The sequence below is a fragment of the Prosthecobacter sp. genome (genome assembly GCF_044227185.1).
Classification (GTDB): Bacteria; Verrucomicrobiota; Verrucomicrobiia; order Verrucomicrobiales; family Verrucomicrobiaceae; genus Prosthecobacter.
This window is the reverse complement of sequence record NZ_JBGAFO010000002.1, coordinates 287447-345117: the sequence shown is the minus strand read 5'-3', so window position 1 is coordinate 345117 and position 57671 is coordinate 287447. Positions and strand designations below refer to the sequence as shown.

Below are 57671 nucleotides of genomic sequence, written 5' to 3'. Positions count from 1 at the left end.
GATGGCGGTTTCCAGGCCGGCCTGCTCGCCCTGCACTTTCTTCAGAGCAGCTTCGAGTCCGGGCTGCGCGGCGGTGGATTCCGCGATGGCTTTCTTGGACGCTTCAATGCGTGCCGCGGCGGAAACTTTGGCGGCCTCGGCATCCTTCTTCGCTTCGGTGAAGTCGTTGAAATCCGCCTCCAGCTTCGCCAGCTTTTCTTTTTCCGCCAGCACGCTGGTGTTGAACTGGGCGGCCTTCAGGGCGGTGGGCACCTTCTGCAGAATGCCAATCTCATCACTGGCGGATTTTGCCGCGGCCTGGGCATTGGCCAGATTGGTTTTGCCGGTGGCGGCGTTGCTTTCGGCGTTCTTGATTTTGTCAGGGCCGGCCTTCACCAGCGCGGGCAGCTTCGGCAGCTCGGCTTTCTTGGCGGCGATGCCTTCGGCGGTGGCCTTGATCTTGGCGTCGGTCTCCGCGATGAGCTTGTCGAGATCCGCCGTGGGCGCGGGTGCGGCGCCCAGTTCGGCCTTCGCCTTCGCGAGGGCGGCGGTGAGCTGATCGGCCTTTGCCTTGGCAGGCGCTATCTTCTGCTGCTCGGTCTTGGCGGCGGCGAGCTTGGTCTCGGCGTCCTTCACCTTGGCGGTCAGCGTGGCGTCACCGGCCTTGGCAGCGAGTTCTTTTTTGGCGGCCTCCAGCGCGGCGTTGGTGTCGGCCACGGCCTTGTCGGCAGCAGCCAGCTTGGCGGCCTCCGCGGCCACAGGGGCCAGCTCTTTCTCCTGGGCGGCGATCTTGGCGGCCTTTTCCGTGTGGGCCTTGATGGCGGCGGTGCGCGCAGCCTTGTCCTGATCTGCCTTCGTGCGGGCGGCTTTCAGGGCGGCCAGAGCCTTCTCGTCATTGGCGATTTCTCCAGGAAGATTCTTGCTGCGCGCCTCGGTGGCGGCGACTTCGGCACGGACTTTGGCCAGCGCCGCATCGCGCGCCTTGGCATCGGCCTCGGCGGCAGGGATGGCGGCCTTCAGTGCCGGCAGCTTGGTGGTGAGCTCGGCCAGACGCTGCTCCGTCTGCACGATGCGCTGGGCGATTTGCGAGGGATTGCTGGTGAGCTGACCTGCCTCCGTAAGCGCCGGGGCGCCGAGGTTCCAGAGCTTGATCTCGCCACGCCAGTTGGCGGAGATGGCGGTCTTGGAGTCAAAGAGGGCGACGACCTTGGTGACGAGATCTCCCTGACCCGGGGCTTCGCCGAGCTTGTTGCCGTTGATGTCCCAGACACGGACGAGGCCGTCATTGCCGGAGGAGACGATTTTGCCATCCGGGGTGAAGGAGACGGACTGCACGCCCCCGCCGTGAGCGGCCCAGTTCTTGACCAGCTTGCCTTCGTTCATCTCCCAGGTGCTGATGGTGCCATCCATGGAGCAGGAGGCCAGGATGTTGGAGTCCGCGCGCCAGGCCACGTCCACGCAGGAGCCTTTGTGCTGGCCCAGGATGTAGAATTCACCGCCGTTGTCGGCCTCCCACACATTCACATTGCCATTGCGGTCGCTGGTGGCCAGCAGCACGCCGTCCGGGCTGAAGGCCGTGCTCATGACCCACTCGGTGTGCTTGCTGATGACGTACTCTTCTTCGCCGTTGGCGGTGTTGTACACCTTGACCTTCTTGGAAGGGCTGCCGATGACGATGAGCTTGTGGTCCGGGCTGATGTCAGCGGACATCACCTGGTCAAACTCCTTGCCGACTTCGGTGATGCGCCTGCCGGTTTTCACATCCCACACCACGGCGTGGCCAAACTTGCCGCCGCGACCGCCGCCCATCACGAGCAGGGAGCCATTGCGGCTGAAGCGCAGGCTGCGCGCATAGCCTTCGGTGTAAGGGAAGATGCCCACGAGCTGCTTCGTGTCCGTGTCATAGAGCAGGATCTGCTTCGGCGCGGCCAGGGCCATCAGCGAGGTCCAAGGGCTGGCGGCCATGGCGGTGATGGCGGTGGTGTGCTGGGTGACGATGACGGGCTCCAGCAGCACATGCTCCGGCTTGGCGATGGGGCCTTCCGGCTTGCCGCTGGTGACAGCCACGGCCATGTCCACCTTCGGCTTGGCAGATTTTTTGGCGATGCTCGACTTGGTGTCCAGGACGCCGCCTTTGACCCAGGCAGCAAGGAGATCCAGGTCCTTCTGTCCCAGCGGCGCGCCCTCCGGCGGCATGAAGGGTTCCTCCTTCTTCGCACAGGTGGTCCAGATGCGGCTGCTGTCAGGATTGCCCGGATCGACGACGGATCCGCCGCCGCCGCCAGTCATGAGCGCGCCGAAGCTGGTCAGGTCCAGATCGCCCTTCTTTTTGTCGGGATTGTGGCAGGAAAAGCATTTGTTTTCCAGCAGTGGGCGGATGTGATCCTGATAGGTGATCTTCTCGGCAGAATCCTGGGCATGAAGGGACACTGCGGCGAAGGCCGCGCAAGTCAGCGAAAGGGTGGTTTTGGACAACATAGAAGGGGTAGCGCCGAGAATTACGCAGCATAGGGCCAAAGCCTTTCGCGCCTTCCCTTGCGCAGGGTATGCAGAAATTGCGCTGCTCAGGCGAAAATCTCGTCCACATTCACCGAGATGCCGGTGACAGGATCGGTGAGGACACCCGAGGTGGCGCAGAGTACTGGCGCATCCTTCTGATAGATGGAGACAATTCGCATGCTGGGGATGACGAACCAGACGCTGGAGGTGCCGGCGGCGAGCAGCCGGTTGACCTTGGTGGTCATTTCCTCCAGGGTCTGGCTGGGAGAGAAGATTTCGACGGCGATCAGGGGCGCGATGGTGACCCAGGTGACATCTTCTTCGAAACTGGTGCTGGTGCGCGGAAAAACACAGAGATCCGGAACGACACGCCAGCCGCCGAGCTCCAAGTTCAGCTCGCTCATGGTGCGAAAATTCCGGTTCTGAGCAAAGGCGGCGACAAGATTGGACTGCACGATGGCGTGGTTTCTTCCAGGCATGGGCTTTCCCCGCTCAGTTTGGTACACCGCCACGACATCTTCGACCTTGGCAGGCGAAGATGCTGGGGCATCTTGCGATGCTGCGCTCATGGAGTCATCCTATCCCTGGGAGACCTCTTTTCAAACGGTCATTTCCCCAGCTTGTAGATCGCGCCGTTCCAGTCCAGCACCAGCATTTCGCCAGCGGCATTGGCGCAGAAGGCGGTGGGTTTGACCAGCACAGTGGGCTTTTTCTTGGGATCGGTGGGCGGGGTCTGCGGGCTGGTGTAGAGCAGGTCATTGCTCTGCTCCTTGCCGCTGTCGTCGGTCTTCAGCGCCCAGATTTTGCCGAGGATGAAGTCTCCATACACGTACTTGCCCTGGAGCTCGGGCAGCGCCTTGCCGGTGTACACGATGCCGCCGGTGATGCTGAGGCCGTCTCCGTGATTGTAGGCGTGGATGGGCTCGATGAACTTGGCGTCGGCGGGCGGGGTGTCGGTCATCAGCGGGAAGGCGGCGGGGCCTTCGCGGAAGTTCCAGCCGTAGTTGCCGCCATTGGTGATCCAGTTGATCTCCTCCCAGATGTCCTGGCCCACGTCGGCGCACCAGAGGTGGCCCTTGGCATCAAAGCTCAGGCCCCAGGGATTGCGAATGCCGTTGGCATAGATCTGCGGCAGGGCGTTCACGCCGCTGGCGTAGGGGTTGTCGGCAGGGATGCCATAGGCCTTGGAGTACTCGCGGCTGTTCACATCAATGCGGAGGATCTTGCCGTAAAGCGTGGCATTGAGCTGGGACATTTTGAGCTCGCCGTTTTTCTTCGAGTTGTCGCCCACGCCGATGTAGAGGAAACCGTCGGGACCGAAAACGATATTGCCGCCATGGTGGTTCCAGTTCACCAGGGGGATCTCAAGCAGGGTGCGTTCGGTGGATTCGTCCGCCTTGTCACCGTTCGCCTTCATCTCGGTGATGACGAGGCGCTTCGGCTTCTGCAGGGTGTAGCAGAGGTAGAAGAGGCCGTTGTCCTTGAATTTCGGGTGGAAGGCCAGGCCGTTGAGCCCTTCTTCAAACAGGCCGTCCTTGGCCTCCATGCCACGCGGGGAGAGATCCAGGAAGGTCTTCGCCTCGCTGCCGGCCTCGTCTTTGGGCAGAATGAGGATCTGCCCGCGTTGCAGCGCCAGAAACTCACGGCCGCTGCCATCTTCCGGGATCACCACGGCGATGGGCCGCTCTGTGGGAAGCTTTTCATAAACGCGGGTCAGCTTGTGCGTGTCGGCAGCAAGAGCGGCGGAGGAGAGCAGGGCGAGGCAGAGAAGGGAGCGCATAGGAAGAACGAGATAGTCAGTCTATGCGGGGCGAGTCTTGCAGGGCAATGAAGATTTTTTCGACAGGGCAGGGAGGAGGGTTGCCATTTCAAAACCCGCTGGATACGCTGCCGCCATGAGTCCGTCTGTCCTTCCTCCCCCAAGAGTGATGCTGCTGAATATCGCCATCCTCGGCATGGCCTCATGCACTTCCACGCCAGTGCCCGCTCCTGCAGCGAAGATGGACAAACCAGCGCAAAAGAAAGACTACTCGGCTCTGCGCATCGGTGGCCGGCAGGAACTGAAACTGCCCGGCATCGGCGTCATTCATGCGGACAAGCGCGAGGAAATCGCAGGCAGCGAGGTGTTGTTTACAGGCCGTGTGTTTCTTGAGATACCGCCTTCGGAGGGTGTTCTCATCCTTGGAATAGCAAAGTATGCCTACGCGGAAAAAGCCCGCTGGAGAGGGGCCATGGGCGTCCTCGTTCTGGAAGGATTGTCGATCATCGAATTTGATCGCGCCGTGACCGAAAATGCTGCCGACAGCCAAGTGATGTTCGACGGGAACGGAAAGATTACCACAGTGGGTCATCATGTGACCTCTTTCTATTGAGGGGAGGATGCATTGGACCCGTGGGATCCCGCCACAGTTCCATTTGCCATCCAACTTCGAAGAAATAGAATTCATACCATGAGTCTGGAAACCCTGATGCAGGAAGCCCGCAAGCTGGGCTTGCAGGAGCGTCGCCGTCTGGCGGCCTTCCTGACGACTCTCAGGGAGCCTGGGGAGGCAGGTTTTGCGGAGGAGATGGCCCTCAGGATCGATGACACCACCCCTGGACATTGGGTGACAGTGGAGGAGATGGCCCAATAAGTGCCTTCAGACTTTGTGCTATTCCGGCATCCGTTCACGCAAGCCCGCGTCAATTGCGAGTTCTGGGGATGCGCACCTTCAGACTTTGTGCTATTCCGGCATCCGTTCACGCCAATAATCAGGCTCGCGGCTTGTATGGGCGATGGCGACGATGTGAATGCTGGAGTCAGCCTCGTCATGCCAATAGACGACATTGTATGGGAAGCGCTCAACACGCACCTTGCGGGCATCTCGGCGAAATTTCCTATGACGAACAGGATCAGCACTCGCGCCAGCGATGGCGATTTCGACTTGGCTGAGAAAGCGCTCGCCAAGTTCACGGCCACCGCGTTTGGCAAGATAGAGTGCGGAGCAGTTCAGCTCGCACTTTGCTTCGTCGTCCCAAGTTATCGGCGTCATGTGCGAACTGCCGCCTAGAGCTGTGCCAGCAGGCTGCGTGCCTCGTTCATGACTTCGGCGTGTGGTGTGCGGCGGCTTGCCCCGCTGCGCGCAGCCTCGATGCGGCGGTCGATTTCAGAACACCAGGCCGAACTCAGCTCGGTGTCATCAGCGGCATCCACACTTTCGATGAGACGCGCCGCGATGCGAGAGCGGTCCTCCACTGACAGCAGCAGCGCGCTTTCCAGAACGGTGTCAAAGGTGGCAGCCATGGGCAAGAGTAACGGGAAACGAATCTACGGTCAAGGGCTCACCAGAGCTCCAATGAAGCCCCACCTCAAACCAGCCGATCATTGACCGCCCGCGGAATGCTTCTATCCTGCGCGTCCTAAATCATTCCATGAGCAACGCCACCGCCATCACCCCCACACGTGCCCAAGACTTTCCCGAATGGTACCAGCAGGTCGTTCGTGCCGCCGACATGGCGGAGAACTCCGAGGTGCGCGGCTGCATGGTCATCAAGCCCTGGGGCTACGGCCTGTGGGAGAGCATCCAGCGCCAGCTCGACGCCAAGTTCAAGGCCACCGGCCATGTGAACGCGTACTTCCCGTTGCTCATCCCCCTGAGCTACCTGGAAAAGGAAGCGCAGCATGCCGAGGGCTTTGCCACGGAGTGCGCGGTGGTCACGCATCATCGCCTGGAGGCGCAGAAGCAGCCGGATGGCACTACCAAGATGATCCCGACCGGCGAGCTGGCGGAGCCCTTTGTCATTCGCCCGACTTCGGAAACCATCATCGGCGCGGCCTTTGCCCGCTGGGTGGAAAGCTACCGCGACCTGCCGCTGCTTATCAACCAGTGGTGCAACGTCATGCGCTGGGAGATGCGCCCGCGCCTCTTCCTGCGCACCGCCGAGTTCCTCTGGCAGGAAGGCCACACCGCGCATGAAACGGCGGAGGAGGCCATCGAAGAAACACGCACCATGCACAAGGTGTACGAGGACTTCATGCGCAATCATCTCGCCATCCCCGTGATCCCAGGCGAGAAGACCGAGCGCGAGCGCTTCCCCGGTGCCGTGCAGACCTTCACCGTCGAAGCCATGGTGCAGGACAAGAAGGCCATCCAGGCCGGCACCTCCCACTATCTGGGGCAGAACTTCTCCAAGGCGGCGAACATCCAGTTCCTCGGCCGCGACAACACCCGCCAGCTGGCCTACACCACGAGCTGGGGCGTGAGCACACGCATGATCGGCACGCTCATCATGGCGCATGGCGACGACGACGGCGTGATCATCCCGCCGCGCGTGGCCCCCACTCAGATCGTCATCCTGCCCGTGACACCCAAGCCCGACACCCGCAAGGAAGTCATCGACGCCTGCGAGGCGCTGGCGCAGACGCTGCGCACGCAGTTCTTTGCCGACGAGCCCCTGCGTGTGCATGTGGACAAGCGCGACCTGCAGGGCGGCGCGAAGAACTGGGAGTGGATCAAGAAAGGCGTGCCCATGCGCATCGAGATGGGACCGCGAGACATCACCAGCCGCAGCGTGGCCGTCTGCCGCCGCGACCAGGGACCGAAGGCCAAGGAATTCGTGCCCAAGGAAGACTTCCTTCAGACCGTGAAGGAGCGCCTGCAGGAAATTCAAGACGCCCTGCTCGCCCGAGCCACCGCGCTGCGCGATGCCAACATGAAGAAGCTGGAGACGCTCGAAGAATTCAAAGCCTTCTTCGCGGAGAACGCCGAAGGCGGCTTTGCCCTCATGCACTGGGCCGGCAGCAGCGAGGAAGAAGAGACTCTCAGCAAGGACATGAAAGTCACCATCCGCTGCATCCCGCACGGCGACCAGTTTGCCGAAGAAGGAAAATGCTTCCTCACCGGCAAGCCGAGCGCACACCGCGTGGTGTTTGCGCGGAGTTATTGAGACAGGTCACGGGCTGACGAATGCCGCGATAGCGTCTTGGAGTGCGGTGACAAAGATGCAGGGCGCAAGCCTGCATCGGCGGCACCGCTTTTGTCAGCCGGACAAATGTTCATCGGACTTTGCGCATTCTTCACCTCCTCGAAAGCGGTGTGGCGCTTCGCTTCTCACCGCACTCCAAGACGCAAAGCGCATGCGGAGAGCCTGCCCTCCTACCGCAGAATCTCCCCCTTCGTCACATCTCCGGGCACATCCAGCAGCATGATCTGATTGATGGTCTTGAACTGCTTGTGGTCGGCCACGTCCCAGACGATCTTTTTGTCCCGTGTGACTTCGATGACCTGGGCCTGCTCGCCGATGTGGCCGTGGCCGAGATAGACGCAGAAGACGGTGTTGCCATTGGGCAGGCGCTGGCAGCCGGCCATGAGGCGCAGGGTGTTGCCGGGGAGGTCGTTTTCCTTGAGCTGCCACACGATGTTTTCTTTCGCATCAATCTCGCGCACTTCGTGGCCGTCTCCGCAGGTGATGAGCAGGTGGTCGTCCGGCAGTGGCACGACCTCATGCGGATCTCCGGGGACTTTGATCTGACGCAGCACTTTGCCATCGCCATCCAGCTCGACGATTTTGCCCTCGCCCTTGAAGCACACGAGGTAGTGGCCGTTGGCCAGCTTGCGGGTGCCGCGGAACTGGTTGTGCAGCTTGATCTCCGGTGCGGTGGTCAGCTTGATCTCCTTGGTGATTTTGCCTGCGCGATCCACCTCGATGATGCGGCTCGTTCCGCATTCCACGATCATCACCTTGCCATCCGGCAGCGGCTGGCAGGCATGCACCTCCACCTTCATATCGCCCGGCGCTTTGTATTCCCACACGATCTTCTTGTCCGGCGTCACCTCCAGCGCACCGCTGACGAAGCAGAAGAGATAGTTTCCGTTCGGCAGCTTCCAGCAGTCCTGCGGGGCTTTGCAGTCCCACTGCCACTCGATTTTTCCTTCAGCGGAAACCACACACACTTTCCCGCCGCCGTAGTCGCAGCAGAGAAACGGATGCGCCGCAGAAGCAGCGGCGGTGGCGAGGGCAAAAAGTGCGGCAAGAAGTCGGAGCATGGCGGTGGTCGGATGTTGTGAGTCCGACATCAACGCACGCTGCAGCGCCTTTGCTTCAATTCATCCTCAGCGGATGAAGTAGCTCAGATTTTCCAGCTCCACGGCCAGATCCACGCTGTTCACCACCACATGCTCCGGCACATCGAGCACCGTGGGGGAGAAGTTCAGGATGGCCTGGATGCCGTGCTGCACCAGTTCATTGACCACGGACTGTGCATTGGCGGCGGGCACGGTGAGGATGGCCATCTTCACGTTCTGTCGGCGGATGAAGTCGGCCATGGCGGTCATGGCCAGGATGGGAACGTTCACCTGCGGCAGCTTGCGTGGTGTGAGGTCAAAGGCGGCGGCGACTTCAAAGCCCTCTTTGCGGAATCCGCCATAGCGCAGGAGCGCCGAGCCCAGATTGCCCACGCCCACGAGAATGACGGGCTGCAGCTTGTTCTGCCCCAGCACATCTCCGATCGTGCCGCTGAGAGCGTCTACGTTGTACCCCAGACCACGAGTGCCGAGCTGGCCGAAATACGCCAAATCTTTACGCAACTGAGTGGACTTCACTCCTGCGGCCTTTGCCAGGGCGGCAGAGGAGACGGTGTCCACCTGGTTTTCACGCAGGCGCTGGAGGCAGCGCTGGTAGATGGACAGGCGGTAGATGGATTTGCGGGGAATGTCTATTTTGGCAGGCATTTGGGGAACAATGTGAAATTTCACCTGAAAGCGGTGAATGTCAAACGCGCCTAGGCTGCCAGCCTATCATCGTAACGGCCCGGCCTTCGGATCCGGCGTCTGCCGGACGGGGGGCGCGTCTGGAATGCGCTGCGCCGCCGGGATGTGGAGATTTTGCTCCAGCATCTTCAAAAACTCGATGAGGCCCGGGGTGGCCTTCTTTTCATCGTAGAGCCTTTTCAAAATGGCGTACCCCTTGTGCCAGGAGGCCGGGTCCGTGGCCTGCGCGTAGGCATAGCCGGCGAAGCGTTCGGTGAAGTTCAGGCCGCCGTGTTGAAAGGAGTTCCAGTAGGCATCCCCCGATGCCTTGAAATCCTTGCTGCGGTTCCAGTGCAGGTCTCCCATTTTCTGCCACAGCCGCGGGTTGTCCGGCAGGTATTTCAGGCCTTCGTTCAGGATGTCGATGCCGCGCTTCACGTAGGCTGCGTACAACTGCCCGCGCAGCGCTCCTTTGAGTTCTTTGTCGTAGAGATAGTAGGAGGCGGCATTATAGGCCATGTGCCAGGACGCCTCCTCCCAGTAGCGGGCGTTGCGCGGCTGAAGCTGGGTCACAAACTTGTAGTATTTGTCCACCTCCGCCCAGTTCACCCGGGTGAACTCCACATGGGCGCGCAGTTCGAAAAGAATGGCGATCACTCCGCGCAGGCCGCCAAACGCCGCGGCGAGACCCATCTGCCCCATGTTTTCCTTTGCGTTAAGATGCAGCGGCTCATCCACCAGGTGCATGGCGCGCAGATCATGCGTCACCCGCTGCTCCAGCGGCAGTTTCAGCACGCCGAAAACGAGCAGCACGGCGGCGGCCTGGAGTTTTCGTTTCATAGCTCCTTTTCCACAAAGACCAGGTGTGTGACGAAGAGGTAAACGACCATGTAGAGCGCCGCGATGCACGTCATTTCATACACCGCCGCCCAGGGCACGATCTCGCCGTTGGCCACGCTGTCCACCACGTCAAACTGGGCCAGGTCGGGGCAGATGGCGGCCAGCAGAAACGAGACGATGCGGACGGAAACACCGCTGAGATGGGGCTGAAACACGAACTCGCGGATCATCGCATGACCGTGGCCGATGATGGTGATGCAGAAGGCGATCACGATGGTGAACAAGGTGGAGCTGGCGATGCACGACAGCAGCAGGGCCACGGTGGTCACCACGGAAGCTTTCAGGAAGATGGCCCAAACCGCCCAGTGCAGATTCCAGGTGAGGCCCTGCTTTGCCACGATGTCGCGCATTTGTGCCACCGCTTCGGGGGTGTCCTGCCCTTCGTGACGCAGCTGGGCCAGGTAGGTTTCTGACAGCCCGGACTGCTGCATCCAAAGAATGAGGCTCAGCACGGCATCAATAATGACCAGGCCGGAGGCGATGAGCATCAGCACGCCGATCAGCTTGCCCAGCACGTAGTCAAAACGCGGCACCGGCTTGGAGAGGATGGTGTAGAGCGTGCGGTCCTCGAGATCCTTCGGCAGCAGCAGGGCGGTGGCCACAATGCCAAACACGATGCTGAACACCTGCAGCACTCCCAGGGACATGCTCTTGAAACTGCTGAGCTGTTGTTCCGGGTTGACCACTGCGGTGCCGCCAAAGCCCAGCAATGCAACCAGCGCGCAGAACACCAGCAGGAAGGGCAGGATCTTCATCCGCATGAGCTGGGTCATCGTCGCATAGGCCAGCGTGCAGACACGCCGCGGTGAAAAGCGCACCGGGGCCACGCTGGCGGGGGCGGAACTGGGGGAGGCGTGGCTCATGGTTGTTTCGGTGAGTTCGTGGCTTCGAGAAAGAGACGCTCCAGGGTGGTGCGCGGGTGCCCGCTGCGCAGCAGGCGCGTGCTGCCGCCCTCGGCCTTCACCAGGGAGTCAATTTTGGCCAGCAGCGCAGGGGAGGCGTTTTCCAGCACCAGCTCGGTCTGGTTTTCCACGGCGATCAGTTCATTCAGACGCCCTTCGCGCACCATGCGCCCGTGCGCCATGATGCCCACGCGGTCGCACACCTCCTGCATCTGCTCCAGCAGGTGAGAGGTGACGAGCACCGTGATGCCGCGGGAGCGAAACTCGATGATGAGGTCCCGGATGATGCGCGAGCCGGAGGGGTCCACCCCCGCCGTCGGTTCATCCAGAATGAGAAGCCGTGGCTCATGGATGAGGGCCTGTGCCAGGCCCAGGCGCTGCAGCATGCCTTTGGAGTAGCCGCCCACACGCCGCGTGGCCGCGTCTTCCAGCCCGGTCAGCGCCAGCATTTCCTCGGCCCGGGATTTCAGGGTGTCTCCGCTCATTCCGCACAGCCTGCCGTAGAAGTGCAGTGTCTCGCGTCCGTTCAGGTGCTTGTAGAAATACGGGTTCTCCGGCAGGAAGCCCACGCTGCGGCGGCTGGCCACATTCGTGCTGGGAATGCCAAAGATGCTGCTGTCTCCCGCGGTCGGCATCAGCAGGCCCAGAATGGTCTTCATCGTCGTCGATTTTCCCGATCCATTGGGACCGATGAGGCCATAGACCTCCCCTTCATTGACGGTGAGAGACACGTCATGCACCGCGCGAAAGGCGCCTTTGCCAAGGCTGCCTTTGAAGACCTTGGTCAGATGATTGACGGAAACGGCAGGCGTAGTACTCATGCGGTGGGTGCAGGTTAGTCGCGCAGGATGCTGAATCCACGCAAATTCGGCTCCGCCGCGATGGCTTTGACTTCCCGTTCCTTGATGTGGGAGCCCAGGCTGCTCTGCTGGATGTCTTCGAGAAAGGCGTCCAGCTCGTCCGCTTCGAAGGACTGCGCCAGCATCTCCACGCGGCCGTCAGGCAGGTTCTTCACCCACCCCGTGACATCAAAGCCCGAGGCGATGCGCTTCGTGCTGTAGCGAAAGCCCACGCCCTGGACGCGGCCGGAATAAAAAACATGTTTGGCGGTCATCATCACGTCACTTCATCAAATGTTTCAATGCGGCCCGTGCCTCTTCGCTGGCCGCTTCGATCAGCACCACGCCCGCGTCGCCACGGTTGCGCAGCAGACTCACAAACCGGCCCTGCGTGGTGAATTCATTTTCGCCTTTGGTCTCATAGGTCTCCTTCAGGCAGTTCAGCATGGCTTTGTAAAATGCATCGGCGGAGGCCTTGTCCATGAACAGCGTCTGCCACGCTGCGTGGTCGCGTTTGGCGCCGCCGTCCGCCGTCCAGGCCAGCAGGCGGTCCGCCACCAGCCCACGTGCGCCGAGCGACGCGGCCTCGTCGTCGTTGTGTGTGCGCAGCGCGGCCACGCAGGCAAATTTGCCCAGGCGGTCGTCCAGGTAGGGAAGCACCCCCTTGAGTTTTACATCGCTTAGCTGGATTTCCACCGGCGCGGGGCGCTCCTGGTCCAGATAAACCTCCGGTTCGATAACCTCCGCCGTGCTGACGGGCGGGCGGCTGTAGGCGGCATTGAGCTGCGCGAAATTTCCGGCGCTGTGCAGCGTCTGGGCAAAATCAAAACCACCGGCAAAGGGAAACAGCGCCAGTTGGCGCAGGTACGCCGGCATGGGCACCTGGTTCAGCGGGTGGTCCGGATCTTCCGCCGGCAGATCATCCTTCGGGGCCGAGGCGGGATTCTGCAGGGAGAACAGAAAACGTGTGAGCCCCGCATCTCCCGCAATCAGCGATTCGCGCGCCAGCCGCATGTCAGTCTTTAAAGGGCCGTGCTGCGGCTGAAACAGCACGCTGCCATATTCGCGCAGCAACTGGCCGAAGGCGATTCCCAGCGGCTCGTTCGCGGTGACCGCCGGACCGGAGGCCGTGGCGGGATCCACCGTGTACATCGTTTCCGACTCCTCATCATACCAGCCGCCGAGCTGACGTGCCAGCAGGGCGGCGCGCAACGGCAGCGGATCGATCGCTTCGGGAATCCAGCCCAGGGCCGCGAGCCCGCGGGCAAACTTTTTGGCCTCTTCGTTTGGCTGCTGGCGCTTCAGCCAGGCCAGGATCACGATCTCGACCTCCTCCTGGCTGATCGCCGTCGTCACCAGAGGCAGCGCATGCAGCTTGCGCATTTTCATCATCTCCAGGCCCATGCCCACAAAGTCGGGCGGCACATCATCGTCCTTCAGGTTCATCTTCGGCGCGTCCTTCATGCCCAGCGTGCCGAGCTTTTGGATCAACTGCGCATTCTCATCCTTCAGCGCGTTGTTCTGCCCTTCCAGGTACTCGATCTGCCCCTGCAGCAGCACGATCTCCTTCTTGAGATCATCCACCGCCTTGCTGGTCGCATCGCCCGGCGGCGGCGCCTCTGCTTTCACCGCGGCAGCCGGGGCTGGTGCGCTGACCGCCGGGGGCGGCTCCGGTTTGGCCCCCACCAGCAGCAAGGCCGCCGCACCTCCTAGGGCGAGGAGGACGACGAGCAGGGTGGCCGGGTTGAACTTCATCATCAAATCATGCAGCGGGAAGCGGCGCGGGCAATTTCATCCTTCGCTAAAGCTTCGGAGAACAGGCCTCCACGTCGTTTTTCCGCTTGGCGCAGACCCGATTCCCCCCAACATACCCGGCACCGGGCACAGCCGCCCCGCACCACCATGTTTCGCTGGCGATTCGGCAACCACGATCTCGATCTCACCCATCGCGGCCTCATCATGGGCATCGTCAATGTCACGCCAGACAGCTTTTCCGACGGCGGCCGCTTCAATGATCCCGGCCGTGCCGTGGAGCATGCCTTCACGCTGCTGGCGGAGGGGGCGGACATTCTGGACATCGGCGGCGAGTCCACACGCCCCGGGGCCGAGCCCGTGAGCGAAGCGGAGGAACTGCACCGCGTGATGCCGGTGATCCGCGCGGTGCGCTCACAGACCAAGGCGCTCATCTCCATCGACACCATGAAGGCCGCCGTGGCCCGCGCCGCGCTGGACGCCGGGGCGGACATCATCAACGACGTCACCGGCCTGCGTGGGGATGCCGCCATGCCGCGCGTGGCGGCTGAATCCAGGGCGGGCATCGTCGTCATGCACATGACCGGCACGCCGCAAACCATGCAGGCCCGCCCTCAGTATGATGACGTCGTCGCCGCGGTGGCGGACTTCTTTGAAAATCGCCTCCGCGTGCTCGAAAACGAAGGCATCGCGCCCGAGCGCATCGTGCTGGACCCCGGCTTTGGCTTTGGCAAAACCCTGGAGCACAACCTCACCCTCATGCGCGAGCTGCCCCAGCTCTGCACGCGGCGGCCGCTGCTGGTGGGCATCTCGCGCAAATCCAGCATCGCCCGTGTCGTCCATTCAGACGCCATGGAAGACCGCTTCTGGCCCACCATCGCCCTCAGCGCCTACGCGCGGGAGCATGGCGCGCGCATTGTGCGCGTGCATGACGTGAGGCCAAACCGCGAAGCGCTGCGGATGATGGAGGCGATATTGGATGGAGCGTGAATGCATTGCGTGGCCATGAGCGACGACGACACAGACCGGGCACGCCCGAGCTCGCATTTCACGGGACTTGCTGCGCTCAGCATCGCGCTGCCGCTGCTCTATGCTTTGAGCATCGGGCCGGTCGCTTACATGCTTGTCAAATACCCGTCCTTGAAACCAATGGAGGGGGCTGCCGCCACCTTTTATGCACCCATGCTGTGGTCGTGCCACTATACCTCTTTCGAGCAGCCATTGGTGAACTACGTGGGGTGGTGGGAAAGGCTGGCGCGGCGCAGATGAATCAGGAAGGGCAGGCACCCCGCTCAAGGGGCTGCTGCAAAGCCGTCTTGCCAAGCCTCGTGGAAACGATTTAACATGGCTGCCGGTGAGCGACGCTAAAGGCAGTTCAAATTCCGCAGCCCTTGTGGCGCTCATCGTAGCGCTGCCGCTGCTCTATGCCTTTAGCAGCGGTCCGGTCGTTTTCGCTTTAAAAAAATTCCCTGCGGTGAGGCACATGGAGGATGCTGCTGGGACATTTTATGCACCGATGATCTGGTTGCATGAAAATGCCGCTTTGAAGCGACCACTTAATAAGTATTGGGAGTGGTGGGAGAAACTGGCTGCGAAACCTTGAACGGTCACATGAAACCCGATGAGTGATGACAGCCGGTCTCCGAAGGACAAAAGCTCAGCAGGCCTCGTGGCTCTGATCATGGCGCTGCCATTGTGTTACGTGCTTAGCATCGGGCCCGCGGGTTACCTTCTGGAAAAGTTTCATGCACCTCCCACCTGGCGGCCCTATGTCCTGACAGTGTATAAGCCTGTGATCTGGCTCCATGACAACACTTCGCTCAAAGAGCCGATCGAAGTTTACGTCAGATGGTGGTCAGATCTGACGCGGCGCTGAACTCGCGCGCGGTGGCACGCCGGCGGATGCATCCAACGGATGAAGCCCGCCATAAACTGTCCCACACCTGCAGGCCGCCCGCGTCTCACTTTCCAAACAAGGGAATCCCCAGCTTCTGCGCCACACGCTTCGGCCTTCTCATCGCCTCGGCCATGCGGGCCGCTTCATCCGTGCCGCGCAGGTCCTTGCAATCCGGATGGGCTTCAGGCGACCCGATGAGCCCAAGCTGGTGCAGCACATGGGCGGTGCTGTGCTTGTAGGGGGATGCGCTCATGCGGTCATCGAGGCGGAAGACCATGTCTTCAAAGGACTGGAAGGCCTCGAAGAGCTTATAGACGCGCGTGTCAAAGCGGCCGGTGCCGGTCTTGAATTTTTTGTCCGCCACGCTGTCCAGCAGCCACATGTCGCGCGCGGCGCAGATGAGAGGGCAGGCGCTGACACCCGCGCCGATGAGCAGCGGCAGGCCGAGCTTGATGGCGGTGGCGATGCCGTAGTCGTCTCCGCTGTGCGGGGAGAAGGGGAGGTTCAGGCCTTTGCACATGGCGGCCCAGTAGTGGAAGTGCGGCTCATCGAGCGTACTGACCTTGCCACCGACATACGCCGGATGCAGCGCGATCTCATGGAACAGCCACGGGTCAAACGGCGTGGCCCAGGGCACAAAGGAGGGCTCCAGCGCATGCGCGATGCCGGGGCGGATGAGATGCTCGGCGATCTGGAAGTAAGCATCACGCCGCGGCTCATTCTCCAGCGTGTTCAGCAGCTTGCTGGTCATGATCATCATCTCGCAGTTGTCGTGCTCCTGCGCGATGTCCAGCAGCGGCCAGTAGCGTTCGGCTTTGAAGGTGCTGTCGTTTTCCGCGCCGCGCGCGGTCACGCCGGCGATGAAGCGCTGGGTGGGAAATTCCGCACGGAAGCGCTTCAGCACCTCGGCATACAATTCGTTGCTGAGATCAAAGATGTAGCCCGTGTCCGCGTTGAGCACGAAGACCATCTCCACGCCGTAGTACTCGCCGCACTGCTGCATCCAGCGCACGCTTTTGGTGAAGCCGTCCCAGTCCGGCTTCCTGTCTTTGAAGGGCAGCAGCGTGGCCACACAGAGGCGGGCTTTCGTGGTGTGATCGACAAGCTCCTCCTCGCTGGTATAGGCCCACACTGTTTCGTTCCAGGCGGTGGAGGGCGTGAGGTCTGCGGGATTCGAAATGAGGGCGCGTGGATCTGCCATGCGCCCAGTAGAGCATGGCCGCTCGGAGGGGCCAAGACGAATTGCGAATGCCCGGGATCGGAAATTCTGATTACCGGATGATTTTCAGCGTGCCCGCCCTGCCCGCAGGCCAGGCCGCGCCTTCCTTCACCCACTTGTTGATGATGGCGTATTCATCCGCGGTGAGGCGCTCGCCCACCGCTGGCATGACACTGACTCTCTGATGCACGGTCTTCACATTCGCCACCAGCAGGCTCGTCTCCGGGTGGCCCGGCACGATGTAGGTGCCCAGGGCCTTTGTGCGCAGGGCCTCCTTGCGGCTTTCCAGGCTCAGGTGGCCGGGCAGCGCCTGACGGTTGTGGCACATCACACACTTCGCCTCCAGCACCGGCTTCACATGCGCCACGAAATCGACGGGGCCATGCCTGGCGGCGTGGATGGCGTCCTTGCTGAGCACGTTGGCGCCCAACGGCTTGGTTTCCGAATCAGGTGGCGTGGCGCAGGATGCGAGAACCAGGACGCAGAGGAGAGAAGGCCAGGAGCGGTGCATGGGTGAAACAGAACTCGGGATGATGCGCATGCAAGGGGGAGAACTGCTCATTTCTTGAACGCCTTCTCCGCTTTCACGCCCTTGCCTTCGTTCTTGAGCTTGTCAGACCACGCGGCGCGGTTGCCGGAGTTGTTGAGGTCCAGTTTGCCACGCAGGTTCTGCAGATAGGCGTCCTTGCCCTCCGGCTTGATCACGGCGCGCCTCACGATTTCCCGCCCGGCCATCGCTGGCGAGGATGGTGCGGCGAATCGCACCGGCGTGAGATTGCCGCTGCTGCGGAACACGGCGTAGCGGGTGTCCCCCAGCTTTGCCACCACCACGGCCTGGCCATGGATGCCGGTGGCGCTGAAGGCGCCGCGCGGGTCGGTGCGGCCCTTCTGCGGCTGCGCGAAACCGCTGGTATCATAGGCCGCGATCTCCGCATCCGCCACGTAGGCGTTGCGAACGGTGTCGTGGAGCTGCACGTGCACGGAGCCGTTTTCAGCATCCTCGTGGGACTCCATCTCCAGCGTGGTCAGCAGCACCAGGCTGCTGGTCATCTGGGAGTCTCCGCGGCAGATCACCAGGTAGGCTCCCTCGTCCTTCAGCGGCAGATCGATGCTGCGCTTTTTCCAGGCATAGTCCTGCCCGTCTCCCAGCGGCACCTTCATTTCCGCCTGCGGAGTGATGCCGGAGAGATTCACGCTGCCCACGCTGCTCAGATCCTTCTGCCGCTCCTGCAGCTTCATCAAATCCACCCGGTAGATGAGCAGCGCGGCCTCCTTCACATTGCGGTGCTCCAGCTCGATCTTCACCGGCTGGCCTGCTTCTACGCGCGTGGCAAAGGGCAGCTTCACCCGTTTCTCCTCCAGCATCTCGATGGACTCGCGGGCGTCATCAAACTCGTCCTTCACCTTCTCATACCAGCGCACCGCCTCGGCAAACTGACCCTGCGCATGGTGGATCTGCGCGGTGATGTAGCGCGCATTGGGCGCATCATCGCTGCTGCCCGCGGCCACGGGTGCCGCCGCGGCCAGCGCCTCGGGGAACTGATACTGCCAGAAGCGGCCCAGCGCCGTCATGTAATGAAAATTGTTCAGGAACGAGCTCTTGGTAAAGGTCGTCGCGGCATTTCCGGCGGTCTGCACCACGCTGGCGTAGTCTTTGAGATCAAAGAACACATTGATCAGGCTGAAAGCTGCATCGTCCGCGAGATCGTCTTTGGCGTGCAGTGTCAAAAACTGCCGCAGCAGATCGCGGCTGCGCTCCAGGAGCTGGTTCTTCGTCCACTTCGCCGCGCCAGGGCGCAGCGGCACGCTGGTGGGATTGGCGGCCATCTCCTGAAAGCGCTGGCCGAGGCTGAACGCCGCGAGCAGGCCGTCCGCGCCATCGGGGTATTCCAGCCACAGCCGGGTCTGGTGCTCCGCGCTGCCGGGGAAGTCGCCTGCGGTCTCAAGCGCGGCGCTCACGCCGGCATCGCTGACAAAGCTGCTTTCCATCGTCGCGCGATACACCAGCCAGGCGCGCTCAAATTCGCCGATCTCCCGGTATGCCGCCGCCACCTTGAGAATCTTGTCAAAAGGGATGACGATGTCCGGGTGGCGCTCGCTCAGGGCCTCGAAGAGCTCCACCACCTGTCGCGCATCCATGCCGCCGCGTGAGGTGTGAATCCACAGCAGCATGCGCGCGATGTCGCGCTCGTGGTATTTCATGGCCTCGGCGTCATTGCGCAGAATTTCGAGGTGAGTGCGTGCTTCTTCGAGCGCATCTTCGTCGAAGAGCAGCTCCGCCAGTTCCAGCCGCTCAAAGCCGTTCATCGCATAGGCGTCGGTGGAGGGCTGGCCTGGAGAAAGGATCGTCAGCTTTCCGTCTGGTCCGGCGTTGAACTGATCATGGCGGCAGGCATCGCGCACACGGGTGTGCGGAATGTGATAGCTGCCCGGATGCAGAGCCATCAGTTCGTAGCTGATCTCGGTGTTTTCGGTGAAGGTGCGGGGGATGAACCAAAGCCGCAGCATGCCTGGAAGCTGCTCCATGCGCGCATGCGGCGCCTTCAGCGAGCCTGGGATGAACAGGCAGCCGGCGGGCAGCGGCTCATCGATGATCACATAGCCGGTCTGCGCCTCCTTCGGCGCTTTCAAATTCAACCGCACGCGCAGCCGCTGCCCATAGGCCGCCACCTTCACCGGGGAGCTGCTCTCCGCCTCCAGAGGCCGGTCATGATGACGCAGCCCGTCATGGAGCCAGCGCCTTTGTGCAATGGTGGGCAGCGAATCCACGGAGGCGGTCTTGGCATCCACCACCTCATCACGGATGAAGGAGACAAACAGAATGGGCCTCGCGGCGGGTTTGTTGTAAGTCACGTTGAGGTGGATCTTCCCATCCGCGCCCGCCTTCGGCACCGGGAGAGAGGCTGGCAGGTGCCAGTCATCCGCCACGCCGTCGATGTGGATCTTCAGGTTCTCCGCCTCCGGCACCTCGTGCTGACGTGTGCTGATGAAATGCCTGGCCAGCGCCGCCGTCCATACTCCCTTCAAGGCGGAATCATCAGACAGGCCGATGCGATGCAGCAGCAGGTCGCCGGCTTTCTTTGCCAGGGCGGAGTCTGGTGCGGTGCGTGCAGCGGCGTAGAGAATGATGGCGGTGGTGTCGTCCGCATTGCTGAGGCGGGAGGTGGTCTTGCTGCCTGCCCATGCGGGGCGGGCTTCCAGGATCTTGAGCAGTTCCGCGGCCTCATCCGCGCGGCCCATGCGCTGAAAGGCGGCGGCCAGCCAGCCCAGCGCGGGATCATTCAGCTTGGCGCGGTCGCGGTACATGCGGTTGGCCACGGAGAAGTCGGCCTCGCTTACGCAGGCGAGGGCATGGAGGATGACGGCCGCCTTGTCCGGCTCGTCCGGCGGGATGATGCCCAGGGCCTTCTTCAAATAGGCGGTGGCAGATTTGAGCGTGGTCTCATCCACCTCCTGTCCCAGCGCGCGCGCCTCCACCAGCGCCCACAGGCCCAGGCTGGTGACGATGCTGTCATGCTGCCAGCGTACGTCCTGCCAGGGCCAGCCGCCGTCCCGCTGCGTGATCTGCAGCTCGGAGATGCCGTTTTCGATCATCGTGCGCATCGCCTTCCTCGGCAGCTCCAGGGTGAAGGTTTCAAACACGGAGACCTGCGCCAGGAGTCTGCTGGCGGCGGTTTGCGGAGTGTGCCTGGTGTTTTGCGCTACAGGCAGCAGCATGTTTTGCAGGAGGCGTTTCGGAGAGTCCACCACCCACGCGGCCATGAACTGCGCCTTGCTCGCGGGGATCGCCTGATCTCCCGGAGCGGACAGCAGCATCACCTCCGTGGCGGCGCTGGCGCTCTCCACTGGGAGCACCTGAACCGTATTGCGTGCATAAGCGGCCGTTTTGCCACCATGCTTCGCGTCCGCATCCAGCCCCGCCCACTCCCGCATCACAGGAGTGATGGCGGGATCAAACCTCACCATCTTCTGCCCGTTGCGGGTCACCTGGACTTCGCGGGTCTGCGGCTCCATCGGTTTCACAAAAGAGCCCAGCACGCTGCTGAAGGTGAGTTTCACCGTCGTCTCGGCCAGGTTCGCCGGCGCGCCGAAAAGAGTGGCCACGGGCTGAAATGAATCTCCCACACGCAGCACCGCAGGTGTTTCCAGCTTCACGAAGAAGTCAGCCTTGGTGATGAGCTCCTTTTCCGCCTCGCCCACCTCGGTTTTGACTGTGCAGCCGCGGCTGGACAAACGCCACGCACCCGCGGCGTCCGGAGTGGTCAGTTTCACCTTCACCTGGCCCGAGGCATCCGTGACCAGCGGGCAGTACCACTGCGCATCTGACGCGAACGTCTGGTCGCCGACGGATTGGAAACGCCCTCCCCCTGCGGTATTTGCGGTGCTTGCGGTATTGGCTGCAATGTAGGGCGCGACGCCCGAGCTCATGTTGATGATCCCTGTCCCTGTCCTGATGCCACCGGTGGTGCCCGCGGCGTTGAAAATTCCAGACCCATCGAGTGCGATGTTCCCTCCGCGACTATACATCAACGGGGAGGCGGCTCCGCCGAGAGAAAGACCCGTGGCGGCAGTGTTGAGGGCGCCGCCGTTGATATCTCCCGTGAAAGTGAGGCTGTTGCTGCCGTTTGTGGTTAGAGCCAAATTGCCGATGTTGGAGGCAGCGAAGGTGCTGCCAGTCAAGACGGCGCCGGAGCCTGAGATCACCCCGCCGCTTGCGAGGATAAGCGTTCCTTCAGGCGGGGCGATTGATGCAGCGCTGGAGCTTCCAACATACGTGCCGGACTGGGCCTGCCGGCCTCCTCCAGCCGCCTGCTGATACCACACGCTGCGCTCCTGCTGCTCCATCTGGCGCAACTGATCCAGGTGCGACTCGACACTGTGGGCGACGGCGATGACATTGCCCGCTTCATCCCGGGTCAGGAGCTGCGAGGAGGCGCGATGCTGAAAGGCTGCATTGCTCCCGGTGCGCAGGCTGCATTCTGAACGCAGGCTGCCATGAAAGTAGGCTTCGATTTCCTCGGTCTCGTCAAAGTACTGTGCAAACAGGGCCGAGCTGGCGAGCGCGAGGCTGAGCTCCGCCGCGACAGGTTTGCCATTCGCATCGGTGGTGGTGAGCGTGATCTCGGCCGCATCGCCCGGCTTCACCGGCTCGGCGGGCGTCTGGATTTCAATCTTGAGCGGACGCTCCACCACGAAACCGCGCCGCGCGCTGTGCAGCTTGTCCCCATCCAGGCAGGAGACGCTCACATCAAACTGCGGCCAGTGCGCGGCGGCAATGGCGACGGGCAGCTCATTGTGACCCGCCGCCAGCTTCACCACGCGATGCTCGATCATGTTTTCTCCGGCGAGCGTGACGAGCGCCAGCGGCGCGGCGATGCGGCTGTGCGCATCCACCTTGAGCGTGCTGCCTTCGTGCACGGATGCTTCATCGCTGAAAAGCCGCAGCTTCGTGGTGTCGTCCGGGCCTGAAACCTGCAGGCTGGTGGTGGTCTCGACCACATTTCCCCGCGCATCCGTGGTCTGGGCCACAAGCTGGTGCGGCGCGGCCGACTGCAGCATCACGGAGGAACTGCCGAGTCCCGTGGTGGCATCGGTCTGCACGGTGAACTCCGCGATGCGCGCCGGGGCGCTGGCATTGGGCAGATAAACCAGGCCAGGCAGGGCGGCGAGCACCGGATTGGCTGGCTGATTGTCGAGGCGTGAGAGCGTGATCTTCACCGTGGCCGCGGTCGGTTTGCCCCGGTGATCCAGCGCCTGGATGCGAATGGGCGCAGGCTCGTCCGTGAGCGCGGGTTCCGGCAGGCGGTCCCACACGAGACTCACGCCTGTGTGGAGCAGGCTCACCACCTGTCGTACGGTGCGCCGGCGCACCGGCAGATCCGCGGATAACGTGAGATATTCCCCGGCCTGAAAAGCCGTGGTCTCCTGTGTGAAGGTGAAGGTTCCGGTGGCATCCGTTTTTCCCTCCAGCACGCGCCCGTCCGGCATGCGCATGCGCACGGGCTCGTCCGCCAGCGGAGAGCCCCAGGAATAGTTTACACGCAGCGTGCCTTCCACACGGTCACCGCGAAAAACGGCATCCGGCTTGGTTTCGATCACGGCGGTGATCTCGGCGATCTCAAACTCGCGGACATCGAAGGTGGCTTCGTATGTCTCATCCCCCTCCACCGCCTTGGCCTTGATGGAGTAGGTGTCAGCACCGGCCGCGGCAGGCAGGGAAATGCTGTGGGTGAAGGTGCCGAAGTCGCTGAGCTTTGACTTCATGCGGTGGAGCACGCGTTTGCTGCTGTCAGTGATGCTGATGTCATATTCACGCCCCACGGGAACGCTGTACGCGCCGTCCTTCACATCGCGGATGATGCCCCGGAAGTGGACCTTGTCGCCAGCGCGGTAGGCGGATTTATCCGTGTAGATAAAGCCGCGGCGGGAGAGCGCCACGGCGTCACGGTTCGTGTCTCCACCTGTGATCTCCTGCGTCATGCCCCGAAGGTTGAGCCGGTGGATGGCTGCGCCGGCGTCCGTTTGCACAAAGGCGCACAGATCGGCGGCGGCACGGATCATTTCGCCGCGCAGGCGGAAGACCCCATCCTGGCCCGTGCGGCCCCGGCCGATGATTTCCTTGCCATTGCTCAGCAGCACCTCGGCGTCGGCCACCACGGTCCCTTTGATTCTGTCCTGCACAAACACGAGCGCCTCCGTCCACGCGGACTGGACGATGAGGTCAATGTCGCTGCGGATCACGATGGTGCTGGCCTGCCAGTCCTCGCCTTCGACACGAATGAGGCACACGCCGGGCTTCGCGCCTTCAAACGGCACGTCGATGGCCTGCTCGATCGGTTTCAGCCGCGTGTAGCCTTCGATGCTGACCTCCCAGGTCTTGTCCGGCTGGATCAGGTCGATGTCCAGCGACCCGATGCCTGAATCGCCATCGAGCCGGTGACGGCTGCGGTAAAAATCTTCAAGGTTCAAAGTGTAGCGCGAGACTTTCAGCTTCTCGATGTTGCGCACGTTCACGCGTACCTGGGCGGGTTCATTCGTGCGGAAGGTGCGCGGCGTGCGCAGTGCCAGGGAGCGCTGCGGCATCATGGCGGCGCGTTCCGCCGCCAGCTGTTTCCATCCGCCCCAGGTCAGGCGCTGAAAGGTGTTCAGCGCATCTTCATGCCGGTCCAGGTACTCCGCCTGGATGATGCCGGTGCGGTACAGCGCCAGCGAGGCCTCCTCGCTCTGCGGATGCTTGATGATCAGGCGCGACCATTCAACGATGGCGTTTTCAAACAGGGCGGTGAGCTCCGGCGAGCGCGGCTTACCCGCCTCTTTTTTGGCCAGCTCCTGCGCCGCGGTGAAATGCCACTGACCGTTTAAAAAGAGGAGCTGGGCGCAGCGTGGGTCCAGCGGATGCGCGGCGATGAAGGTGTCGAAGAGCTTGGTGGCTTCCGCGCGGTTCCCGGCCGCCACCGCATTGAGGCAGAGCTGAAACTCCGCCTCCACGATGCGCGCCTGCGCCTGCTGCCACAGGCTGCCGTCCGGATGTTTGGCGATGTAGGCGCGCCATTGTTCGATGGCCTGCGCATACTTCCGCGTGGCAAAGCGCAGGGCGCCGATCTGGAAGAACGCCATCTGCCGCCATGCCTCCAGCCGCTCCGCCGGGGTGCGCTTGTCCCGTTCATCCGCGGCAGGGGCGGGCCAGTCCGCGCGGTCATGGAGGAGCTTGCAGACCTCCATGGCCTCATCGCTTTTCTGCTGGGAGATGAGCACCTGGATCAAGGTGAAGGCCGCCTCCGCCGAACGCGGATGAGAGGGGTGCACCTTCAGGAACTGCCGCAGGGCTGCGGTATGCCTCGCAGGATCTCCAGGGATGGTGGCAAACCGCGCGCCCTGCTGCGCCACTGCGCTGCCCTGCTGCTGCTGCACGTCAGGGATGGCCTGAACCATCAGCCCGCCATAACTGCGGCAGAGCAGCCATTCGATGTCGCCGAGATCCGGCTTGGCTCCTGCCGCAGGTGCTTTGGTTTTCCACAGCGCCAGAACGTCCTCCGTGTAGCGGCGCGCGGAGGCCGCGTCCCCCGCCTGCAGCCGGTTTTCGATGAGCATCTGCCGCACCTCCCAGCGATGCACACCGGCTTCCTTTGCCGCGGATTTCGGGGGCGTGCTGCCGATGAGTCCTTTCCAGTCGGGATCAAATTCCCGCAGGTAGGCGTCGCAGGTCTCCGGCAAGTCAGGGTCTTTCAAGTCACGTACGCTCACGGCGGTCTGAAACAGCAGGTTCTCGCGCATCTTCGGCCCCGTTTCGAGTTCCAGCGCCTTGCGGTACAGTGCCAGCGCTTTCATCTGTACATCGGTGCCCAGGCTTTGGCCCGGCACGGCCGGTTTGGTGATCTCCTGCGCCAGCGTCACCAGCGCCTCTGCAAGTTTCTCCTTCCGAGTCGTTGCAAACAGGCGTGCGGCTTCCGCACTGTAGATCGCCTCCGCCTCCTGGTGCCGCTTCAGTTCGGCCAGGCACTGCGCTTTTAGAAAGAGCGCCTTGCGCTGCCAGGCATGCGTGGCGGGGATGGCGTCGCAGTCGGTGATGGCGGCGGCGTACTGTTTGGCCTCCGTCCGGGCCACGGCGCGCAGATAATGCGCATAGCCCGGATCGGTGGCGGCCGTGATGACGGCATCCGTCAAGGCGGACGCAGCCTCGGTGTAGCGCTGCCGCTGCATCAGCACCTCCGCATCATTGACCGGCGTGGCGGTCAGGGTCTGAACAAGAGCGAGGAACAGGATGGTGCGGTGGTACATGGCGGCCTCCATTGATATTTTCCTGATTATGCGCAGCTCAAAATGCCGATGGCAAGATGCATGAATGAGTGGCGGTCAATTTACGTTCGGTTTACAGACGAGTCTCATCGCCAGCCATTTTCCCATGAACCGCCGCCATTTCATCCGCTCCGCCGCCGCCCTGCCTTTCATTTCCGCCATCGCCGCGGAACGCCCCAAACGACTCATTCTGAGGTCTTCATGGCAGACGGTGAACATTGGGGACATCGCGCACACCCCCGGCGTGCTGGCGCTTCTGGAAAAACACCTGCCGGAGGTGGAGGTGCGGCTGTGGCCCAGCAATCTGGAAAACGGTGTGGCGGAAATGCTGGCGGCGCGTTTCCCGAAGGTGAAGGTCATTCGTGGCGAGGAAGTGAAAAAATCCTTCGAAGAATGCGACTTCCTCCTGCATGGCTCGGGCCCCTCGCTGGTGGCGCAGGCAGATGTGGTGAAGTGGAGCCAGGCCACCGGCAAGCCCTATGGCGTGTATGGCATCACCTTTTCCGGCCAGCAAAGCTCCAGGAGCAAGACGCAGCCGCAGGTGAAAACCATCGATGTACTCAGCGCCGCCAGGTTCGTGTACTTCCGCGATTCAGTTTCACTGGAGCTGGCCAAGAAGATGGGCTGCACCTGCCCGCGCATGGAGTTTGGCCCGGACGGTGCATTTGCCGTGGATCTAAAAGACGACGCGAAGGCCGAGGCCTTTCTCAAAGGGCACGGGCTGGAGCAGGGCAAGTTCCTCTGCTGCATCCCGCGCCTGCGCAACACCCCCTACTGGACGCTGCCGGAGAAACATGCGGCCATTGATGAGAAAAAGGACGCGCGCAACAAGGCCATGATGGACCACGACGGCAGGCCGCTGCTGGACGCCATCGTGAGCGTGATCAAGAACACCGATCTCAAAATCCTGCTCTGTCCGGAGGACAAGACACAGATGAAAGTGGGCAAGGAGATGCTCTACGACAAACTGCCGGAGGATGTGAAGGCCCGCGTGGTGTGGCGTGAGAACTACTGGCTCACCAACGAGGCCCTCAGCACCTACCGCCGCAGCGCAGGCCTGTTTGGGCATGAGATGCACAGCCCCATCATGTGCATCGGCAACGGCATCCCCGCCATCGTCTGCCGCTGGGCCGAGCAAACCAGCAAAGGCTACATGTGGCGGGACATCGGCCTCGGCGACTGGCTCTTCGATCTCGACAAAGAGGACGAACTGCAAAAGGTGGCCGCAACGGTTCTCGCGATGGCGAAGGATCCCGCCGGTTCCAAGGCGAAGGCGGAAAAGGCGCGCGACTTCGTGATGGCGAAATTTGCCGCCAGCATGGGCGTGGTGAAGAGCTGCCTGCCGGGGTGAGGCAGCGCCCAAGTGTGGAGGATCGATGGAAAAATGTAATCGCCTCTGGACGGCCGGAGACTGATACGCGGTTGTGAATTTTGCAAAGTTAGCCTGGACTAATTTTGCAAGCTGTGAAAAACATCAACCCCAACGCGCCCATGATTGTTTCCTTCCAGGCTGTCCGTGTTCGTCGGCTTGTCTTTCTGGCATTGCTGGCCTGCTGTTCCCTAGGTCATGCACACCAGGCGCCGGGTTTGCTGGCACCGACGCTGGAGGCCGCGGCTGCCAGTGCTGATGAGGAAAACTGGAGCATCCACATGCAGAACACGAATGTGCTGCAGGGGCATGCGGCTGTGCGCTCCCCCTATGCCGGGCAGAACAGCCTGAACTCCGCGCCGCAGATGCGGCAGACGGTCTCGCTGGACCTGCTGCTGGGCCTGCGGCTGTGGGAAGGGGCGGAGATGCATCTGGACGGGATGATGTGGCAGGGCTTTGGCATGAGCAATGCGCTGGGCGTGGCGGGCTTTCCAAACGGTGAAGCCTTTCGCAAAGGCACCAGCGAACCCAATGCAAACATCTCGCGTGCCTTCATCCGCCAGAGTTTTGGCCTTGGCAGCGAGATGGAGGATGCACCCTCGGGCTCGCTTTTTCTCAAGGGCGGGCAGCATAAGTCCCGTGTGGTGGTCACGCTGGGCCGCTTTGGCGCCAAGGACATTTTTGATGGCAACGCCTATGCCAATGACGCGCGCACGCAGTTCATGAACTGGAGCCTGATGGCGAACGGCGCGTGGGATTACCCGGCGGACAGCCTGGGCTTCACCACCGGCGGGGCGGTGGAGCTGTACCTGCACCAGTGGGTGGCGCGCTACGGCCTTTTTCAGGTGCCGAATGTGTCCAACGGAATCGGCATGGACCCGCACTTCTGGAAAGCGTGGGCGCAGGTGCTGGAGCTGGAGCGCAAGCATGAGATCCACGGCCATCCCGGCGCGGTGCGTGTGCTGGCCTATCTGAACCGCGCGCACATGGGCAGCTTTCAGCAGACGCTGGACAATCCTGCGCGCCCGGCAGACATCACCAACAGCCGTGCCTACCGCCTGAAGTATGGCTTCTGCCTGAACGCGGACCAGGAGATCGCCGATGGTCTGGGTGTGTTCACCCGTCTGGGCTGGAGCGATGGCAAGGAGGAGGCGTGGTCTTTCACCGATGTGGACAGCTCGGCAAGTTTTGGTCTCAGCGCCAAGGGCACCGCCTGGAACCGGCCCAATGACACGCTGGCCATCGCCGGCATCGTCAACGTGATCTCCAAGCCGCACCGGGCCTTCTTCCAGCAGGGGGGCACGGGCATCCTGGTGGGCGATGGTACGATGTCCTACGGACCCGAAAAAATCATTGAGACGTATTACGACATCGGCGTGACGTCCTGGCTGCACCTGGCGTTTGACTACCAGTTTGTGACTAATCCGGCCTACAACCGGGACCGGGGCCCGGTGCATATCTTCGGCGCGCGCCTGCATTGGGAGTTTTAATGCTCCGTGAAATGTGATGAATGAAGACGCGGGAGCGTTTAGTCTGCCGCATGAAGCCGCCCATCCTGCTTTGGATGCTTCTCGTCGCCATCCACGTGAAAGGCGGCGATGTCACGCATTTTGAGACAAAGATCCGGCCCGTGCTGGTGAAGCACTGCTACGAATGCCATTCCGTGGAGTCGGGCAAGTCCAAGGGGGGGCTGACTCTGGACACGAAGCAGGGCATTCGCACCGGAGGGGACACAGGGCCTGCCGTGGTGCCGGGAGATCCAGCGAAGAGCCTGCTGCTGTCGGCGATCAAGCACAGCGATCCTGATCTCGAAATGCCGCCGAAGAAGCCGCAGCTTTCCCAGGCTGTGATCGCGGATTTTGAAGCGTGGATCAAGGCGGGCGCGGCGGATCCACGCGAGTCAGCGCTGCCGGTGGCGGAGCGCCCGCCGCTGGATGTGGAGTCAGGAAGGAAGTTCTGGAGCTATCAAAAGCCGAAGCCGGTTGCTGGCACGATTGATGGATTCATCCGCGCAAAGCTGAAGGAGCATGGCCTGGAGCCCGCGCCCGCGGCAGAGCCGGTGGTACTGCTGCGCAGACTGTATTTCGATCTCATTGGTCTGCCGCCCACGCCGGAGCAGTCGGCCGCGTTCTCCATGGAAAAACTGGAGGCAACCGTGGATGAACTCTTGCGCAGCCCGCGCTTTGGCGAGCGCTGGGGCCGCCACTGGCTGGATGTGGCGCGCTTCGCGGAATCCAACGGCCGCGAATCCAATCTGACCTTCCCGCATGCCTGGCGTTATCGGGATTACGTGATCGACGCAGTGAATGCGGATGTGCCGTTTGACCGCTTCATCACCGAGCAGATAGCGGGAGACCTGCTGCTGGCTCGGGGAGATGCCGAGCGCGCGCGTCTGCTTGTCGCCACGGGATTCCTCGCCCTCGGTCCCAAAGGCCTCAATGAAATGAACCCGGCGCAGTTTGCCGCGGATGTGGCGGATGAACAGCTCGACACCGTGACCCGCGCCGTGCTGGCCAGCTCCATCGCCTGCGCCCGCTGCCACGACCACAAGACCGAGCCCTTCAGCATGGAGGACTATTACGCACTGGCGGGCATCTTCAAAAGCACGCAGACCTTCTACGGCAACTGGATCGACTCCGAGAACAACAACCACGGCCATCTCATCCGTCTTCCGGAGCTGCCGGGTCAGGTGATTCCAAACCGCGCGGTGACGGCAGAGCGCGTGAAGCAGCTCAAGGACGACCTGGCAAAACTGAACGCCGAGGAGAAGGAGCAGAAGCTATACGTCGCAAAAGCCAAAATGGAGGGGCGCGACATCAGCGCCGAGTATCACAAGATACTTACCACAGCCATCCGCATCCTATGGACTCGCGGCGGCATTGAAGGCCAGCTTGAGACGGTGGATGACCAGGGCCATGCGCTGCCGCTTTGCATGGGCGCGCTGGATGCCAAACGCATCCAGGATTCGCAGCTCTACGATCGGGGCGAGATTGCGCATCCGGTGAAAGCAGTGCCGCGTGGTTTCCCGCAGGTCGTGGGAATCAAGGCCGCGCTGCCGAAGGACCAGAGCGGGCGGCTGGAACTGGCGCAGTGGCTCGTCAGTCGTGAAAACCCGCTCACCGCGCGGGTGATGGCCAACCGTGTCTGGAGGCATCTCTTCGGTGCGGGGATCGTGCGCACTGCCGACAACTTCGGCTTCAGCGGCGAGCGGCCGAGCCATCCCGAACTGCTCGATCATCTCGCGCTCCGCTTCATGGACGGCGGCTGGTCGGTGAAGAAGCTGATCAAGGAGATTGTGATGTCCGAGACTTACCGGCAGGACTCCACGCACCGCAGCGAGGCCTTCAACCAGGACCCTGACAACCGCCTGCTCTGGCGCGCGAGCAAGCGTCGTCTCGATGCGGAGGTGATTCGCGACTCCATGCTTGCGGTTGCGGGTGTGCTCGATACCTCGCGCAGGCCCGGATCACTTGTGGGGGAGCTGGAGGGGCAGTCGGTCTCGCTCATCGGCTTCAATACGAAGCTGCCTTCTGATCTCGATGGCTCGAAGCGCCGCTCGATCTACCTGCCAGTGCTGCGGGATCAACTGCCGGATGTCCTGGAGCAGTTTGACGTGGCGAACCCGAACCTCGTCACAGGAAATCGCGATGTGACCAACGTGCCGCTGCAGGCGCTCTACCTTCTCAACGGCGCGTTTGTGCAGGAGCAGGCGGCGGCTCTGGCTCGGCGTGTTCAATCTTCGCCTGATCCAGTGAAGGCGGCGTTTCAGCTTTGCTTCAACCGCCTGCCAGATGAGAAGGAGGCCGCGCTGGTCGCGAAGTTCTTCCAAAACGGACCGGCCGTCGATTCGAAACTGCTGCCAGCGTTCTGCCAGTCGCTGCTTGCCAGCGCTGAGTTCCGTCTGGTTGACTGACAACGCCTATGAACACGATCCATACACGACGTGAAATGCTGACCACCCTGTCCTCAGGCATTGGCTGGCTGGCCTTTTCAGCGCTGGCGCAGGCAAAGAGCGGCCTGGCGGCGCGGCAGCCGCATTTTCCCGCGCGTGCGAAGCGGGTGATCTTCCTCACGATGCGCGGTGGTCCCTCGCATGTGGATCTCTTTGATTACAAGCCGGAACTGATCAAGCGGGACGGCCAGACCGCGAGCCTGGGCCGGGATTCCAGCGGCGCAAAGCTGTTTGGTCCGGTGCACCCGCTGAAGCAGTTTGGCCAGTCGGGGCAGTGGATGACGACGCTGTACCCGAAGCTGGCGCAGCATGCGGACGATCTTTGCATCATCAACTCCATGCACACCGACCTGCCCAACCATGCGCAGGCCTTTGGGCAGATGCACACCGGCAGTTTTCAGTTTGTGCGGCCTTCCATCGGCGCATGGACCCTGTATGGCCTCGGCAGCGAAAATGAAAACCTGCCGGGCTTCATCACCCTGAATCCTCCGGCGGACAATGGCGGCGCGCAGAACTACGGCAGCGCTTTTCTCCCGGCCATCTGCCAGGGCACGCGCATCGGCGGTTCGCAGCTCCCGGAGCTCTATGCCGCGCTGTTGAACAAGGACGCGGCTCCCGCTCCGCCGATGAAGAACATCACGAACGCCAGTGTGCCCCGTGACCTCCAGCGCGCGCAGATTGACTTCATTCGCGGCCTGAACGAACGCAAGCTTGAGCGGGACGGTTTTCATCCCGAGATCGAAGGCGCGATCGAGTCGTTTGAGCTCGCGTTCCGCATGCAGAGCGAAGTTCCCGAGGTGCTGGATCTCCGCAGCGAGCCGGAGCATGTCCTCAAGCTCTACGGCGTCGGGCAGGGGAAGGATCAGTTCGCCCGGCAATGCCTGCTGGCGCGGCGCATGGCGGAGGCCGGGGTGCGGTTCATCGAGATCGCTTCTCCTGGAAACTGGGATCATCACAACCGCCTGCGCGAACTGCTCGCCACGAACTGTGCCTCCACAGACCAGCCCATCGCCGCGCTGCTGACGGATTTGAAGGCCCGCGGCATGCTCAAGGACACCCTTGTCGTGTGGGCCGGTGAGTTTGGCCGCACGCCCTACGCGCAGAGCGGAGACGGCCGAGATCACAATCACAAAGGCTACTCCATCTGGATGGCCGGCGGCGGTGTGAAGGGCGGCCTGGCCTACGGCGCCACGGATGAAGTGGGCCACAAAGCCGAGGTCAATCCCATGCACATTCACGACTGGCACGCCACCATTCTGCATCTGCTGGGCCTCGACCACACCCGCCTCACCTACTCTTATGGAGGCAGAAATTTTCGTCTGACGAATGTGAGCGGTGAAGTGGCCGCAGGTATTCTGGCCTAAGATTGAGATTGCACCGGCGCAAATCGGGAGGCTATTGTCCGGCTGATTCAACGCGGACTGGTCTGCGGGGATGCTGTCGGATTTCCAGCCTCGATCAAAATCATGCGCGACGGTTCCCCTGACAATTCATCCTCCGCGGCCAAACCTTCCTCAGGCTGGGGCAAATTGTTCCTGGGCCTTCTGCTGGGCGGAGCGATCGGTGCCGGTGCCCTGTATGTGACCAAGGTCGATCCTTCCTTGCTGGCAAAGCCTGCGCCATCAGCACCGGCTGCTGCTTCTTCCGCCCCTGCGTCCGCCGAGGAGGTGGAGGTGCCGGTCAAGCACGAGGGACTGCCGCGCACGCCGTTCGAAAAAGGCATCCTGCCGGCGGACGAACCGGTGGAGTCCATCAAGATCACACTGGGAGTGGGCACCGAGGGGCGCGCCTTGAGCGAGCCGGTGGACGTGCATCTGGGACTGGGCTTTCCGCTGCGGCTGTATCCGCTGGGTGGCGTGAAGCGCGAGCCCTCCTTTGCCGCGTTTCCACACAAGTCTTCGCTGGATGGCATGACGGATGAGATTGCGCCGGGGAAGATGGCGACCTTTGAGTTTTGGGTCAAAGGTGATGATGCCGGGCTCGATGCGCTGCGCACCTCGCAGCAGTTGCTGGCGGATGTGAAGTGCGGCGACTTGCAGCACATCGGCTTTGCCTCGCAGGGGCGCAGCGACTGGGTGCTGGCGGGCTACCGCATCGAGGTGAACGGAAAGCTCTTTGCCGCGAACGGCCTGGTGGACGCACGGGCGCAGGAGAGACTGGCATCGAGCCGTGCCAGCCTCATGAAGCTGCTGCCTGACTACGAGGCCAAGACGAATGCCACAAACCTGACCGAGGACGAGAAGAACGAACTGAAGACAACGCATGCAATGGTGCGTGCGCTGAGCGGACGCGTGGTGGGCGCGGTGCCGTGGTTTGAAGAAAACAATGAGGCGCTCGGGCCGGTGACACCGACGGGAACGAAGGTGGAGAACCTGCGCATCACGCTAACAGGCGGCAAGGGGCCGCAGCAGGGCACACGCAATCCGCTCTATCTCGTGGCTGGCGCACGAAAGTTTCTGCTCTCATCCGAGATGGATCCGCTGCGAGATGCCAGTGAGCCGCAGCTTTTTGATCTGGCCGCATTTGAGCTGGCGCTGAATCCTCTGAGCAAAGAAGTCCTGAGCAAGCCGGGGCTGGGCATCATTGGCAGCGGCGCTCCCGCAAACAAAGTTCCTGACCGTGCGCAGTTGCAGAGCCTGAAGATCGAGGCCGACGGTCAGGTGATCTATGAAAGTGAGAAGCAGCCGGACGACCAGAAAACGCTGCCCGAGCTCTGGCTGACACCTGCGGCGTATTTTAATGAAGCGGGCGATCTGATGCGGCCCACGCCGGCCGTGACTGAGGTGCCGGTGTGGAAGTCGGGCATGACCCTGCCGGGAGGCGCTCCTCCGCCGCCCCTGCCACCGGAACCTCCGCCCTTGGTGAATCTCCCGCCCGTGCCACCGCTGCCTCCGCCCCCACTGCTGCCGCCCATACGTACGATTTTGCCGGGCGGCCTGCCGCCTCCGGGAGGCGGTCTGCTGCCGCTGCTCAATGCACTGGCCCAGTTGCTTCTGCCTTTGCCGCCTCCCGCCGCACCGCTCATCAGCGGTGTGCGCATCGCACCCGGCACCCCTATTGTGTGTGATGGGGATGTGGTGAATGTGCAATGGAGCGTGGGCGGCAGCACCGCTGGCATCAGCTCCTGGCGTGTCGATCTGTTTGCGGTGCTTCCGCACAAGGCCGCGCCGGTGCTCATCACCCCCATGGCGACTAAGATCGGCGGCGGACCTGCATCCACCGGCGTGTGGATGCCGCCGATCAACCGCGCGGCGGTGGCCGGGCTGCTGACGCCAGGCTCCGCCGAGGCGCTCTATCTCTATGTGCAGCCGCGGGTCACCGCACTGGGCCCTACCGGCAATGTGCTGACCGCAGCCAATGGTTCTCTGCTGCCCCTGTTCCCTGCGGGCACCACGACGGCCGGCATCGGGCTGAAGCGTGGCGGGGTTCTGCCGCCCCTCGGCCTCGGCAATGCACCCGCGCCGAGTTTTCAGGTCACTCCGGCGGTCACGCCGCCCTTTCTCAAATGGCAGGGCATGCCGCTGGCAGATCCGCTGGCCATCCGCAATGCCTGGAGCCTGACCGCCGAGCATGGCAGCCATTTTGGCCTGCTGTTTGCCAGCCACGAAAACATTCCCGGGGCTGTCACGCTGCCGGCCTGGAGCACTGCCGCCCGGCCCACCGGCAGCGGTGGTGAACTGGTCACGATGCGGTTCGAGGGGCCGGTGCCCATTCCAGCGGGGGCCAATGGCCTGCGAGCCGTGGCCTACATTGCTTTTGTGGGCGGTTCTTCGCCTGCCACCACCGGCCAGGTGCTCGCACGTGCGGAGCTTAGCAGCGGCCCCATCCGGCGCAGCCTGGCAGGCAACGTGGTGCCCCTGCCGTTCGGTGCGCAGCCCTTCTTCACCCTGCAGACGACCAGCTTTGTGCCGGCGGCTCCGCTGACCAAGAGCCAGCCGCTGCTGCTGGTGGATATGCCGCTGCGGTTTGACCGCATGGCGGCGAACAACTTTGCCGGCTATCCGCTCGATCCCGTGAATGGCGCCAGCTATTCATTTGCAGGGCCGCCAGCCTTTAATTTTGGCGCTTACACCGCGCAGGCCGGCACCGGCACGATGTATGTCACGCTCACCTACATGGTGACGCTGAACACCACGGATGCGACGGATGCCGTGGGTGTGCTCGGAGTCCGTCTCGTCCCTGACAACACGCCATGAAAACGCTCCTGCCTCTTTTCATTCTTCTCGTCGCACCGCTGCTCCATGCGGTGGAGGGCGGCGTGCATGGCCGTGTTTACGGGCAGGATGAAAAGGGCGAAAACCTCGGCCCGGTGGCGAATGCAAAGATCGAGCTGCGCGGCGAGAACGGCGCTGCAGCGGCGTCCGTGACGACAAACGAGTTCGGCTACTACCAGATCGCCACGCTCGCGGCGGGTGGCTATCGCTACAAGGTCACGGCCACCGGTTTTCATGATGAAGATGAGACGCGCGGCTTTGCCATGCCGCAGGACACGCGTGAGTATGTGCACGACTTTCTTCTCACACGTGAGCCGAAGGCCGGCAGTCCTCCGGCGCAGTCCAGCATCGTGCAGCCCGCCGTGCATGGCCGTGTGTATGGGCAGGCTGAAACAGGCGAAAATCTCGGGCCCATCCCCGGAGCGAAGATCGAGCTGCTGTCAGGGAAGGGGGGAAGGGCGGTGGCGGTGGCGGTGGTCACGGCCAGCTCTCCCGGCGGGTACTATGAGACCAAAAATCTGCCGCCCGGAGATTACGCGTATCGTGTGACGGCGGCGGACTTTGCGCCCGAAGATGCCGGACGCGGCTTCACCGTGCCGAAGGGAGCGCTGGAATACGTGCATGACTTCCTCCTGTCGAAGGTTCCGCCCAAGAGGTACAAATGCGATCTGGCGGTGCTGGTCGTCAAACGCATCAACGGCGGAAAAGACCCGGCCAATGATGTGCGCCTGCCGGTGGCAAACGCCAGGCTGGTGCTGCAGCCTTCGGGAAATCTCCCCACTCCGCTCAATCAGCCGTTTGTGACTGATGCGAAAGGCGAGTACCTGGCGAAGGATCTTGCGGAGGGCGGCTACACCGTCGCCATCGATGCACCCGATTGCGAGTCCTTCACTGGAGCACTGATGGTGAAATGCGAAACGAATGGAAACGTGATCTTCGAGCTCAAGCCCTGCGACGAGATCCTGCACAGCTACGTGCGTGCGATGCTCACCGAAGGCTGGGGGCCCTCCGCCCCGGCGAAGACCGCCGCGGAACGCGCCTATCAGCGTGCGTTGAAGGCGGATGCCAGGGATTGCAGTGTGAACTACGCCAGCGCGCTCACGCTGCTCAGCGCGGGAGACTATGCCGCGGCGCAGCAGGGGCTCGCCGCAGCCATCGGCAAGAAGAGTGACCGCGCCACTTGGGACCGTGCCTGTGAAGCACGTCTGTGGATGAGCCTGTGCCTGCATCAGCCGGCGCAGGCTGTCCGCGAGATGCGCTCGCTGGCGCAGAACCATTATTCCACTCGCGTGGCCACCCAGGCGGCGAAGGACACGGCCTATGTCTGCGGCATCGGGCTGGGTTTGATCAAAGGACCGTGGCGGGATCTGATGGGTGCCGGAGATGCCGCGCTGCTGGAAAGCGATCTGATGGGCGCGCTGAAAGGCGATCTGCAGGCAGAGTGCATGCGCGCGCGTGATCATGTGGCGGCTGAATATGGCCAGCTCAGAGCAGCCGAGGATGCCGCGCGCAGAGTCCTGGTAACGACGCTCACGGAAAAGCGCAACGCCGAGATCGTCATTATTGTGGAGCGCCAGACGGTGATCAGCAAGGAGGTGGCGGTTCTCGATCCCGAAATCCAGACGCTGCAGGCCACGGTGGCCCAGTTTGACCAGCAGTACCGCGTACAGGTGGCCGGGTTCATGCAGCAGCAGCAGGGCAATGCGGTGCAGCTTCAGGCATTGAATGCCAGGCTGCAGCAGATCACGGCCTGCATGGCGCAGGACCAGGTGAAAATGCAGGCGGCGGCGCAGCAGCAGGTGCCGCAGGCTCCTGTAACGCAGCCCGGCATGCGGCCCGGAATGGTACAGCCGGGCGGCGGTGCGGGCGCGCAGGCCATCATGGTGGAGATCCAGCAGCATCAGGTGGAGATTCAGCAGATCCGCCAGCAGATGCAGGTCATTCAAAACCAGAACGTGCAGATGGGGGTGAACATTGCGAACCTGCAGACGCAGTTCAAACGCAGCGCCGAAACTGCGCAGACGGATCTCGATTTGAAATTACGCCGCAGGCAGGTGCTGGCCGTCGAATTCGAGACCCTCGAACGCAAGCGTACGATGTCGTTTGATCCCTCATCCTTCAGCACACCTGAGATCGATGACCTGGTGCGTCGCGGGCGCTCTCTGAAAACCTACCGTGACCTGCCGCTGGAACCGCGCCGCGAGGAGCTGCTCGGCCAGTATGACTGCGGTGCGGCGAAGGAGCCCAAGCGTCTCGCAAACGGAGCCAGGGCGGCTGAAATCAAAGAGGCGGTTTTTGCCAGCCCAGCTCCCGCCAGAAATGCCGCCGCGCCTGCCGCAGGTGCGCCTGCATCCGCACTGCCGGCCATGCCTGCACTACCTGTTCCCGCACAACCCGTTCCTGAAAACTCCGGCATGCCGCCGCTGAAACCTCTGCCGCCTTCCGCCACTGCCGTCAAACCACCTCCAAACACCGGCGATCCGGCCGAGATCGTCATCACCAACAATCAGACAGGCGCGGTGCGCATCTTCGGCCTCTCGCCGGGATCAGACAATGAGCTCTTGGTACGTTCCTTGGAAGCGGGTGAGGAGGCGATGATCCCGGTCCGAATCGGCCAGACCCTGATCATGCGGACATCCGCGGGCGGCCGCGAACTGCAGCGCCACAAGGTGGGCAAAAAGCTTGAGGTGTTGAAGGTTGGGACGCCGCCGCCGCAGTAAATGATTCCAGCGGAGGCAGCGCGAAGCGTCAGCTTTACGCGTGCCGGCCTTTGAAGGTCAGCTCGGCGATGCCGCTCTTGTCCAGGCCACCGAGGCCCAGCGTGACCATTTTCTCATACTGCGCCTTGGTGGCGTCATTCAGGGGCAGGCTGAGGCCGACGGTTTTCGCCACATCTGCGGCGATGCCGCTGTCCTTCGCGGCGTGTTCGGCGGAAAACCAGCAGTCATGCTCGCGGGCCACCATGTCGGCGCTGTCGGTTTCCAGCACGCGGGAGTTGGCGCCGGTCTGGCTGAAGACTTCGCGGATCATGTTCAGGTCATGTCCCAGCGCGGCGGCGAGGCCCAGGCCTTCGGCCAGCCCGGCGGTGTTGATGTTCATGACCATGTTCACCAGCGCCTTCACTTCAGCCGCGCGGCCCGGCCCGCCGATGAAGCGGCGGTTCACGCTCATCTGCTCGATCATCGGCTGCACCTTCTGGTAGACGGCTTCGTCTCCGGCCAGCATGAGGTAGAGCTTGCCTTCGCGTGCGTGGCTGATGGAGGAGGCCATGCAGGCCTCCAGGCTGTGTGCACCGGCTTTTTCAGCGGCCGCATACACCTCGCGATGGATCGCCGGAGAAAGCGTGGCGCAGTTGATGAAGATCTTGCCCTTCGCATTCGTCAGCAGGCTGTCTCCGCTTCCGAGGAAGATGCCGCGCATGGCGGCGTCATTGGTCACGACGGTGAAAATGACGTCCGCCACAGCGGTCACGTCGGCCAGCTTTGTGCAGGCCTTGCAGCCGAGCTCTGCGGCCAGATCCGCGGCCGCCTGGGTGTTCACATCCAGCACGGCGGTGACGCTGTAACCACAATCTTTGAGACGGCGGGCCATGTTGGCCCCCATTTTACCGACTCCGACAAATGCAACGGTTTGAGACATGACTGGCTTGGTGGTTGGTGGGTTGGTTGGGTTTACTTGAACTCGGGATAAAACGGATTGTGCGTCTTTTCTTCTCCGACCGTGGTCAGCGGGCCGTGGCCGGGGCAGATCACGGTGTTGTCCGGCAGGGTGAAGATTTCCTTGCGATTCGTGGCCAGGGCATCTGCATACGAGACCATGCCGCCGCCCATGCTGGAGGCAAAGAGCGCGTCTCCCACGATGGCGACGGGGCGCTCCAGGCCGCTGATCACGTAGGTGATGCCGCCTTTCGAGTGGCCCCAGGTGCTGCGCGGCTCGATGCGCAGGCCGCCGGATTCCCAGCACTCGGCATCGCCGAGCTTGAAGGTTTTGGCATCGGCGCAGGATTCCTTCTCATGCGCAAAGGTGGTCACCGTGCCGTCGGCGGAGAGCCTGGCCAGATCGGCAATGTGGTCCCCATGCGTGTGCGTGAGGAAGATCAGGCTGAGATTGAGCCCCTTCTTCTGGATGAAATCGATCATGGGGGTGGCATCCGCCCCCGTGTCGAAGGCGACGGCGTTTTTCGTTTCCGCATCCCAGACCAGGTAGGCGTTCACCGTCATGTCGTGGTAGGGGGTGTTGAACTGCTCCAAACCGGGGACGCTGACGGGGTGGGGTCGCCACCCGTTGTGCGCCATCGTCACAAGGGACGCGGCATCGAGCTGAAGATGCGGGGCGATCTGCCGCAGCACCGTGTCATTCACCGTGCCGGACTTGGCGGCGGCAATGTCCTCCGCGCTGACGCCGGAGCGGGCGGCCAGGTCGGCATCGCTGATGCCGAGACCACGCATGGACTTGGCGATCACGTCATTGAAAAGGTCTTCGAGGGGGAGTGTCATGATGGCCGACTCAAGGCGTTCTCACCGGGAAGGCAAGGCCTATGTGCCGCCCGGCCCCTACAAAGCATGAACTCCCTGCGGCGAGTCCTTGCCACCGGCAGAGTCGCGAGTAGCATCGGCGCGCCATGACCGATCTCGACATTCGTGAAATCCATTTTCTCCGCGGCCCCAACATCTGGACGAATGATCCGGTGCTGGAAGCCTGGGTGGATCTGGGCGGCCTCAAGGACACCTCGTCAGACCTCGTGCCCGGCTTTGCGGATCAGCTCAAGGCGTGGTTTCCCGGCATGATCGAGCATCGCTGCAGCATCGGCGAGCGCGGCGGCTTTTTTCAGCGGCTGGACACAGGTACCTGGCCGGGGCACATCCTGGAGCATGTCACTCTGGAGTTGCAGACCCTGGCGGGAAATGCCGTGGGTTTCGGCAAGGCGCGGGAGACCTGTGTCGAAGGCCTCTACAAAGTCGTCATTGAGTATCTGGATGAAAACGTGGCCGAGGCCTGCATGCGCGAGGCACGCGAGATCCTCCTGGCCGGCTACGCCGGCAAGCCGTATGACATTGCCGATGCCGTGGCGCGCATGAAGCGCGTGGTGGATCGCAATGCGCTGGGACCCAGCACGAGCGCCATCATCGCCGCAGCGGAGGATCGCGGCATTCCCTGGCGCCGGCTGCGCGAGGGCCGCAGCCTGGTGCAGTTTGGCCAGGGCGTGAACCAGCGCCGCATCTGGACGGCGGAAACGGACCGCACCGGTGCCATCGCCGAGCACATCGTGCAGGACAAAGATCTGACGCGCACCCTTTTGAAAAAGGCGGGCGTGCCCGTGCCTGAGGGGCGGGTCGTTGCCAATCCCGATGACGCCTGGGAGGCGGCGGAGGACATCGGCATTCCCATCGTGGTGAAACCGCAGGACGCCAACCACGGGCGCGGCGTCTTTATCAATCTCACCACGCGTGAGCAGGTGGAGAGCGCCTTTCAAACCGCCGCCAATGAAGGCGAAGGCGTCATGGTGGAGCGCTTCATTCCAGGCAATGACCACCGACTGCTCGTGGTGGGCGGTGAACTGATCGCAGCCAGCCGTGGCGACCACGCCGTGGTCACAGGCAATGGCAAAGACACCATCGGCGTGCTGGTGGACGCTCAGCTCAACACCAATCCGCTGCGCGGTGTGAGCGACTTCTGCCCCTGGTCCAAGATCGACACCGAAGAATGGGACCCGGCCATCCTCTCTGAGCTGGAGAAGCAGGACTACCAGCCGGATTCGGTTCCGAATGATGGCGAACGCGTGCTCATCTCCCGCTTTGCCAACTGGTCCACCGAAGTCACCGGCCTAGTGCATCCGCGCAACCGCGAGCACGTCACCATCGCCGCGCAGGTCGCGGGGCTGGACATCTGCGGCATCGATGTGGTGTGCACGGACATCAGCAAGCCGCTGGAAGACCAGGGCGGCGCCGTGGTGGAGCTCAATGCCAGCCCCGGTCTCGTCATGCATCTGCGCCCGGCCACGGGCGAGGTGCGGCCGGTGGGCGAAGCCATCATCAACATGCTCTTTCCCGAAGGAAAAAACGGCCGCATTCCTGTGATCGGCATCACCGGCACGCATGGCAAGACCACCACCACCAGGCTGGTGGCGCACCTGATGAAGGCCACGGGCAAATTCCTCGGCGTCTGTCACAGCGGCGGCCTGCAGTTTGGCGCGCGCCACGCCTGCACGAAGACGGGTGACCGCACCAGCGGCACGCACGGAGTTTTGCTCCATCCCTGGACGGAGCTGGCCATCTGCGAGAGCAGTGCGGAATCCATCCTGCTTGAAGGCCTTGGCTATGACTGCTGCCAGATCGGCGTGGTGCTGAACGTGGGCAGCGATCATCTGGGACTGGGCTACATCGACACGATGGAGCAGATGACGAAGGTGAAGCGTTGTGTGGTCGATGTCGTGCTGCCCGAGGGTATGGCGGTGCTCAATGCCGATGATGTTTTCGTAGCCGGCATGGCGGAATCGGAGCACTGCCAGTGCAGCGTGACGTTCTTTTCATGCGTCTCGGACAATCCTGTCGTCACCGCTCATTTGGCCAAGGGCGGGCGCGCCGTGTTTGTGAAGGATGACGCGATTTACCTCGCGGAAGGCGATCAGGAACGCCGGCTCTGCGAGCTGAAAGCGGTGGCCATGCCGGTGACCGGTCATTTCCAGTTCAACGTGCAAAACGTTCTTGCTGCTGTCGGGGCCGCCTGGGCTTACGGGCTCGCGGACCAGACCGTGGTGGAAGGACTGGGCACTTACGTCTGAAATCCGCCTCCTGTAAGGAAGCAAACCTCGGAGTTGTGCGTTCTAATGGCAGTAGAACTGCTTGCTGAACCCATCTGCGATCCATGCCTATCCATCCATCCGAACCCGGCTGTCAAGCCTTTGCATCCTCCGCCCTGTTGGCTCGAACCCCCGCGTTTGCCTGAAGATGCCGGTTGGGATTTGCATTTCACTGTCCTCTGCCGCGGCGGCGGCCTGCAGCAGGGAGCTCCTGTCGGCGGAGTGGCATCGCCTGGAGATAGCGCCGGAGGTGGTGTGCCAGGAGCAGACGCTTTCCGGGCGGTTTTGTCTGCTCCTTCATCTCACGGAGGAGCGTGCGGAGGCCTGGATGCCCGGGTTTGACACTCTCAGTCTGGCCGACACGCTGAAACTCGATGTGGTTCGCTCCGATGACGACCTGCTGCGCGAGATCTGGCTTACGCTGCTGAATTCGCCGGGGCTGCTGGAGTTCCCCAGCGCGGAGGAGCTGATGGCCGCGGTGAGAATCCGCCGAAACATCGTGCGTCATGCCGAGCGCACCCGCCTGAACTTTCACACCTCCGCCATCGAGCGTCCGTCAGACTGCTGGCGTTATTCGGGCGAGACCGGTTTTGTGCTGATTCCCGGATGTCCTTTGATTGATTCCTTGAAAAAAGCCTGCCAGCCGGAGGCAGGCGGCCAGTGGTATTCCTTCTCATGCTACCGCGCCACCGAGTATGTGATCCTGCTCGCCATCGCCGAAGAGGCGCAGACCAGCCATCCGGAGCTGCTGCGCCTCCTGCAGGCGCAGTGGGAAAAAAAGGCGGTCTCCTCCGGCCTGTTTCACGAGATTTTCATGCACGAGCTGGGCACTTTGGAAGAGCCGCTTCCCATGCATTACTATGTGCCGGGAGACCGTGCATGGTTCCGCAATCCAGATACGCATTCATCGGATGTGCCCGGCTTTGAGGGCTCGTGGGTGTTCTATCTCGGCGGCGGCATGTTTGCCAATTTCTGGAAATGCAACCGGCCTTTCAACCTCCTGTCCAAATGCCTCGAGATCCATCACTGGCGCGAGGGCGCGTTTCGGGATGAGGAAGGGCAGTTGCAGATGGATGAGACCAAGGTGGAGCAGCTCGTGGCGCAGACGCTGCAATCGCCGGAGGCCACCGCGCGAGTGTTTGAGCGCATGCACCGCCTGCGCGATCCCCAGGGAGTCTATGCTGAGGGCGGCTGCATGGACGCCACACGGGAGGCTCCGAAGTATGTCCTGGCCCCGCACACGGACCTCATCCGGGCGCTGAAGGCCTTATAGCCGGATGAAAATCTTGCGGCGGTACAACCACAGCGTCACCAGCCAGAGCACGACAAAGGTGCAGATCCCGATGGTCACCGGCCTGAGTTCCGTGCCGAAGACATCAAACACGCGGGTGCCGAAGTGTTTCTGAAGGTTCTCGGAAAACCAGACATCCAGCGTGTGGCGCATCACATAAAAGGCCAGTGAGTTCATGCCCAGAACCACAAACGGGAAGGACCAGCGCCGCCACTGCCGGATGTCGATGATCTGGTACAGCCCCGCGAGAATGAGAAGGCTGAAGCCGCCGCTGAAAAAGACCCAGGCGGGTGTCCACAGCCGCTTCACAATAGGGCAGACGCCGCCAAAGTGCAGGATGAGGCTGAAAGCCAGGCTGGCCATGCCGGCGATGGCCAGCGTCCTGACCGGGCTGAGCCCCTGCTTGTTTGCCTGCCTAAGCCACGTCCCGGAGGTCAGGCCGAGGATCATGGTACAGATGGTGGGGATGAAGTTCAGTGTGGTGTAGCCGCCCAGGTAGCCTACATAGGGGTCCTCGCGCGGGAATTGGTTGAGCAGCCAGCGGTCAAAGCTCCAGCCCACATTGCGGTTGTGGTTCCAGTGGGCGAAGAAGCCGTTGAAGTCATTCTGCCAGCCCTCCGGTGTGTTGAAGTCCATGGGATTGACATGCGGCGGCATGACCGGATAGAGCGCATAGAGCAGCCAGTAGGCGATGAGAATGATGGCAAACCAGATCCACCGTGTACGGGGTTTGCAGTACGCCAGCGCAAACACCGCCATGTAGCCCATGCCGGTCTGCGTCAGTGTTTCGTCGAAGGTCCAGTGCGTGAGGTCACGGTCCACGCTGCGCAGAAAGATTCCCAGGAAGATCAGCGCCACCGAGCGCCACAAGGCGTGCAAAATCACGTGCCACTGCGACTGCCCCTGCTTCGTGCGCGATGAGACCGAAAACACCAGCGAAGCCCCTGTCAAAAAGGCGAAAGAGGGATGAATGAGGTCATTCACCGAAGCCCCCACCCAGGGAATGTGGGAGGAATGATAACCAAAAAACTGCCAGACGGCGCTGTTTGGAAAATGCTTCGCCACCTCGTCGAGCTCCAGCAGGCGCAGCCCCAGCAGAAACATCACAATGCCACGGTACACATCGATCGAGCCGATGCGCGGAGCCGCGGCTGGCAGGGTGGTTGGCGGCGGGGTGCTCACTGAATCGGTGGTCAGTAGTAGTGCTCCAGCTTGCGCTTGCTGACACGGTCGAGACTGGCGACGTTCGGGATGAGGTAGCGCGTGTTGCGGCGGTCAATGATGACCAGCCGGCCATGGCCCAGGCTTTGGATGCTTTCATCCGTCTCCACTTCAAAGCTGGTGTCGCCGCGGTCCGTGGTCACGTGCCATTCGTGCCCGTCCGCCAGCCGCACGATGCGGTGGATCACCTGGATGATGGGGACAAAGTTGCGCCTGTTCAGCGCCTCCAGCAGCAGCGTGCGCGAAGGCTCCGGCACGCTCTGCGGATCCTCAATGCACAGGATTTCACGCGAAGCTTCAGACTGTATGGAGATCCAGTGGTCCTTCTCGGTCAGGGGGAACATTTTGGCCGGATGTACATTCGCATGGCGGATGCCGGCGCTGTCCACCAGCGCCAGCCGGCCCTCGGCGTCCTTGACGAATTCAATGTTCAGCGGCTCCGGTGTGCTCATGCGTGATTCACCTCCATCATGGCCTGGTGCAGGCGCGCATAGGTGCCGCTGCTTCGCAGCAGCTCCTCGTGCGTGCCGATTTCCTTGATACGCCCTTCCTCGATCACCACCAGCCGGTTCGCCTTGCGCAGAGTGCCCAGGCGGTGGGCGATGGCGATGGTGGTGCGCCCTTTAACGAGATGATCCAGCGCCGCCTGGATCTCGCGCTCCGTTTCGGTGTCCACAGCGGAGGTGGCCTCGTCCAGGATCAGAATGGCCGGGTCCACCAGCAGTGCGCGGGCGATGCTGATGCGCTGGCGCTCACCGCCTGAAAGCTGCTGGCCGCGCTCTCCCACCATCGAGTCATAGGCGTCCGGCAGGCGCATGATGAAGTCGTGCGCACGCGCCGCACGTGCGGCGGCCACAATCTCCGCCCGCGTGGCCTCCGGCTTCCCGTAGGCTAGGTTTTCCGCGATGGTGCCGTAGAAGAGGTACGGCTCCTGCAGCACCAGACCCAGGTTTCGGCGGTAGTCCGTCACATCCACATCGTTCAGGTTAAAGCCGTCCACCAGCACCGCGCCGTCGCTCACTTCAAAGAAGCGGCAGGCCAGGTTCACCAGCGTGGTCTTGCCAGCGCCGCTGGGGCCCACAAAGCCCACCATCTCTCCCGGCTCAATCTTCAGATTGATGCCCTTGATGATCTCACGCGAGCCATGGCGGAACTTCACATCGCGGAACTCAATCTCGCCCCGCAGGCGGCCCACCTTGATGGGGTTGCTCTGGTCGTCCACGTCCGGCTTCACGTCCAGCACGTCAAAGATGCGGTGTGCGCTGGCGGCGGCCCGCTGCATGGAGGCGGTAAAGCGGCTCATGGAGTCCATGCGCTCATAGAAGCTGCTGATGTAGAGCACGAATCCGGTCAGCACCCCCACGGTGATGCTGTCATGCGCGACACTCCAGGCGCCCACCGCCCAGACGATCAGCAGCCCGATGTCCGTCAGCAGCTTGATCATCGGCGTGAAGAAGGACCAGGTTTTGTTCACCCGGTCATTCGTGTCAAAGATGTGCTTGTCCGCCACGCGGAAGCGCTCGATCTCCCGCTGCTCCTGAGCGAAGGCCTTCACCACGCGCACGCCGGGAATGGTGTCCGCCAGCACGCTGGTGAGCTGGCTGCCGGCGCGGCTGGCGGCGGCAAACCCGCCGCGCAGATGCTCGCGCACGCGCTGCACCAGCCACGCCACCACGGGCACCGGGCCCAGCGCCGCCACGGCCAGCATCGGATTGATGCTGAAAAGGATGACCGCCGTGAAGATGAACTGCAGCACGTCGCAGAAGAAGTCGATGAAGTTCACCGAGATGAACAGGGACAGGTTTTCCGTGTCCGAGCTGATGCGGGAGATGAGGTCTCCGGTGCGCTTTCGATTGAAGTAGGTGAGGGAGAGGCGCTGCAGGTGCTCAAAGGTCTCCCGGCGCATGCGGCTCGTCACCAGCTCGGCGATGCGCGCCACCACAAAGGTCTTGCCCCAGTTCAGCGCCCAGGTCAGCAGCGCGGCCAGCGCCAGCCCGGAGATGAACATATAGACCTTGTGCACATGCACGCGCTCGGTCTGGCTCTGCAGGGGAATGAGCACATCATCCACCAGCGACATGGTCAGCCATGGGGCGATCATCTGCGCGCCGGTGCTGGCCATCGTGAGCGCCAGCCCCAGGAGCAGCAGGCGGTACCACGGCCGGGAAAAGGTCAGCAGCCGGAACAGGGGCTTTCCGGGCGGCACATACTCGTCGGCAGTTTCGGCACCCTCGCTTTCGTCCTCCTCATCCTCCTCGGTCTCTTCAGTCCCCGGTTCCACGGCGATCTGCTCTCCGCTGAGAAGGCGGCGCTGCTCCCGGAAACGCGCCGCGAAGGACTCCGCCTGTCGCAGGGAGCCGGAAGTCACCCGCCATTGGCCGACGACGGTGGCATTGCCGATGAGCTGCAGCGCAATCGTCGCCCCCATCTCGTCCAGTTTGAAATCCTGCAGGTCCGCCAGTTTCCACGAGTCAAAACGGGGCTGATTGGTGCCGCGGTCCTCAAAATCCAGCAGGCGCATGTTGGTCAGCACGATGAGCCCGTGGCGAAAATGCAGCGCTGAATCCAGGTCCGTCATCAGGCGGGCCACCGTACGCTCGCCGGGCGCCAGTCTGGATTCGGCATGCTCCAGCAGGAGGTCGGAAGGGGCTTGGATGGGAGGATGCGGCAAAATGATGGCGGATCGTGTAACCCGCCGAACGTCCAATGTTACCGAAGCTTGTCAAACTGGTGCGGTTATTTCGCCATGGGGCCCCGCAAAGGACTGAAAGGAGCCTGATTTCCTCCTTAGTTTCCCTTGACCTCCTGCCGGTCTGTGGACAATTCCGCGCGGTTCCTCTCCTCCGCTTGCCCCACACAGTTCCATCCTGCGATCTCCGCTCCACCCTTGTTCGCAAAATCCTCGCTTTACGCGGCCCGAATCTCTGGGCGCGGGAGACCGTCCTGGAATGCAAGGTGGAGTTTCCCGAACTCACCGATTACGTGGCCAACTGGCGCTCCTGGCTGCTGTCCTGGCTGCCGGCGCTCGAGTCACAGCTCAGTGAGACCAGCATGACGCCTCAGGCGGAGTCTCTGGCGGCCCTGCTGCAGTCCATCACCCTCCATCTGCAGAGCCGTTCAGACCTCCAGGTCACCTTTGGCAAGGTGATGCCCACCTCTCAGCCGCTGACCTACCGCATCATCACCCAGTATGATGACGAAGTCGTGGCCCGTTCGGCGTTTGAACTGGCCCGCCGTTTGATCGATGCCGCGCTCTTCGGCCAGACCATGGATGTCAATGCGGCCATCGCCGAGCTCTGTGACCTGGCCAATGACATCTGTCTCGGGCCCAGCACCCGCGCCATGGCAGACGCCGCCCGCCTGCGTGGCATTCCTGTGAGCCGCCTGACCGAAGGCAGCCTCGTCCAGCTTGGCTGGGGCTCCAAACAGAAGAAGATTCTCGCCGCCGCCACCAGCCAGACGAGCGCCATTGCGGAAGACATCGTGCAGGACAAGGACTTCACCCGCCGCATGCTCAATGAAATCGGCCTGCCGGTGCCGCAGGGCCGTCCGGTGAGGAATGCCGAAGACGCATGGGCCGCCGCCAATGAGATCGGCCTTCCCGTGGTCGTGAAGCCGCTGGACGGAAATCAGGGCCGCGGAGTGGCCTTGAACCTCTACACCCGCGAGCAGGTCGTCACCGCGTATGAGGCCGCCCGGGAGGAAAGCCGTTCGGTGATTGTGGAGCAGTTTGCCGAAGGGGAGGACTACCGCGTGCTGGTGATCGGCCGGGAGCTCATCGCCGCCTCCCGCCGCTTTCCTGCGCATGTCATTGGCGATGGCGAGCACACCGTTCAGGAGCTCGTGGCCGAGAAAAACCGCGACCCACGCCGTGCCGCGGATCACGCCGCCGCGCTCAGCCGCATTCGCATCGATGCCGTGGCCATGGCAGTGCTTGCCGAGCAGGGCGTCACCCCGGAGTCGATTCCGGAAAAAGACCGCACCATCCTCATCCGCCGCAATGCCAACCTCAGCACCGGCGGCACCGCGGTGGACTGCACGGCGGAGGTGCATCCCACCATCTGCGCCGCCGCTGTCGAAGCTGCACAGATGGTCGGCCTGGATATCTGCGGCCTGGACATGATCGCACCGGACATCACGCAGCCCCTGAGCCCGCGCAACGGCGTCATCATCGAGCTCAATGCGCGCCCCGGACTGCGCATGCACCTGTATCCTTCCGAAGGCGAGCCGCGCCCCGTGGGCAAGGCGGTGATCGACACCATGTTTGCTCCCGAGTGCCGCGGTCGCATTCCCATCGTGGCCGTGACCGGCGTGAACGGTAAGACGACCACGACGCGTTTCATTGCGCACCTGCTCACGCAAAACAAATGGCGCGTGGGCCTGACGAGCACGGACGGTGTCTTTGTTGGCTCCCGCATGATCGACAGCGGTGACTGCAGCGGGCCGAAGAGCGCGCGCAGCATTCTCTCCTACCCGCTGTGTGACGCCGCCGTGCTGGAGACCGCCCGCGGTGGCATTTTGCGCGAGGGGCTGGCCTTTGACCATTGCGATGTCGCTGTCGTCACGAACATCGGCTGCGGCGACCACCTGGGCATCAATGACATCGACACTCCGGAGCAGCTCGCGGAGGTGAAGCAGTGCATCGTGGCCGCGGTTCCCGCAAATGGCAGCGCCGTGCTGAACGCCGCCGACCCGCTGGTGGTGAAGATGGCGGAAACCTATCCGCGCAGGACGATCTTCTTTGCCCTGGATGGCGAAAATGCGGTCATCGTGCTGCACCGGATCAAAGGCGAAAGGGCCATCTTTGTGCGCAATGGCAGCATCGTTCGAGCCACGGGGCCGACTGAGGACATCTTCATGCCGCTGAGCGAGATCCCCCTCACCCATGGCGGACGCATCGGCTTCCAGGTCGAAAACACCCTTGCTGCCGTGGCCGCGGCCTGGGCGCTGGGCCTTGATGATGATCTCATCCGCCAGGGCGCGCGCAGCTTTGTGCCCAGCCTGGATCAAAACGCCGGACGTTTCAACGTGCTCGATCTGAAGGGCATCACCGTCATTGTGGATTACGGTCACAATGTGGATGCGCTCCGCGCGCTGCTCGAAGGACTGCGCCAGTTTGAAAATGCGCGTCGCATCGTCGTTTACAGCTCCGCTGGTGACCGGCGCGACAGTGACATCATTGAGCAGGGCCGCATGCTGGGCACCGAATTTGACGAAGCCTGGCTTTACGAAGGCGACTACGTGCGCGGCCGTGAGTCAGGAGAGATCATGAAGCTCCTGGCCGCAGGCCTGGAAAATGCCGCCCGCACCCGGCGCGTGGAGTCCATTCTGGGACACCTGAAATCCGTCGATCTGGCGCTCGAATCCGCGCAGGCCGGAGATTTGGTGATGATCCAGGCGGACACGGCGGATGAAACGGTGCAGTATCTCAAGGAAAAATACGGCGCGAAGTGACATCAGTTGGTTTCCGCCCGATGAAATGCTTGCATGGGCACGCTGGATTCGGCTACTAGGAGCCTGCTCAAGCCATGACCACCACCACCGCCACTCTCCTCAGCATCGCCTGCGGCTATCTCTGCGGCTCAGTGCCGTTTGGTTATCTTGCCGGTCGTTTAAAAGGCATCGACATCCGCCAGCACGGCAGCGGCAACATCGGCGCCACCAATGCCATCCGTGTGCTGGGGAAGGGGATCGGCATTCCGGTCTTCATTCTCGACATGCTCAAAGGCTGGCTGCCGGTGTGGCTGGCGGCGGGCTGGATCGCGCAGACAGGTGCCTCTCCGGAAATGGTCTCCGTGGGCAAGGTGCTGACCGGCTTCGCCGCCGTGCTCGGTCACATGTTCACCTTCTGGCTCGGCTTCAAAGGCGGCAAAGGCATCGCCACCACGGGCGGCGTGCTGGCGGGCATTTCACTGGCCGGGATGATCGGCGGGTGGATCGGCTTTCTCACCTTCCTGTTCGCATTTCGCTATGTCTCGCTCGGTTCTCTGGCGGCGGCGGTGGGCGTGCCCACGGCAATGGCCATTCAGATGTGGCGTGAGGGTCGCTGGGACTTTGTGCTGCTGGGCTTTGGCATCGTGGTCATGATCCTCGCCTTCATCCGGCACCGCTCCAATATTCAGCGCCTGCTGGCCGGCACGGAGAGCAAGGCCTTTACCAAAAAGAAGCCGCAGTCATGATCCAGTCCGCCACAGTCTTCGGTGCCGGCAGCTGGGGCACCGCACTAGCCGCATTGTTGTCCTGGCGCGGGCTGGATGTGCAGTTTTGGGGCCGCGATGCCGAGCTCATGGCGCAGATCCGCGACACCCGCCGCAATGCCCGCTACCTTCCGGACCTGGAGCTTCCGCTAAAGATCACCGTCACGTCCGATCTCGGCTCATTGCGTCCTGCGGACATGCTCGTCTTTGTCATTCCTTCCAAGGCCACGCGCAGCACCGCGGAACTCGTGGCGCAAAGCGGCGCCGCCTCCAAGGCGCGGGTGCTCGTTTCCTGCTCCAAAGGCATCGAGCTCGAAACCGGCCGCCGCATGAGCGAGCTGATCGGCGAATCCATTCCCGGCGTTCCGCTGGCGGTGCTCACCGGCCCGAATCACGCCGAGGAAGTGGCTCGCCAGCTCGCCACCGCCGCCGTGGTGGCATGCGCCGAGGATGAAATCGCCAAAGCGGTGCAGGCCTGCTTCACACTGCCCTTTTTCCGCACCTACACCACGGACGACATCGTCGGCGCTGAATGGGCCGGGGCGATGAAGAACCCTTATGCCATTGCCTCAGGCATCGCCCATGGGCTGAAGCTGGGAGACAACACGCTCGCCGCGCTCGTCACGCGCGCACTTGCCGAAATGGTGCGCCTTGGTGTGGCCGAAGGCGGCAAAGTGGAGACGTTTTATGGCCTCAGTGGCGTGGGAGACCTCGTGGGCACCTGCTACTCCACCCACAGCCGCAATCACCGCGTGGGCGTCATGCTGGGGGAGGGCCGCCCGCTGGATGAAATCATCGCCAGCACACGCATGGTGGCCGAGGGCGTGCTGAACACCGCCAGCCTGCACCGCGCCGCACAGGCCCGTGGCGTGCGCATGCCGCTGCTGGATGAAATTTACGCCGTGCTGCATCAGGGTAAATCCCCCAAGGAGGGGATGAAGGCCCTGCTTTCACGCGACCCACGCCCGGAGGCCGATTGATTTTCCCATGGCTGATTCAAACGGTTACGAACTCCTCGACAGCGGCTCCTTCCAAAAGCTGGAGCGCTTTGGCAGCGTCGTGCTCTCACGCCCCTGCGCGCAGGCGGTCTGGCAGCAGACACTTCCCAAGGCCGACTGGCAAAAAGTGACCGCGACCTTTTTCCGCGACGGCGGCAATCAGTGGCGTGGCCGCGACAAGCTGCCCGAGACCTGGGCCATCGAAGTCGATGGCACCAAGTTTCAGCTCAGCTCGACCGATTTCGGCCACCTCGGCATCTTCCCCGAGCAGCGTGACCAGTGGCGGCGCATCCGCGAAGTCTGCACCGAGTATGCGAAGCGTCACGACCGCCCGGCGCGCGTGCTCAATCTCTTCGCCTACTCCGGCGGCAGCACTCTGGCCGCAGCGCATGCGGGGGCGGAAGTCTGCCATGTGGACGCCTCCAAGGGCATGGTCGACTGGGCGCGCAAAAACGCGGCGCTGAACGGTCTGGAAGAAAAACCCGTGCGCTGGATCGTGGATGACGTGACCAAATTTCTGGAGCGTGAACTGCGGCGCGACCGCCAGTATGACCTGCTGATTCTCGATCCGCCCAGTTATGGCCGCGGTGCCAAAGGGGAGGTTTTTAAAATCGAAAACGATCTGCCTCCGCTGCTTTCACTGCTGGGCAGGCTCATGTCCCAGCAGCCGCTTGGCGTTCTCCTCTCCTGCCACACCCCGGAGCTGACCCCCATATCTCTGCACCACCTGCTGGTGCAGCAGTTTGGCCGCAAGGGCGGCAAGGTGGAGCATGGCGAAATGCAGCTCCGCGGAGCCGCCGGCGTCCTGCCCGTCCCCAGCGGCAGCTTCGCCTGGTGGCTGGCCTGATTGGCATTCGACATTCCGCATTCGTCATTCGACATTTGGCGCGATGCTTCCATTTCTCCTCCGCCGCGCCTTCAGCAGCGTCATCGTGATCTTCTGCGTGATCTCGATCACGTTCGTGCTCGCGCGGATCACGCCAGGCGGACCTTTCGACAAGGAAAAGGAACCGCCGCAGCACGTCAAAGAGGCGCTGGAGAAAAAGTACAAGCTCAACGGCTCCCTGTGGGAGCAGTACATTTCCTATGTGTCGTCTCTCGCGCATCTTGATCTGGGGCTGTCCATCAAGTATCGCGATTGGAGCGTCGCCGAACTCCTCCGGCAAAAACTGCCAAACTCGTTTGTTCTGGGATCGGTGGCTTTCGTGATCGCGAGTGGTGCGGGCATTCTTCTCGGAACTTTGGCGGCGATGAATAAAGGCGCGTGGGTCGATCATTCGGCAATGATTGGCGCGCTGCTGGCCATTTCGATTCCCTCCTTTGTCAGCGGTCCGTTCTTGATCGCGCTTTTTGCCTTGTGGCTTGGCTGGCTTCCCGTCGGCGGCTGGGGGACAGTGCCGCAGATGGTGCTCCCTGCGCTTTGTCTCGCGGCCCCTTACGTTGCCTACGTCGCGCGTTTGATGCGCAACAGCCTTCTCGATGTGCTGAAAAGCGACTTCCTTCGCACCGCGCGTGCGAAGGGGCTCAGCGAAACGCAGGCCGTGGCCAGGCATGCGGCCAAGGTCGCCATTCTGCCCGTCATCACTTTCCTTGGCCCTCTCGCCGCGCACCTCCTCACAGGCTCGATGATCGTGGAGGTTGTCTTCAACATTTCCGGGGCGGGAATGATTTTCGTGAACTCGATTCAGAACCGCGATGTCTTTTTGCTGGGCGGTGCGGTCATTGTTTACTGCACCCTGCTGGTGCTCTTCAACCTCCTGGTGGACGTGATCTACACGCTGCTGGACAAACGCATCAAGCTCCATGCCTGAGGCCGCTGCTCCAGCATTCATCGCGCGGCCGGACGGCTGGCAGATCCTGAAGCGCAACCGCGCGGCTCTCATCGCGCTCGGATTTCTCGCGGCCTTGTCGCTTGTCGCCATTGTCGTGCCGATGCTGCTGCCCGAGGCGCTAAAGCTCACCAGCAGTGAGTCCCTGGCGCCGCCTTCCAACGCACACTTGCTGGGGACTGATGTGAACGGCCAGGACATGCTCTACCGCCTGCTTTCTGGCGCGCGTGTCTCCCTCGGCGTCGGCCTGGTCAGCGCGCTGATCAGCCTCGGCATCGGCACTCTTTACGGGATGATCAGCGGCTACGCGGGCGGCCGCGTCGACGGCGTGATGATGCGCACCGTCGAGGTGCTGCAGTCCGTGCCACGCATTCTCTTCATCATGATTCTCATCGCAGCGCTGGATGAATACATGAAGGAGTGGATCGACGGCTGGCGGCTGGCCGCGCAGGAGAAAAACTGGAAGGGGCTGGCCGAGGACATCAGCGCTTTGAAGGCCTACTCCAAGGTGCTGCTGATGATCGTGTCGCTGGGCCTCGTCGAATGGCTCACCATGGCGCGCATTGTTCGCGGCCAGGTGCTGGTGCTGCGGGAGATGACCTTTGTCACCGCCTCACGCGCCATGGGCCAGAGCCCCTGGGGTGTGCTGCGCCGCCATCTTCTGCCCAATCTGAGCACCATCATCCTCACCTACCTCACGCTCACCATTCCCGCCGTCATCCTTGATGAATCCTTTCTCAGCTTTCTCGGCCTCGGCATCGAAGACCCCGCCGCGAGCTGGGGCTCCCTGCTCAAGGACGGCGCGCAGGTCATCAACCCGCTCGAAAGCAAATGGTGGCTCCTCGTTTTTCCGGCTCTCCTCATGTCCGCCGGCCTCCTCGCTCTGAACTTTCTCGGCGATGGACTGCGTGATGCGTTTGATCCCAAGAGCGGCGAATGACGGGGAAACTGCAGGGCGCTGCCCTCAAGGCTCATCCTGGGGTTCTTCCTCATTCTCTCGCAGTTCTTCATTCAGAGCCTTTTCCAGATTCTCCAGGTAGGTGACCATGTCCGCCTCATTGATCGCCTGCTGCGCGGCATGCTCGTCAGGGTCGAGCACCCAAAGGCGCTCGGACGTGGTGATCTCGCATTCCGTCGTCTGTATCACTACGCGGCCGTTGAAGTCGCTGTACCACTCCAGATAAAGGGCGTTCGCCCACACCCAGGGAATCTCGTGAAACCGCTCTTCTCTAAGGGCCTTCTTCCATTCCTCCTCGGGTGCCAGAAGCTTCTTTACCTTCTGTGAGGCCGTGATGTCTCCCACCGATCCTGTCTGATTGAGTCGCAGCCCCTCATATTCCGGCTGCGGCTCGGGACTGGGGTTCAAAAAAGTGAGCCTGGAGCCCGCCACATCCGGCCAGGCATCGCCGTTTAGATCAAGGATCAGCGGCTCCTCACGGCCCAGCAGCCAGATGCGTCCGGTCACCCGGCCTTTGACGGTGTTGTCGATTTCACCACGAACGATGCATTTGTCGGGTCGCCAGGCCATGGAGGAAATAAAAGAACGGGAATGAGTCCTGCAACACAAGAAAGTGCAGTGGCCACACTTCTCTGCCATAAGCATGAAGTACACGGGTCTCTAGGGTGTCATCTTGGGGGCGGGCCAATGTTTTTTTCACGGCTTGTTGCAGACTGGAATTGCCAATGGCGCAGTCATTCCGTTACAAAAGCAGCATGATTCGTGCAGTTGTCTTTTTTTCCTTTCTCTGTGCCGCTCAGATCTCAGCCCAGGAGGCTGCACCGCCCGAGGCATTGAAATACCATGAGCTGCTGCGCAAGCGCCCGCAGGCCGGCACCCTGTTCGACCGTTTTTACGATGCCTGGCTCGGCAGCGGCACGGCGGAAACTCTGGAGGCCTTTTTGAAGGCGAAGGCTGCTGCTCCAGAGGCGAGCACGGCGGACCAGCAGGTGCTCGCGCTGCTGTACACACGGCGTGGCAATGACGCCGGGGCGCTCGCGGCTCTGGATGCCGCCCTCAAACTCGCGCCTCAAAATGCCGAGGCCTGGTATGAAAAGGCGCGGGTGCAGGGCCGCATGCTGGACTTTGACGGCGCTTTGAAGAGCCTGGCGGCGGCCGCTGCCGCACAGCCCGCAGACCGCCTCCGCATCGAAATCGCCCGGCAGCAGGGACGCATGCTCCTGCGGCTCGGCCGCACCCCGGAGGCTCTGCAGGCCTGGCAAAGTCTCGCGCAGCAGCATCCCGACGACCTCGACCTCGTCGAAGAAATCGTGGAGCTCATGGCGGAGGAGGGCTTGTATGCCGACGCATCGTCGCAGGCAAAGTCACTGGTCGAGAAAACGCGCGATGCCTCGCAAAAGCTCGCACGACAGCTCCGCCTGGGCGATCTTCTTCTCCGCTCTGAAAAACGGGATGAAGCCCTGGGCGTTCTGGAGGCGGCCCTGGCACAGAGCGGGCAGGATTCCTGGGTGGAGGCGGATGTGCTCTCCCGCATTGACCAGGTGTATCGTCGTGAGGACGACATCGAGGCGCTGAAAGTGCGGCTGCAGGCGCTGTTCACCGCGCACCCGTCACGGGCCGCGGTGGCCGTTCATCTGGCGCGTGTGCTGGCCAGTCTCGGCTCCAAGGAGGAGGCCGCGAAAATCTTCACCACCGTGCTGGCGCGCAATCCAGGACGCCGCGATTTGCAGGAGGCCTACATCACGCTGCTTGAAGACATGGAGCGCATCTCCGAGGCCGTCGTGCAGGCCCAGGTGGTCGTCACCCAGAATCCGGATGACAAGGAGTCCCTCATCCATCTCGCCACCTTGCAGCAGCGGGATGGCAAAACAGATGCCGCTCAGGCCACACTGGACATCTTCCTGAAGAAGAGCGCGGTCAATGGCGCCACACCGGATCATGACCAGCTCCGCGTGGCGCGCCTGCTGGAAAGCTGGGAGCTCAAGGATGCGGCGCGCAAGGCGTATGAAAATCTGCGGGAGGCGCATCCGGAAAGCATTTCCGCGCGTGAAGAGCTGGCGCATTACCTGCACCGCAGCGGTGACGATGAAGCGGCCCTGCCCATCTGGCAGGACCTGGCAAAAACAGGCGGTGTGGAGGACATGCTGCGCATCGGCCAGGCCCTCATCGCCCATGGCAAGGCGCGCGAAGCCCAGGACATCCTGGCCGGGCGGCAGGCGGATTTCGCCACCCAGCCGCGCTATCTCGCCCTGCTGGCGCAATGCGCACTGACCAACAAGGACAACGAGAACGCGGTGAAGTGGTCGCGTGCCCGGCTGGCGCTGACCACCGACGCCGCGGCTTTGCAGGAGGCCGTCAGGCAGGCGCACATCGCGGTGCGTGAAGCCAAGGTCGAAGCCGCGACCATCGCGGACCTGGAGCAGGCTGGGGCCGCCATCACGCTGCCAAACCGCTGCCTGCTTTCCGAAATGCTGGAAGAGGCCGGCCGGTCAGAGGCTGCGGAAGCCGCCCTCAAAGCCGCCGATGCCATCCCCGAGCAGCAGCTCATGCTGGGTTCGCAGCTCGTGCGTCTGCTCGAGATCCGCCAGGAATGGTCGAAGGCCGCCGATGCAGTCGCGGCCCTGCTGCAACTGCCCGGCGGCATGACCAGTGACCGCACACGCCAGCTCGTGTCCTTGCGCCGCCGCGGTCTGGAGACGGACAAGGCGCTCGCGGCCATTCCAGACTGGAAGAAGCTCTCACCCGGAGCGGTGCAGCCCTGGCTGGAGGAGGCGGGGCTGCTCATGGAGCAGGCAAAGGAATCCGCCGCGCTCGATGTGCTGCGCGCCGCAGCCCGCAAGTTTGCCGATGACCGCGAGGTGAAGTCCCAGCTCGCCTCCTTTCTGGCGCAGGCTGGAAAGGCTGATGAAGCCGCGCAGGTGTACATGCAGTTGTATGAGCAGACGGAAGATGTGGTGGCGCGCATGCGCGTGCTGGCGCCTCTGGCGCAGATGTCGCAGCTTCAGGGCACCCTGCCAAAGCTGGTGGAAGACTTTCAGCAGCGCCAGCGGCAGAACCGCGCCAGCGCCCAGCCCTGGCTCGCCCTGGCGGAGATTCACCGCGCCACCAACAAGGATGAAGAACGCCGCCGCTGCCTCTATGAGGCTTCACGCCTGCGGCCAAAGGATCTTCAGTTGCTCACAGAAATCTCCCGTTGCGAAGAGGAGAACGGTCTGGAGGCGGAGGCGCTGCGCACTCTCCAGGCCGCCGCTCAGCTCGACAAAACCAACGCCACCCGGCAAAAGATCGCCCGGCTCATGATCGCCACGGGCGATGAAGACGCGGGTTACCGC

General features: G+C 62.6%; 43 protein-coding genes (2 of these 43 running past the window's edge). 22 read left to right on the top strand and 21 right to left on the bottom strand.

Annotation, left to right across the window (positions count from 1 at the left end; all coding sequences use genetic code 11):
- The 3 genes from ACILSQ_RS05890 to ACILSQ_RS05880 all read right to left on the bottom strand — a co-directional run.
- On the bottom strand, positions 1-2457 hold the 5' portion of the coding sequence (locus tag ACILSQ_RS05890; protein WP_395742660.1) for a c-type cytochrome domain-containing protein. It extends 1176 nt beyond the left edge of the window; only the first 2457 of its 3633 coding nucleotides appear in the window; its start codon is at positions 2455-2457; its stop codon lies off the left edge, out of view.
- Positions 2458-2543: 86 nt separating this feature from the next.
- Positions 2544-3047 (bottom strand): Uma2 family endonuclease, encoded by a 504-nt coding sequence (locus ACILSQ_RS05885; RefSeq protein ID WP_395742659.1) that lies wholly within the window; start codon positions 3045-3047, stop codon positions 2544-2546.
- Positions 3048-3085: 38 nt separating this feature from the next.
- Positions 3086-4258: a PQQ-dependent sugar dehydrogenase gene (locus ACILSQ_RS05880; protein WP_395742658.1), complete on the bottom strand. Its 1173-nt coding sequence runs from the start codon at positions 4256-4258 to the stop codon at positions 3086-3088.
- 148 nt (positions 4259-4406) lie between these two features.
- Between ACILSQ_RS05880 and ACILSQ_RS05875 the strand changes: the two genes are divergently transcribed.
- Entirely contained in the window at positions 4407-4850 is a 444-nt protein-coding gene (locus tag ACILSQ_RS05875; RefSeq protein WP_395742657.1) for a hypothetical protein, read from the top strand.
- A gap of 78 nt (positions 4851-4928) precedes the next feature.
- Complete coding sequence (locus tag ACILSQ_RS05870) at positions 4929-5111, top strand: hypothetical protein (protein ID WP_395742656.1); 183 nt, start codon at positions 4929-4931, stop codon at positions 5109-5111.
- 90 nt (positions 5112-5201) lie between these two features.
- Here ACILSQ_RS05870 and ACILSQ_RS05865 read toward each other — a convergent pair whose 3' ends face one another.
- Both ACILSQ_RS05865 and ACILSQ_RS05860 read right to left on the bottom strand, forming a co-directional pair.
- Complete coding sequence (locus ACILSQ_RS05865) at positions 5202-5510, bottom strand: type II toxin-antitoxin system RelE/ParE family toxin (protein ID WP_395742655.1); 309 nt, start codon at positions 5508-5510, stop codon at positions 5202-5204.
- A gap of 14 nt (positions 5511-5524) precedes the next feature.
- A complete protein-coding gene (locus tag ACILSQ_RS05860; RefSeq protein WP_395742654.1) occupies positions 5525-5761 on the bottom strand; it encodes an addiction module protein in 237 nt (78 codons plus the stop codon).
- Between the two features lie 128 nt (positions 5762-5889).
- On the opposite strand from ACILSQ_RS05860, the gene proS reads away from it, so the two are divergent.
- Positions 5890-7404 (top strand): proline--tRNA ligase, encoded by a 1515-nt coding sequence (proS, locus tag ACILSQ_RS05855; protein ID WP_395742653.1) that lies wholly within the window; start codon positions 5890-5892, stop codon positions 7402-7404.
- A 209-nt stretch (positions 7405-7613) separates the two neighbouring features.
- On the opposite strand, the gene ACILSQ_RS05850 is transcribed toward proS, so the two are convergent.
- From ACILSQ_RS05850 to ACILSQ_RS05820, 7 genes are all read right to left on the bottom strand, one after another.
- Positions 7614-8504, bottom strand: coding sequence for a YncE family protein (locus tag ACILSQ_RS05850; RefSeq protein ID WP_395742652.1), 891 nt, complete (start codon positions 8502-8504; stop codon positions 7614-7616).
- 66 nt (positions 8505-8570) lie between these two features.
- Entirely contained in the window at positions 8571-9188 is a 618-nt protein-coding gene (locus ACILSQ_RS05845) for a redox-sensing transcriptional repressor Rex (RefSeq protein ID WP_395742651.1), read from the bottom strand.
- Between the two features lie 66 nt (positions 9189-9254).
- Positions 9255-10046 carry a hypothetical protein gene (locus tag ACILSQ_RS05840; RefSeq protein WP_395742650.1) on the bottom strand — a complete coding sequence of 264 codons (792 nt, stop codon included), beginning with the start codon at positions 10044-10046 and terminating at the stop codon, positions 9255-9257.
- Entirely contained in the window at positions 10043-10969 is a 927-nt protein-coding gene (locus tag ACILSQ_RS05835; protein ID WP_395742649.1) for an ABC transporter permease, read from the bottom strand. The genes ACILSQ_RS05840 and ACILSQ_RS05835 overlap by 4 nt, the downstream gene beginning before the upstream one ends.
- Positions 10966-11829 (bottom strand): ABC transporter ATP-binding protein, encoded by an 864-nt coding sequence (locus ACILSQ_RS05830; RefSeq protein ID WP_395742648.1) that lies wholly within the window; start codon positions 11827-11829, stop codon positions 10966-10968. The genes ACILSQ_RS05835 and ACILSQ_RS05830 overlap by 4 nt, the downstream gene beginning before the upstream one ends.
- A gap of 14 nt (positions 11830-11843) precedes the next feature.
- Positions 11844-12125 (bottom strand): acylphosphatase, encoded by a 282-nt coding sequence (locus tag ACILSQ_RS05825; RefSeq protein WP_395742647.1) that lies wholly within the window; start codon positions 12123-12125, stop codon positions 11844-11846.
- Positions 12126-12129: 4 nt separating this feature from the next.
- The gene (locus ACILSQ_RS05820) at positions 12130-13602 is read right to left on the bottom strand and encodes a hypothetical protein (protein WP_395742646.1); all 1473 of its coding nucleotides are present in this window, start codon (positions 13600-13602) and stop codon (positions 12130-12132) included.
- Between the two features lie 147 nt (positions 13603-13749).
- Here ACILSQ_RS05820 and folP point away from each other — a divergent pair, with 147 nt between their 5' ends.
- The 4 genes from folP to ACILSQ_RS05800 all read left to right on the top strand — a co-directional run bounded on the left by folP (position 13750) and on the right by ACILSQ_RS05800 (position 15475).
- Positions 13750-14589, top strand: coding sequence for a dihydropteroate synthase (gene folP / locus ACILSQ_RS05815; protein ID WP_395742645.1), 840 nt, complete (start codon positions 13750-13752; stop codon positions 14587-14589).
- 15 nt (positions 14590-14604) lie between these two features.
- Positions 14605-14868, top strand: coding sequence for a hypothetical protein (locus ACILSQ_RS05810; RefSeq protein ID WP_395742644.1), 264 nt, complete (start codon positions 14605-14607; stop codon positions 14866-14868).
- A gap of 85 nt (positions 14869-14953) precedes the next feature.
- A complete protein-coding gene (locus ACILSQ_RS05805; RefSeq protein WP_395742643.1) occupies positions 14954-15202 on the top strand; it encodes a hypothetical protein in 249 nt (82 codons plus the stop codon).
- Positions 15203-15220: 18 nt separating this feature from the next.
- A complete protein-coding gene (locus ACILSQ_RS05800; RefSeq protein ID WP_395742642.1) occupies positions 15221-15475 on the top strand; it encodes a hypothetical protein in 255 nt (84 codons plus the stop codon).
- An 85-nt stretch (positions 15476-15560) separates the two neighbouring features.
- Here ACILSQ_RS05800 and ACILSQ_RS05795 read toward each other — a convergent pair whose 3' ends face one another.
- From ACILSQ_RS05795 to ACILSQ_RS05785, 3 genes are all read right to left on the bottom strand, one after another.
- Positions 15561-16697: a hypothetical protein gene (locus tag ACILSQ_RS05795; protein ID WP_395742641.1), complete on the bottom strand. Its 1137-nt coding sequence runs from the start codon at positions 16695-16697 to the stop codon at positions 15561-15563.
- A 70-nt stretch (positions 16698-16767) separates the two neighbouring features.
- Positions 16768-17226: a c-type cytochrome domain-containing protein gene (locus ACILSQ_RS05790; protein ID WP_395742640.1), complete on the bottom strand. Its 459-nt coding sequence runs from the start codon at positions 17224-17226 to the stop codon at positions 16768-16770.
- A 47-nt stretch (positions 17227-17273) separates the two neighbouring features.
- Positions 17274-25493: an MG2 domain-containing protein gene (locus tag ACILSQ_RS05785; RefSeq protein ID WP_395742639.1), complete on the bottom strand. Its 8220-nt coding sequence runs from the start codon at positions 25491-25493 to the stop codon at positions 17274-17276.
- 124 nt (positions 25494-25617) lie between these two features.
- Between ACILSQ_RS05785 and ACILSQ_RS05780 the strand changes: the two genes are divergently transcribed.
- From ACILSQ_RS05780 to ACILSQ_RS05755, 6 genes are all read left to right on the top strand, one after another.
- Complete coding sequence (locus tag ACILSQ_RS05780) at positions 25618-26862, top strand: polysaccharide pyruvyl transferase family protein (protein ID WP_395742638.1); 1245 nt, start codon at positions 25618-25620, stop codon at positions 26860-26862.
- Positions 26863-27002: 140 nt separating this feature from the next.
- Positions 27003-28370, top strand: a complete 1368-nt coding sequence (locus ACILSQ_RS05775) for a carbohydrate porin (RefSeq protein ID WP_395742637.1) — start codon at positions 27003-27005, stop codon at positions 28368-28370.
- A gap of 50 nt (positions 28371-28420) precedes the next feature.
- Positions 28421-30793 carry a PSD1 and planctomycete cytochrome C domain-containing protein gene (locus ACILSQ_RS05770; protein WP_395742636.1) on the top strand — a complete coding sequence of 791 codons (2373 nt, stop codon included), beginning with the start codon at positions 28421-28423 and terminating at the stop codon, positions 30791-30793.
- Between the two features lie 8 nt (positions 30794-30801).
- The gene (locus tag ACILSQ_RS05765; protein ID WP_395742635.1) at positions 30802-32196 is read left to right on the top strand and encodes a DUF1501 domain-containing protein; all 1395 of its coding nucleotides are present in this window, start codon (positions 30802-30804) and stop codon (positions 32194-32196) included.
- A gap of 102 nt (positions 32197-32298) precedes the next feature.
- The gene (locus ACILSQ_RS05760; RefSeq protein ID WP_395742634.1) at positions 32299-35028 is read left to right on the top strand and encodes a hypothetical protein; all 2730 of its coding nucleotides are present in this window, start codon (positions 32299-32301) and stop codon (positions 35026-35028) included.
- The gene (locus ACILSQ_RS05755; protein WP_395742633.1) at positions 35025-37766 is read left to right on the top strand and encodes a carboxypeptidase regulatory-like domain-containing protein; all 2742 of its coding nucleotides are present in this window, start codon (positions 35025-35027) and stop codon (positions 37764-37766) included. Before ACILSQ_RS05760 ends, ACILSQ_RS05755 begins: the two co-directional genes overlap by 4 nt.
- Before the next feature lie 34 nt (positions 37767-37800).
- Here the strand turns inward: ACILSQ_RS05755 and ACILSQ_RS05750 are convergent, their stop codons facing one another.
- Positions 37801-38793, bottom strand: a complete 993-nt coding sequence (locus tag ACILSQ_RS05750; RefSeq protein WP_395743017.1) for an NAD(P)-dependent oxidoreductase — start codon at positions 38791-38793, stop codon at positions 37801-37803.
- Entirely contained in the window at positions 38718-39542 is an 825-nt protein-coding gene (locus tag ACILSQ_RS05745) for an MBL fold metallo-hydrolase (RefSeq protein ID WP_395742632.1), read from the bottom strand. The genes ACILSQ_RS05750 and ACILSQ_RS05745 overlap by 76 nt, the downstream gene beginning before the upstream one ends.
- Positions 39543-39667: 125 nt before the next feature.
- Between ACILSQ_RS05745 and cphA (ACILSQ_RS05740) the strand changes: the two genes are divergently transcribed.
- Together cphA (ACILSQ_RS05740) and ACILSQ_RS05735 are read left to right on the top strand one after the other, a co-directional pair.
- The gene (gene cphA, locus ACILSQ_RS05740) at positions 39668-41827 is read left to right on the top strand and encodes a cyanophycin synthetase (RefSeq protein ID WP_395742631.1); all 2160 of its coding nucleotides are present in this window, start codon (positions 39668-39670) and stop codon (positions 41825-41827) included.
- 166 nt (positions 41828-41993) lie between these two features.
- Positions 41994-43118, top strand: coding sequence for a hypothetical protein (locus ACILSQ_RS05735; protein WP_395742630.1), 1125 nt, complete (start codon positions 41994-41996; stop codon positions 43116-43118).
- On the opposite strand, the gene ACILSQ_RS05730 is transcribed toward ACILSQ_RS05735, so the two are convergent.
- From ACILSQ_RS05730 to ACILSQ_RS05720, 3 genes are read right to left on the bottom strand one after another with little or no spacing between them, the layout of a single operon-like run.
- Entirely contained in the window at positions 43113-44318 is a 1206-nt protein-coding gene (locus ACILSQ_RS05730; protein ID WP_395742629.1) for an acyltransferase family protein, read from the bottom strand. The genes ACILSQ_RS05735 and ACILSQ_RS05730 overlap by 6 nt on opposite strands.
- Before the next feature lie 11 nt (positions 44319-44329).
- Complete coding sequence (locus ACILSQ_RS05725; protein ID WP_395742628.1) at positions 44330-44809, bottom strand: DUF1854 domain-containing protein; 480 nt, start codon at positions 44807-44809, stop codon at positions 44330-44332.
- Positions 44806-47028, bottom strand: a complete 2223-nt coding sequence (locus ACILSQ_RS05720; RefSeq protein ID WP_395742627.1) for an ABC transporter ATP-binding protein — start codon at positions 47026-47028, stop codon at positions 44806-44808. Before ACILSQ_RS05720 ends, ACILSQ_RS05725 begins: the two co-directional genes overlap by 4 nt.
- Before the next feature lie 176 nt (positions 47029-47204).
- On the opposite strand from ACILSQ_RS05720, the gene cphA (ACILSQ_RS05715) reads away from it, so the two are divergent.
- The 6 genes from cphA (ACILSQ_RS05715) to ACILSQ_RS05690 all read left to right on the top strand — a co-directional run bounded on the left by cphA (ACILSQ_RS05715) (position 47205) and on the right by ACILSQ_RS05690 (position 54321).
- Positions 47205-49811, top strand: coding sequence for a cyanophycin synthetase (gene cphA / locus ACILSQ_RS05715; protein WP_395742626.1), 2607 nt, complete (start codon positions 47205-47207; stop codon positions 49809-49811).
- 74 nt (positions 49812-49885) lie between these two features.
- Positions 49886-50536, top strand: a complete 651-nt coding sequence (gene plsY / locus ACILSQ_RS05710; protein WP_395742625.1) for a glycerol-3-phosphate 1-O-acyltransferase PlsY — start codon at positions 49886-49888, stop codon at positions 50534-50536.
- The gene (locus ACILSQ_RS05705; RefSeq protein ID WP_395742624.1) at positions 50533-51534 is read left to right on the top strand and encodes an NAD(P)H-dependent glycerol-3-phosphate dehydrogenase; all 1002 of its coding nucleotides are present in this window, start codon (positions 50533-50535) and stop codon (positions 51532-51534) included. The genes plsY and ACILSQ_RS05705 overlap by 4 nt, the downstream gene beginning before the upstream one ends.
- Positions 51535-51541: 7 nt before the next feature.
- Positions 51542-52399 (top strand): class I SAM-dependent methyltransferase, encoded by an 858-nt coding sequence (locus ACILSQ_RS05700; RefSeq protein ID WP_395742623.1) that lies wholly within the window; start codon positions 51542-51544, stop codon positions 52397-52399.
- A gap of 43 nt (positions 52400-52442) precedes the next feature.
- The gene (locus ACILSQ_RS05695; RefSeq protein ID WP_395742622.1) at positions 52443-53363 is read left to right on the top strand and encodes an ABC transporter permease; all 921 of its coding nucleotides are present in this window, start codon (positions 52443-52445) and stop codon (positions 53361-53363) included.
- Positions 53356-54321, top strand: a complete 966-nt coding sequence (locus tag ACILSQ_RS05690) for an ABC transporter permease (RefSeq protein WP_395742621.1) — start codon at positions 53356-53358, stop codon at positions 54319-54321. Before ACILSQ_RS05695 ends, ACILSQ_RS05690 begins: the two co-directional genes overlap by 8 nt.
- A 24-nt stretch (positions 54322-54345) precedes the next feature.
- On the opposite strand, the gene ACILSQ_RS05685 is transcribed toward ACILSQ_RS05690, so the two are convergent.
- Entirely contained in the window at positions 54346-54909 is a 564-nt protein-coding gene (locus tag ACILSQ_RS05685) for a hypothetical protein (RefSeq protein ID WP_395742620.1), read from the bottom strand.
- 185 nt (positions 54910-55094) lie between these two features.
- Between ACILSQ_RS05685 and ACILSQ_RS05680 the strand changes: the two genes are divergently transcribed.
- Positions 55095-57671 carry the 5' end (the start) of a hypothetical protein gene (locus ACILSQ_RS05680; RefSeq protein WP_395742619.1) on the top strand. 8646 nt of this gene lie beyond the right edge of the window, so 2577 of the gene's 11223 nt are visible here — the first part of the coding sequence; its start codon is at positions 55095-55097; its stop codon lies off the right edge, out of view.

What these genes read in the sequence shown, in the direction of transcription:
- ACILSQ_RS05885 (WP_395742659.1), bottom strand. Translation starts at nt 3,047, where the DNA reads ATGAGCGCAGCATCGCAAGATGCCCCAGCATCTTCGCCTGCCAAGGTC.
- ACILSQ_RS05880 (WP_395742658.1), bottom strand. Translation starts at nt 4,258, where the DNA reads ATGCGCTCCCTTCTCTGCCTCGCCCTGCTCTCCTCCGCCGCTCTTGCT.
- ACILSQ_RS05875 (WP_395742657.1), top strand. Translation starts at nt 4,407, where the DNA reads ATGCTGCTGAATATCGCCATCCTCGGCATGGCCTCATGCACTTCCACG.
- ACILSQ_RS05870 (WP_395742656.1), top strand. Translation starts at nt 4,929, where the DNA reads ATGAGTCTGGAAACCCTGATGCAGGAAGCCCGCAAGCTGGGCTTGCAG.
- ACILSQ_RS05865 (WP_395742655.1), bottom strand. Translation starts at nt 5,510, where the DNA reads ATGACGCCGATAACTTGGGACGACGAAGCAAAGTGCGAGCTGAACTGC.
- ACILSQ_RS05860 (WP_395742654.1), bottom strand. Translation starts at nt 5,761, where the DNA reads ATGGCTGCCACCTTTGACACCGTTCTGGAAAGCGCGCTGCTGCTGTCA.
- proS (WP_395742653.1), top strand. Translation starts at nt 5,890, where the DNA reads ATGAGCAACGCCACCGCCATCACCCCCACACGTGCCCAAGACTTTCCC.
- ACILSQ_RS05850 (WP_395742652.1), bottom strand. Translation starts at nt 8,504, where the DNA reads ATGCTCCGACTTCTTGCCGCACTTTTTGCCCTCGCCACCGCCGCTGCT.
- ACILSQ_RS05845 (WP_395742651.1), bottom strand. Translation starts at nt 9,188, where the DNA reads ATGCCTGCCAAAATAGACATTCCCCGCAAATCCATCTACCGCCTGTCC.
- ACILSQ_RS05840 (WP_395742650.1), bottom strand. Translation starts at nt 10,046, where the DNA reads ATGAAACGAAAACTCCAGGCCGCCGCCGTGCTGCTCGTTTTCGGCGTG.
- ACILSQ_RS05835 (WP_395742649.1), bottom strand. Translation starts at nt 10,969, where the DNA reads ATGAGCCACGCCTCCCCCAGTTCCGCCCCCGCCAGCGTGGCCCCGGTG.
- ACILSQ_RS05830 (WP_395742648.1), bottom strand. Translation starts at nt 11,829, where the DNA reads ATGAGTACTACGCCTGCCGTTTCCGTCAATCATCTGACCAAGGTCTTC.
- ACILSQ_RS05825 (WP_395742647.1), bottom strand. Translation starts at nt 12,125, where the DNA reads ATGATGACCGCCAAACATGTTTTTTATTCCGGCCGCGTCCAGGGCGTG.
- ACILSQ_RS05820 (WP_395742646.1), bottom strand. Translation starts at nt 13,602, where the DNA reads ATGAAGTTCAACCCGGCCACCCTGCTCGTCGTCCTCCTCGCCCTAGGA.
- folP (WP_395742645.1), top strand. Translation starts at nt 13,750, where the DNA reads ATGTTTCGCTGGCGATTCGGCAACCACGATCTCGATCTCACCCATCGC.
- ACILSQ_RS05810 (WP_395742644.1), top strand. Translation starts at nt 14,605, where the DNA reads ATGAGCGACGACGACACAGACCGGGCACGCCCGAGCTCGCATTTCACG.
- ACILSQ_RS05800 (WP_395742642.1), top strand. Translation starts at nt 15,221, where the DNA reads ATGAGTGATGACAGCCGGTCTCCGAAGGACAAAAGCTCAGCAGGCCTC.
- ACILSQ_RS05795 (WP_395742641.1), bottom strand. Translation starts at nt 16,697, where the DNA reads ATGGCAGATCCACGCGCCCTCATTTCGAATCCCGCAGACCTCACGCCC.
- ACILSQ_RS05790 (WP_395742640.1), bottom strand. Translation starts at nt 17,226, where the DNA reads ATGCACCGCTCCTGGCCTTCTCTCCTCTGCGTCCTGGTTCTCGCATCC.
- ACILSQ_RS05785 (WP_395742639.1), bottom strand. Translation starts at nt 25,493, where the DNA reads ATGTACCACCGCACCATCCTGTTCCTCGCTCTTGTTCAGACCCTGACC.
- ACILSQ_RS05780 (WP_395742638.1), top strand. Translation starts at nt 25,618, where the DNA reads ATGAACCGCCGCCATTTCATCCGCTCCGCCGCCGCCCTGCCTTTCATT.
- ACILSQ_RS05775 (WP_395742637.1), top strand. Translation starts at nt 27,003, where the DNA reads ATGATTGTTTCCTTCCAGGCTGTCCGTGTTCGTCGGCTTGTCTTTCTG.
- ACILSQ_RS05770 (WP_395742636.1), top strand. Translation starts at nt 28,421, where the DNA reads ATGAAGCCGCCCATCCTGCTTTGGATGCTTCTCGTCGCCATCCACGTG.
- ACILSQ_RS05765 (WP_395742635.1), top strand. Translation starts at nt 30,802, where the DNA reads ATGAACACGATCCATACACGACGTGAAATGCTGACCACCCTGTCCTCA.
- ACILSQ_RS05760 (WP_395742634.1), top strand. Translation starts at nt 32,299, where the DNA reads ATGCGCGACGGTTCCCCTGACAATTCATCCTCCGCGGCCAAACCTTCC.
- ACILSQ_RS05755 (WP_395742633.1), top strand. Translation starts at nt 35,025, where the DNA reads ATGAAAACGCTCCTGCCTCTTTTCATTCTTCTCGTCGCACCGCTGCTC.
- ACILSQ_RS05745 (WP_395742632.1), bottom strand. Translation starts at nt 39,542, where the DNA reads ATGACACTCCCCCTCGAAGACCTTTTCAATGACGTGATCGCCAAGTCC.
- cphA (WP_395742631.1), top strand. Translation starts at nt 39,668, where the DNA reads ATGACCGATCTCGACATTCGTGAAATCCATTTTCTCCGCGGCCCCAAC.
- ACILSQ_RS05735 (WP_395742630.1), top strand. Translation starts at nt 41,994, where the DNA reads ATGCCGGTTGGGATTTGCATTTCACTGTCCTCTGCCGCGGCGGCGGCC.
- ACILSQ_RS05725 (WP_395742628.1), bottom strand. Translation starts at nt 44,809, where the DNA reads ATGAGCACACCGGAGCCGCTGAACATTGAATTCGTCAAGGACGCCGAG.
- plsY (WP_395742625.1), top strand. Translation starts at nt 49,886, where the DNA reads ATGACCACCACCACCGCCACTCTCCTCAGCATCGCCTGCGGCTATCTC.
- ACILSQ_RS05705 (WP_395742624.1), top strand. Translation starts at nt 50,533, where the DNA reads ATGATCCAGTCCGCCACAGTCTTCGGTGCCGGCAGCTGGGGCACCGCA.
- ACILSQ_RS05700 (WP_395742623.1), top strand. Translation starts at nt 51,542, where the DNA reads ATGGCTGATTCAAACGGTTACGAACTCCTCGACAGCGGCTCCTTCCAA.
- ACILSQ_RS05695 (WP_395742622.1), top strand. Translation starts at nt 52,443, where the DNA reads ATGCTTCCATTTCTCCTCCGCCGCGCCTTCAGCAGCGTCATCGTGATC.
- ACILSQ_RS05690 (WP_395742621.1), top strand. Translation starts at nt 53,356, where the DNA reads ATGCCTGAGGCCGCTGCTCCAGCATTCATCGCGCGGCCGGACGGCTGG.
- ACILSQ_RS05685 (WP_395742620.1), bottom strand. Translation starts at nt 54,909, where the DNA reads ATGGCCTGGCGACCCGACAAATGCATCGTTCGTGGTGAAATCGACAAC.